The 57,671-nt window shown below is 39.1% G+C and carries 47 protein-coding genes (2 of these 47 running past the window's edge); 23 read left to right on the top strand and 24 right to left on the bottom strand.

Annotated elements, in window-relative coordinates; all coding sequences use genetic code 11:
* The 6 genes from accD to gyrB form a co-directional block, all read right to left on the bottom strand.
* On the bottom strand, positions 1-269 hold the 5' end (the start) of the coding sequence (gene accD, locus J7R12_RS01175) for an acetyl-CoA carboxylase, carboxyltransferase subunit beta (RefSeq protein WP_126602188.1). Its footprint begins 652 nt before the window's first position; 269 of the gene's 921 nt are visible here — the first part of the coding sequence; its start codon is at positions 267-269; its stop codon lies beyond the left edge, outside the window.
* A gap of 556 nt (positions 270-825) precedes the next feature.
* Positions 826-1,545, bottom strand: a complete 720-nt coding sequence (locus J7R12_RS01170) for a sulfate transporter family protein (RefSeq protein WP_126602190.1) — start codon at positions 1,543-1,545, stop codon at positions 826-828.
* Between the two features lie 446 nt (positions 1,546-1,991).
* Entirely contained in the window at positions 1,992-3,389 is a 1,398-nt protein-coding gene (gene coaBC / locus J7R12_RS01165; protein WP_126602192.1) for a bifunctional phosphopantothenoylcysteine decarboxylase/phosphopantothenate--cysteine ligase CoaBC, read from the bottom strand.
* Between the two features lie 69 nt (positions 3,390-3,458).
* Complete coding sequence (gene ubiB, locus J7R12_RS01160; RefSeq protein WP_126602194.1) at positions 3,459-5,045, bottom strand: 2-polyprenylphenol 6-hydroxylase; 1,587 nt, start codon at positions 5,043-5,045, stop codon at positions 3,459-3,461.
* Position 5,046: 1 nt separating this feature from the next.
* Positions 5,047-5,829 carry a bifunctional demethylmenaquinone methyltransferase/2-methoxy-6-polyprenyl-1,4-benzoquinol methylase UbiE gene (gene ubiE / locus J7R12_RS01155; RefSeq protein ID WP_126602196.1) on the bottom strand — a complete coding sequence of 261 codons (783 nt, stop codon included), beginning with the start codon at positions 5,827-5,829 and terminating at the stop codon, positions 5,047-5,049.
* Positions 5,830-5,946: 117 nt separating this feature from the next.
* Complete coding sequence (gene gyrB / locus J7R12_RS01150) at positions 5,947-8,379, bottom strand: DNA topoisomerase (ATP-hydrolyzing) subunit B (RefSeq protein WP_126602198.1); 2,433 nt, start codon at positions 8,377-8,379, stop codon at positions 5,947-5,949.
* 906 nt (positions 8,380-9,285) lie between these two features.
* Here gyrB and J7R12_RS01145 point away from each other — a divergent pair.
* A complete protein-coding gene (locus J7R12_RS01145) occupies positions 9,286-10,155 on the top strand; it encodes a transporter substrate-binding domain-containing protein (RefSeq protein ID WP_126602200.1) in 870 nt (289 codons plus the stop codon).
* A gap of 12 nt (positions 10,156-10,167) precedes the next feature.
* On the opposite strand, the gene J7R12_RS01140 is transcribed toward J7R12_RS01145, so the two are convergent.
* Complete coding sequence (locus tag J7R12_RS01140) at positions 10,168-11,700, bottom strand: YifB family Mg chelatase-like AAA ATPase (RefSeq protein ID WP_126602202.1); 1,533 nt, start codon at positions 11,698-11,700, stop codon at positions 10,168-10,170.
* A gap of 413 nt (positions 11,701-12,113) precedes the next feature.
* On the opposite strand from J7R12_RS01140, the gene J7R12_RS01135 reads away from it, so the two are divergent.
* Positions 12,114-14,069: an autotransporter assembly complex protein TamA gene (locus tag J7R12_RS01135; RefSeq protein WP_126602204.1), complete on the top strand. Its 1,956-nt coding sequence runs from the start codon at positions 12,114-12,116 to the stop codon at positions 14,067-14,069.
* The gene (locus J7R12_RS01130; protein ID WP_126602206.1) at positions 14,069-18,712 is read left to right on the top strand and encodes a translocation/assembly module TamB domain-containing protein; all 4,644 of its coding nucleotides are present in this window, start codon (positions 14,069-14,071) and stop codon (positions 18,710-18,712) included. Before J7R12_RS01135 ends, J7R12_RS01130 begins: the two co-directional genes overlap by 1 nt.
* Before the next feature lie 533 nt (positions 18,713-19,245).
* On the opposite strand, the gene J7R12_RS01125 is transcribed toward J7R12_RS01130, so the two are convergent.
* Together J7R12_RS01125 and infC are read right to left on the bottom strand one after the other, a co-directional pair.
* Positions 19,246-21,012, bottom strand: coding sequence for an ABC transporter ATP-binding protein (locus tag J7R12_RS01125; RefSeq protein ID WP_126602208.1), 1,767 nt, complete (start codon positions 21,010-21,012; stop codon positions 19,246-19,248).
* A gap of 217 nt (positions 21,013-21,229) precedes the next feature.
* Positions 21,230-21,748, bottom strand: a complete 519-nt coding sequence (infC, locus tag J7R12_RS01120) for a translation initiation factor IF-3 (protein WP_126602210.1) — start codon at positions 21,746-21,748, stop codon at positions 21,230-21,232.
* A gap of 191 nt (positions 21,749-21,939) precedes the next feature.
* On the opposite strand from infC, the gene J7R12_RS01115 reads away from it, so the two are divergent.
* The 3 genes from J7R12_RS01115 to dapE all read left to right on the top strand — a co-directional run bounded on the left by J7R12_RS01115 (position 21,940) and on the right by dapE (position 24,898).
* Entirely contained in the window at positions 21,940-22,719 is a 780-nt protein-coding gene (locus J7R12_RS01115; protein ID WP_126602212.1) for an alpha/beta hydrolase, read from the top strand.
* Between the two features lie 33 nt (positions 22,720-22,752).
* On the top strand, positions 22,753-23,508 hold the full coding sequence (locus J7R12_RS01110) for a M48 family metallopeptidase (protein WP_126602214.1): 756 nt from the start codon (positions 22,753-22,755) through the stop codon (positions 23,506-23,508).
* A 217-nt stretch (positions 23,509-23,725) separates the two neighbouring features.
* Positions 23,726-24,898 (top strand): succinyl-diaminopimelate desuccinylase, encoded by a 1,173-nt coding sequence (gene dapE / locus J7R12_RS01105; RefSeq protein WP_126602216.1) that lies wholly within the window; start codon positions 23,726-23,728, stop codon positions 24,896-24,898.
* A gap of 93 nt (positions 24,899-24,991) precedes the next feature.
* On the opposite strand, the gene hemW is transcribed toward dapE, so the two are convergent.
* Complete coding sequence (hemW, locus tag J7R12_RS01100) at positions 24,992-26,191, bottom strand: radical SAM family heme chaperone HemW (RefSeq protein WP_126602218.1); 1,200 nt, start codon at positions 26,189-26,191, stop codon at positions 24,992-24,994.
* A complete protein-coding gene (gene rdgB, locus J7R12_RS01095; RefSeq protein WP_126602220.1) occupies positions 26,188-26,835 on the bottom strand; it encodes an RdgB/HAM1 family non-canonical purine NTP pyrophosphatase in 648 nt (215 codons plus the stop codon). The genes hemW and rdgB overlap by 4 nt, the downstream gene beginning before the upstream one ends.
* A 308-nt stretch (positions 26,836-27,143) precedes the next feature.
* Here rdgB and hrcA point away from each other — a divergent pair, with 308 nt between their 5' ends.
* On the top strand, positions 27,144-28,214 hold the full coding sequence (gene hrcA, locus J7R12_RS01090) for a heat-inducible transcriptional repressor HrcA (RefSeq protein WP_126604000.1): 1,071 nt from the start codon (positions 27,144-27,146) through the stop codon (positions 28,212-28,214).
* Between the two features lie 125 nt (positions 28,215-28,339).
* The gene (grpE, locus tag J7R12_RS01085; protein ID WP_126602222.1) at positions 28,340-29,002 is read left to right on the top strand and encodes a nucleotide exchange factor GrpE; all 663 of its coding nucleotides are present in this window, start codon (positions 28,340-28,342) and stop codon (positions 29,000-29,002) included.
* A gap of 109 nt (positions 29,003-29,111) precedes the next feature.
* Here the strand turns inward: grpE and thpR are convergent, their stop codons facing one another.
* The 6 genes from thpR to J7R12_RS01055 form a co-directional block, all read right to left on the bottom strand.
* Entirely contained in the window at positions 29,112-29,651 is a 540-nt protein-coding gene (gene thpR / locus J7R12_RS01080; protein ID WP_126602224.1) for an RNA 2',3'-cyclic phosphodiesterase, read from the bottom strand.
* A gap of 628 nt (positions 29,652-30,279) precedes the next feature.
* Complete coding sequence (locus tag J7R12_RS01075) at positions 30,280-30,576, bottom strand: HPr family phosphocarrier protein (RefSeq protein ID WP_010704553.1); 297 nt, start codon at positions 30,574-30,576, stop codon at positions 30,280-30,282.
* A gap of 24 nt (positions 30,577-30,600) precedes the next feature.
* The gene (locus J7R12_RS01070) at positions 30,601-30,990 is read right to left on the bottom strand and encodes a PTS sugar transporter subunit IIA (RefSeq protein WP_126602227.1); all 390 of its coding nucleotides are present in this window, start codon (positions 30,988-30,990) and stop codon (positions 30,601-30,603) included.
* A 131-nt stretch (positions 30,991-31,121) separates the two neighbouring features.
* The gene (locus J7R12_RS01065) at positions 31,122-31,586 is read right to left on the bottom strand and encodes an HPr kinase/phosphatase C-terminal domain-containing protein (protein WP_126602229.1); all 465 of its coding nucleotides are present in this window, start codon (positions 31,584-31,586) and stop codon (positions 31,122-31,124) included.
* A 23-nt stretch (positions 31,587-31,609) separates the two neighbouring features.
* Positions 31,610-33,394, bottom strand: a complete 1,785-nt coding sequence (locus J7R12_RS01060) for a sensor histidine kinase (protein WP_126602231.1) — start codon at positions 33,392-33,394, stop codon at positions 31,610-31,612.
* A gap of 39 nt (positions 33,395-33,433) precedes the next feature.
* Entirely contained in the window at positions 33,434-34,156 is a 723-nt protein-coding gene (locus J7R12_RS01055) for a response regulator transcription factor (RefSeq protein ID WP_126602233.1), read from the bottom strand.
* Positions 34,157-34,569: 413 nt separating this feature from the next.
* Here J7R12_RS01055 and lysM point away from each other — a divergent pair, with 413 nt between their 5' ends.
* Entirely contained in the window at positions 34,570-35,025 is a 456-nt protein-coding gene (lysM, locus tag J7R12_RS01050; RefSeq protein ID WP_126602235.1) for a peptidoglycan-binding protein LysM, read from the top strand.
* 121 nt (positions 35,026-35,146) lie between these two features.
* Here lysM and J7R12_RS01045 read toward each other — a convergent pair whose 3' ends face one another.
* Complete coding sequence (locus J7R12_RS01045) at positions 35,147-35,689, bottom strand: copper chaperone PCu(A)C (protein WP_126602237.1); 543 nt, start codon at positions 35,687-35,689, stop codon at positions 35,147-35,149.
* 870 nt (positions 35,690-36,559) lie between these two features.
* On the opposite strand from J7R12_RS01045, the gene dnaK reads away from it, so the two are divergent.
* From dnaK to lepA, 5 genes are all read left to right on the top strand, one after another.
* Positions 36,560-38,452, top strand: coding sequence for a molecular chaperone DnaK (gene dnaK, locus J7R12_RS01040; RefSeq protein ID WP_126602239.1), 1,893 nt, complete (start codon positions 36,560-36,562; stop codon positions 38,450-38,452).
* Positions 38,453-38,611: 159 nt separating this feature from the next.
* Complete coding sequence (dnaJ, locus tag J7R12_RS01035) at positions 38,612-39,757, top strand: molecular chaperone DnaJ (RefSeq protein WP_126602241.1); 1,146 nt, start codon at positions 38,612-38,614, stop codon at positions 39,755-39,757.
* A gap of 709 nt (positions 39,758-40,466) precedes the next feature.
* Positions 40,467-41,372 carry an acetylglutamate kinase gene (argB, locus tag J7R12_RS01030; protein WP_126602243.1) on the top strand — a complete coding sequence of 302 codons (906 nt, stop codon included), beginning with the start codon at positions 40,467-40,469 and terminating at the stop codon, positions 41,370-41,372.
* A 32-nt stretch (positions 41,373-41,404) separates the two neighbouring features.
* Positions 41,405-42,298, top strand: coding sequence for a DMT family transporter (locus J7R12_RS01025; RefSeq protein ID WP_126602245.1), 894 nt, complete (start codon positions 41,405-41,407; stop codon positions 42,296-42,298).
* Between the two features lie 574 nt (positions 42,299-42,872).
* Positions 42,873-44,678 carry a translation elongation factor 4 gene (gene lepA / locus J7R12_RS01020; RefSeq protein ID WP_126602247.1) on the top strand — a complete coding sequence of 602 codons (1,806 nt, stop codon included), beginning with the start codon at positions 42,873-42,875 and terminating at the stop codon, positions 44,676-44,678.
* Positions 44,679-44,749: 71 nt separating this feature from the next.
* Here the strand turns inward: lepA and dapD are convergent, their stop codons facing one another.
* Positions 44,750-45,598, bottom strand: a complete 849-nt coding sequence (gene dapD / locus J7R12_RS01015) for a 2,3,4,5-tetrahydropyridine-2,6-dicarboxylate N-succinyltransferase (protein WP_126602249.1) — start codon at positions 45,596-45,598, stop codon at positions 44,750-44,752.
* A gap of 107 nt (positions 45,599-45,705) precedes the next feature.
* Between dapD and J7R12_RS01010 the strand changes: the two genes are divergently transcribed.
* Entirely contained in the window at positions 45,706-46,569 is an 864-nt protein-coding gene (locus J7R12_RS01010) for an LOG family protein (RefSeq protein ID WP_126602252.1), read from the top strand.
* A 32-nt stretch (positions 46,570-46,601) separates the two neighbouring features.
* Here J7R12_RS01010 and truA read toward each other — a convergent pair whose 3' ends face one another.
* The 3 genes from truA to def are packed head-to-tail and all read right to left on the bottom strand — an operon-like array spanning position 46,602 to position 48,806.
* The gene (gene truA / locus J7R12_RS01005; RefSeq protein WP_126602254.1) at positions 46,602-47,345 is read right to left on the bottom strand and encodes a tRNA pseudouridine(38-40) synthase TruA; all 744 of its coding nucleotides are present in this window, start codon (positions 47,343-47,345) and stop codon (positions 46,602-46,604) included.
* A gap of 1 nt (position 47,346) precedes the next feature.
* Positions 47,347-48,276, bottom strand: a complete 930-nt coding sequence (gene fmt, locus J7R12_RS01000; RefSeq protein ID WP_126602256.1) for a methionyl-tRNA formyltransferase — start codon at positions 48,274-48,276, stop codon at positions 47,347-47,349.
* Entirely contained in the window at positions 48,276-48,806 is a 531-nt protein-coding gene (def, locus tag J7R12_RS00995) for a peptide deformylase (protein ID WP_126602258.1), read from the bottom strand. The genes fmt and def overlap by 1 nt, the downstream gene beginning before the upstream one ends.
* 93 nt (positions 48,807-48,899) lie before the next feature.
* Between def and J7R12_RS00990 the strand changes: the two genes are divergently transcribed.
* Complete coding sequence (locus J7R12_RS00990; protein ID WP_126602260.1) at positions 48,900-50,084, top strand: DNA recombination protein RmuC; 1,185 nt, start codon at positions 48,900-48,902, stop codon at positions 50,082-50,084.
* Between the two features lie 96 nt (positions 50,085-50,180).
* A complete protein-coding gene (locus J7R12_RS00985; RefSeq protein WP_126602262.1) occupies positions 50,181-50,768 on the top strand; it encodes a transglycosylase SLT domain-containing protein in 588 nt (195 codons plus the stop codon).
* A gap of 538 nt (positions 50,769-51,306) precedes the next feature.
* On the opposite strand, the gene J7R12_RS00980 is transcribed toward J7R12_RS00985, so the two are convergent.
* Complete coding sequence (locus J7R12_RS00980) at positions 51,307-51,558, bottom strand: BQ00720 family protein (RefSeq protein WP_126602264.1); 252 nt, start codon at positions 51,556-51,558, stop codon at positions 51,307-51,309.
* A gap of 29 nt (positions 51,559-51,587) precedes the next feature.
* Positions 51,588-52,016, bottom strand: coding sequence for an Hsp20 family protein (locus J7R12_RS00975; protein ID WP_126602265.1), 429 nt, complete (start codon positions 52,014-52,016; stop codon positions 51,588-51,590).
* Positions 52,017-52,134: 118 nt separating this feature from the next.
* Here J7R12_RS00975 and nth point away from each other — a divergent pair, with 118 nt between their 5' ends.
* From nth to J7R12_RS00945, 6 genes are all read left to right on the top strand, one after another.
* Positions 52,135-52,875, top strand: coding sequence for an endonuclease III (nth, locus tag J7R12_RS00970; RefSeq protein ID WP_126602267.1), 741 nt, complete (start codon positions 52,135-52,137; stop codon positions 52,873-52,875).
* A gap of 174 nt (positions 52,876-53,049) precedes the next feature.
* Positions 53,050-53,253 (top strand): 50S ribosomal protein L35, encoded by a 204-nt coding sequence (gene rpmI, locus J7R12_RS00965; RefSeq protein WP_126602269.1) that lies wholly within the window; start codon positions 53,050-53,052, stop codon positions 53,251-53,253.
* Positions 53,254-53,286: 33 nt separating this feature from the next.
* On the top strand, positions 53,287-53,688 hold the full coding sequence (gene rplT / locus J7R12_RS00960; RefSeq protein ID WP_004862306.1) for a 50S ribosomal protein L20: 402 nt from the start codon (positions 53,287-53,289) through the stop codon (positions 53,686-53,688).
* 96 nt (positions 53,689-53,784) lie between these two features.
* Positions 53,785-54,858: a phenylalanine--tRNA ligase subunit alpha gene (gene pheS / locus J7R12_RS00955; RefSeq protein WP_126602271.1), complete on the top strand. Its 1,074-nt coding sequence runs from the start codon at positions 53,785-53,787 to the stop codon at positions 54,856-54,858.
* Positions 54,859-54,900: 42 nt separating this feature from the next.
* Positions 54,901-57,315, top strand: a complete 2,415-nt coding sequence (gene pheT, locus J7R12_RS00950; RefSeq protein WP_126602273.1) for a phenylalanine--tRNA ligase subunit beta — start codon at positions 54,901-54,903, stop codon at positions 57,313-57,315.
* Between the two features lie 302 nt (positions 57,316-57,617).
* Positions 57,618-57,671: the beginning of a metal ABC transporter substrate-binding protein gene (locus J7R12_RS00945; RefSeq protein ID WP_126602275.1), read on the top strand. Its footprint extends 855 nt past the window's final position; only the first 54 of its 909 coding nucleotides appear in the window; its start codon is at positions 57,618-57,620; its stop codon lies beyond the right edge, outside the window.

The raw sequence follows: 57,671 nt of genomic DNA, 5'->3' as shown, positions 1-57,671 counted from the left end.
TCATCGCGAAACTTTAAAGGGTCTGTGACGACTTTTGGATTTTCAAGAGGCGTATAAACACCATCATCAAAAAAATGCATGAGACGATTTTTAGCACTGATACGCATGTGATAACCAGAATTGGGGATGACATATTGATTCATTTCCAGATCTTTATGAAAGACCATTTCACCATTGGTGGGATCTTTAATCCATAGATTATCTGGAATTTCACGGCGCCCCAATATAGAGTTAATTTTAGGACGAACATAATTTGTAATCCAGTTCATCTTTATAGCCTCTCTTTAAATATTATACACTTTTTGCATGATTTGAAAGAATACTAAGACTGAAGTGATGAAATCCACTTTACAGCTGAATAGACGAGTCTCTCTAATATTTTTACGAGTATACGTATAGTTCTAATTCCATTATCCTTTAATTTTTCTGGTCCATGTCACAGCAATCATCTGCATGAGGAGTATTCCTTACAACAAATCTCTCAGTAGTTTAATAACTTATGTTATTTGTTCACTTGCTTTGATATCAAAATCTGTTCCCTGCACTGGTTGGCTTTTCATTTGCTTCTGATGAAAATGAATATTCGATTCATCATTAATATCAACGGTTTTGAAGCAAAGAAGCCCTAGAATTATAAAGACTATAACAGTCCATAAAAACAATGGACATGACAGTGCTATGTTAACGAAGTACCAGTACCAGAGCAAGATTTTTTTAAAAGGGTTCCTTTGATGAGAGAAATGAAAGCCGTTGTTTAAAAGAGTGAGTCTATTGTAAACTCTCTTTTGTTCATGCATTTTGTAGCTTTTAAGTGAATAAGCATCATTATTTTTGTGTAATGCATACGGTGGTCTTTTGGGAAAGCATCTTGTGTAAGTGTGTCATAAAGGCGGCTGCGAAAAGTGGTGCTGCTAAGTTAAGGATAGGAATCGAAACAAAAAGCGCGATCAATAATCCTGCCCCAAAAACCGTCAAGTAATGAACGCGTAAAAAAGCATGCGCTTCATGTTCAGTTCGAAAACGGTAAGCGGCAAACACAAAATATTCACGACCAAGCAGGTAGCCATTAATAACATAAAAGGCGATCAAATTAATACTTGGAACGAAAAACAAAAGAAAAGCGATTCCATTGCCGATAAGGCTTAAAAGAACAAATTTCAAAGAGAGAATGAGAGAACGTCCAAACGGTAGTGCTTGTCCAATAGGCTCGTTTGGATAATCTTCTTTTTCAATAATTTCGGCAGCAGAATCAATGAAAAAACTCCCAATCATAGCGGTAATTGGGGCAATCAAAAAAGCCATCAGCAAAGCTAAACCAAGATTAAAAATGATAATCATGCCCAATCCCAACCATCCTGCCCAACTGGGTAATCCGGGGAAAAAATGAGCAATCCAAGGCCAAAAATAGGACACGAAAAGCTGGTGTACACATAACCATAAAATAATGAGTACAATAAAAGTAATCCCCAATGCTTTTAAGATCATAATGCGATATGCTGGGGTCAGAAGACGTTGTAAAGCACGATAGGCGGAAGTAAAAATCATAATAACCAAGTAAATAAGAGAAAAAAAGTGAAAACAAGAGAGAGTGAAATGTGCTTTATATAGGAACTTATTTCATAAAGCTTATAATGTTGTTGCTTAAGGGTAAACAGTCAAGAAAAAATATTTCTATTCCTTATACATTGCAAAAAATCCCGATAGAATTTTTTATCATGTTCATGAAAGAAGCAACAAGAGTGAATGGCAATAAAACCGCCAAGACTATCTGTGTTATAAAAGGCTAAAATAGGTAAAGATTTTCATTTCTTTCGAATATGGAGAAGTTTACTCTTTGTACAAAGGGGATTATTCAATCAATAGGATTATACCTAGAAAGAGCTTGACGTATTTTGATGTGTACGCTTCATTTTTTGCTTGGTATTGCATTTTTTATAATCGATTCATTTGTGCGAAATTTTTATTTTCATTTGAAACAAAGAGTTTCTTACTTATTGGCGAGTAGGACTATAAGACTTGAAGAATGATATAATAACCTTTGCTAATTTTTGTGCTACTTGTTGTTTACTCATGTGTGGCCAGTGTTCGACATTGTCTTTGCTAACAAGACAAACTTGATTTGTGTCAGCACCCATGACGCTTGTTCCATCAGCGTGAAGAGAAATATCATTAGCAAGAATAAAGTTTGCTCCTTTTTCGACACATTTTTTTTGCGCATTTGCAATCATGTCACAGGTTTCAGCAGCAAATCCAATGACCAATGGGGGGCGGTTTGGAGCATGTCCAATGGTTGCTAAGATGTCAGGATTTTCGACCATATGCAAAGATGGTGGTGTTTTATGAGCACTTTTTTTGATTTTGTGCAAAGAGTGTGTTTGGCTGCGCCAATCGCAAACAGCAGCGACAAAAATTGCACCATCGGCAGGCAATGCGGCTTGAACAGCTTGTAACATCTGACATGCTGTTTCAACATGGATGGTTTTCACTGCTTCGGGGGCGGCAAGATTAACTGGTCCACAAATAAGCGTCACTTTGGCACCTAAATGTGCAAGAGCTGTTGCAATGGCGTGACCTTGTTTACCCGAAGAACGATTAGCAAGATAACGGACAGGATCAATGGGTTCATGGGTAGGACCAGAGGTGACAATAAAATGGCGACCAGAAAGAGGTTTTTCTTGTACACCTAAAAGAGCTTCTACTGCAGCTACAATAGTTAAGGGTTCACTCATACGTCCACAGCCACTTTCATCGCGTTCAGCCATTCTACCAATTTCTGGTCCTACGATATGAACGCCATCTGTGCGTAATTTTGCCACATTGCGAACAGTTGCTGGATGTGTCCACATTGTTGGATTCATGGCGGGTGCAATTAAGAGTGGACAGCGTGCTGCTAAAAGCACACAATCAGCCAGATCATCGCCTATCCCATTGGCTATTTTTGCAATGCGATTGGCTGTGGCAGGAGCTAAAATAATGAGATCAGCATCACGTGCTAGCCGAATATGGCCAATATCATGTTCTTCTTCGCGTGAAAATAAATCGCTATACACAGTACGGCCACTGAGAGCTTCAGCGGCTAAAGGCGTAATAAATTTTTGTGCTGCTTTTGTCATAACAATGTTTAAATCAGCTCCACGTTCTTGCAAACGGCGAATGAGATCAAGCGCTTTATAGGCTGCAATACTCCCACCAATAATAAGAAGTAGTGATTTTGATTGCAATGATTGCATTTCAAGTGGACTTGCTTGAGAGGGGAGTATAGCTGGTATAGTAGAATTGCTTAAAAGGCGGCGGACTTCTTCTTCCATAGAAATACCATTTTTTGCGGCACGTATGCGCAAAGCTTCTTTAATTTCAGAGGAAAGGTTACGAATGGTAAGACTAGCCATAAGATATATCCAAGAAATAAATTGATTTCAATGATTTCATCATTGATGTTTTTTAGCATATTGAGCAGATTAGAAAAGACGAAAAATGTAAAAAGTGAGACAAACACAACAAAGTGCAATGATGAACAAACTATAACGACCATAACGGTTGATACGACTTTGCTCATGAGCAAGTTGTTTAAGGGTGAGAGGTGAAAGATTAAATCCTGTTTCTCTCATTTTATTGAAGTCCTCTTCCATACGTTGAAAATTTTGTATGAATTGTGGTGTCTTGCGTGCTAGAGAAAGCAGTGCTTGCGCCCCTTCACTGAAGTCTTTTGCAATTCCGACAGGTCCTAAATTTTTGCTAATCCATTCTCTGACAACGGGTTCAGAAGCTTTCCACATATTAAAATGAGGGTCCAATGTACGGGCGACGCCTTCAACGACAACCATGGTTTTTTGGAGCAGTAAAAGTTCAGGTCGTGTTTGCATGTCAAACAATTCAGTGACTTCAAACAACAATGTGAGCAATTTAGCCATGGAAATGCTTTGCGCGGATTGCCCATGAATTGGTTCACCAATAGCGCGATTGGCTTGAGCAAAGCTCTCAATATTATGGTGTGGAGGAACATATCCTGCTTCAAAATGGGCGCGTGCTACGCGATGGTAATCACGGGTAATAAAGCCATAAAGGATTTCAGCAAGGAAATGCTTTTCTTTTTTTCCCAATCGCCCTGTAATTCCTAAATCAACAGCAACAATACATCCTTTTGGGTCTACAAATAAATTACCAGGATGCATGTCAGCATGAAAAAAACCATCACGCAATGTATGGCGAAGGAAAGACTGAATAAGCGTAATTGCAAGCGCTTGTAAATCAAAGCCAGCTTCTTTGAGGGCAGAAATTTCAGATATTCTTATACCGTCGATCCATTCCATTGTGAGAACATTGCGTCCTGTTCGCTCCCAGTCGATTTTTGGAACCCGAAAACCTGTATCCTGTTGAATGTTTTCAGCCATTTCTGATATGGCAGCTGCTTCTAATCGTAAGTCCATTTCAATACGTGTGGTTTGTGCCAAAGTGTCAACCACACAGACAGGGCGTAGCCGTCGAGAAGCTGGTATATAACGCTCTTGTAAATGGGCAACCAGATAGAAACTTCTAAGATCTTGAGCAAAACGTGTTCTGATATTGGGGCGGATGACTTTAACAGCACATTTTTTTTTATGACCGCTTCCATCATCATATTCAGCAGGATGAACTTGGGCGATAGAAGCAGCGGCAATGGGGGGATAAAAGTTTACGAACAAATCATTGATAGGACGACCAAGCGAACTTTCAATTTGTGCAATAGCAGCAGTGCAAGAAAATGTTTGAACACGATCTTGTAGCTGTGACAAATCTTCTGCAATATCATGTCCAACAATATCGGGTCTGGTAGCAAGAAATTGACCAAGTTTTATGTAAGAGGGACCGAGCCTATTGATGGCATAAGTTATATTTTCACAGCGTTGTTTTTTCTTTGTTTTTCGTCGCGCTATTATACCTGCTACACGATGACATAATGCGGGAAAACCTTGAAGATCCTCGTGAGGAAGAGCACTTAAAACGCCTTCACGCGCTAAAACCCATCCTGCGCGCATCAATTGAAAGTAAGTAGAAATTTGCACCATTTTAAATTTTCCAACCTGAGTGCAATGCTGCGATCGCACCCGTAAGATTGCGATACGATACGCGCGAAAACCCCGCCTGATTGATCATATGGGCAAAATCGTTTTGTTTAGGAAATTTGCGAATAGATTCAACCAAATAACGATAAGCATCCCCATCATTTGCAATGATTTGACCAATCTTAGGGATAGCATGGAAAGACCAAAAGTCATAAAGTTTGTCGAGCAAAGGCATTTCAACATCTGAAAATTCTAAACAGAGGAAACGTCCACCCGGTTTTAAAACACGAAAAGCTTCTCTAAGGGCTTGGTCAATATGAGGCACATTGCGGATTCCAAAAGCAATAGTATAAGCATCAAAACTTTTATCTTCAAAGGGCAGATGTTCTGCATTGGCTTCGACAAAATCGATCAGAGGAGCGAGACCGTTTTTTTGTGCACGTTTTTTGCCGACACTAAGCATTGATCCATTAATATCAAGGACTGTAGCATGGGCTTTTTGGCGTGAAGCATTAAGAATGCGGAAAGCGATATCACCAGTACCTCCAGCTACATCAAGAACTTTCCAATTGGAAAGTGCTGGTGGAGAAAGCCATGCTACCATAGAATTTTTCCACACACGGTGTAACCCTAATGATAAGATATCATTCATCTTGTCATAGTTTTCAGCGACAGAGTGGAACACACCATCAACCATGGATTGTTTTTGTGCTTCATCAACTCTTGTAAAGCCAAAAGAGTACTCCATCCCACCTTTTGCTCCTACGCGTTCTGTTTCAGCTGCCATATGCATGACCTTCCTTAGTTTTTCTTTCATCGTAGTTGAAGTGAGAAGGAATGTTCAAATACGAAAAACAACGTATAAAACTACGATGCTTATACAGCTAGAAACAAAAGAGTACCTTTAGATATCGAGATTGGCAACGCTTAAGGCATTATCTTGAATAAAAATTCTCCGAGGTTCAACTTCATCGCCCATGAGACGAGAAAAGAGTGAATCTGCATCGGTGGCATCATTGATTTTAACTTGTAAAAGAGAACGCGCATCAGGATCAAGAGTCGTTTCCCAAAGCTGTTCAGCATTCATTTCTCCAAGACCTTTATAACGTTGGAGAGTAATACCTTTTTTACCATTTGCAAAAATGCTTTCTAATAAACTCATGGGGCCAAAAATACGCTCTGATTTGTCCTTACGGTGTAGAAGTGGGGGAGGGCTATATATTTCTATGAAACTTTTAGAAACACGATCAATTTGCCGCGCATCGGCCGAATTGATAAGCCCTGCATCTAAGGTAATAACATCTTTAACGCCGCGTAAAATACGTTCAAAACATAGACTGCCATCTGATCTATATTGACCACTCCAACCACGCTCTATATCATCAGCAATTAAATCAAGACGATTGGCGACCTTATCTGCTATTTCTTGAGCTTTTTCTGGTGTTGAAAGGGCTTCAGGATTAAAGATACCAGCAATTGCTGCTTGCTCAACAATCGTGCGATCATAGCGTGTGTGAAGACCATTTAAAAGTTGGCGTAACATACGGGCGTCTTCAGCAAGTTGGCGCAAATCAGCACCTGCGCGCATTTCACCTGTTGACAACTCAAGAGTTGCTTCTTCTAGCCCCGTATTGATTAAAAATTCTTCGAATGCTGTTTCATTTTTAATATATTGAGAAGATTTTCCCCGTAATACTTTATAAAGAGGTGGTTGAGCGATATAAAGATGTCCACGCTCGATCAATTCAGGCATTTGTCTAAAAAAGAAGGTAAGGAGAAGGGTGCGGATATGAGCGCCATCAACATCCGCGTCTGTCATAATGATGATTTTATGGTAACGTAATTTATCTGGTGAAAATTCATCTTTACCAATGGATGTTCCAAGAGCGGTGATAAGTGTCCCAATCATGTCCGATGAAAGCATTCGATCAAATCGTGCTCGTTCGACGTTCAGGATTTTACCGCGGAGAGGCAAAATCGCTTGATTTTGGCGAGAACGTCCACTTTTTGCTGAACCGCCAGCAGAATCTCCCTCGACAATAAAAATTTCCGATTTTGCTGGATCACGTTCTTGGCAGTCGGCAAGTTTTCCTGGTAGAGAAGTGATATCAAGAGCGCCTTTTCGTCTTGTGAGTTCACGTGCTTTGCGTGCTGCTTCGCGTGCTGTTGCAGCTTCTACCACTTTACTAATAAGCAACTTTGCTTCATTCGGGTGTTCTTCCAGCCATGCTGAAAGACCTTCATTCACTAAATTTTCAACAATAGGGCGCACTTCAGAAGAAACCAATTTGTCTTTTGTTTGTGAAGAAAATTTGGGATCAGGAACTTTGACTGAAAGAATAGCGGTTAGCCCTTCACGGCAATCATCACCGGTTAAATTAACTTTTTCTTTTTTTGCAATGCCTGAAGATTCAGCATATCCATTAATTTGGCGTGTTAAGGCGCTGCGAAAACCTATTAAGTGAGTTCCGCCATCACGCTGCGGAATATTATTTGTAAAACACAAGACCTTCTCATGATAGGAATCATTCCACCAGAGGGCAACATCGACACTCATTCCATCCTTTTCACTTGCAATGTAGATAGGATTATCAAGAAGTGCCTTTTTCGTTTGGTCAATATATTTGACAAATTCAATTAATCCGCCTTCATAATGGAGTTCAACGGATCGAATATCAGCATGACGTTCATCAACAAGAAGAATATGGATACCAGAATTTAAAAAAGCGAGTTCCCGCAAACGACGTTCCAAAGTGTCAAAATCAAATTCAACCATCGTAAAGGTTTCAGAGCTTGGTAAAAATCTGATCTCTGTTCCACTTTCTGTATCACAATCGCCAATAATGCTTAGCGGAGAATCAGCGACTCCGTGGGTAAATGACATTTCATGAATTTTGCCCTTGCGTTTGATTTGCAATTTAAGCCAAACGGATAGTGCATTAACAACAGAGACACCCACACCGTGTAGACCACCTGAAACTTTATAAGAATTTTGGTCAAACTTTCCGCCTGCATGAAGCTGTGTCATAATAACTTCAGCTGCTGAAATACCCTCTGTCGGGTGGATATCTGTTGGAATTCCACGACCATTATCACGAACAGAACAAGAGCCATCAGCATGGAGTGTGACGTTTACAAGAGTAGCATGACCGGCTAAAGCTTCGTCAATAGCATTGTCTACAACCTCATAGACCATATGGTGCAAGCCTGAACCGTCATCTGTATCACCGATATACATGCCAGGACGTTTGCGTACAGCATCAAGACCTTTGAGAACTTTGATAGAAGCAGCATCATAGTCACCATTTTGTGTAGGTGAGGTTATTTCATCACTCATAAAGTTAATCCATTTCTGTATTCAATTTGCGATATTTCATCAACTTTTCCGAAACTTGACGTTCTGTCCAGTTATTTATGGAATAACCATATCAGATATTTACCGTATATCAGATTGATATTCAACATCTGTCGGTACAGATAGAGGGAGAATGATTTGTGCATACACAAACATTTTTGTACTGTTGCATTGTATATGAGATGTAAAAATGCGAAAATTGATTTCATGAGTTCATGTTCCACGAGATATGCATGTTTTAAATGGAAATGGATAGGGACTTGGATTCTGCGAGCAATAAAATGATATTTCTTTTTTGTGAGAGGGAGAAAACGTAATTTTTGTGCTTTTATGGGTGCCCCTTCGACGATGTATAAATGAGTGATTTCATCGAATGATGTCATTTATGTTGTGTACTCTTTGCGTACTGTCTAAAAACAAGTGATATGCTTTTGCATTATATTTGGGTCATGCAAAGGATTTTGATAAAATTGTCTAGCAAAGTCAAAAGTATGTACAGCTTATTGCTGATAGAAGAGAAATCAGAATGCATTTTCTTAAGAGAAAAATTTTGCATTTAAAAAACACAAGAAATATTCTTTGTTTAACAGAAATACTTAGAAGAAAATAAAACTGACGGCAGTACAGAGGTTTTTTATTTACATTTCAAACTAAAGAAAAACCACTTCCCTTACAAATGAGTTTCTTTTATGCATTTGTGTGAAGAAGTTTTCGAGAAAATTTATATCCCCCCTATTCTGAAAACTGTAAAGAACTGTTAATTTTTTGGCAATTTGAAAGAATAGAAACAATTTTAATTCATGAAAGCAGCAGATATTTCAGTGAAGTGCGTTAGATATTATCACTGAAAAAGTTGTATTTTCTCTTTGAAAATGGGGGGATAAGATTTTGGAAATAAGGAAACTTATAAAGGGATTCCATATTTTTATTGGAGTCTTCTGTGTAGCATGGGGATTTCTGTTTTCTTCTTTTGCAGAAGCTAAAACGGTTGGAGGGCTCCCCTCTTTTTTTGATTCGCATGAACATTTGCTACAACCTGATACAACCGGTATTATTCGTTTGCGTTTTGTGACAACTTTTGATTTTCCTCCTTTTAACTTTCTTGACAAAACAGGGCACCTTGCAGGTTATCATATCGATTTATTGCGCGCTATTTGCTCAAAATTAAACCTTGAGAAATTTTGTGAGGTAGAAGTTGTTCCTTGGGAAGAGCTTGTAGAGCATGTCAAGAATGGTGGAGCAGAAATAATTATTGCTGGTTTAAAAGAAACAACGAAAACACATCAAGATCTTGTTTTTACAAAGTCTTATCTTCGCTTTCCGGCTAGATTTGTTGCTTCTCGACCTGTAAATTTTGATGAACCAATAAGTGATAGACTGACATATTTAAGCAGTGGGGTTTTGTTCAAAAGTGCACACGAAAAACTCTTTCAGAGTTATTTTCCTGAAGCTAAATGGCAAGGGTTTAAAGACAGGGTAGAACTCTATAAAGCGCTACAAGATCATAAAATTGATCTTATTTTTGATGATGGCTTCGCTTTATCATTATGGCTCAATGATTCAAAATCCAATGATTGCTGCTACTTTGTTGGAGGTGCATATATGGCTCCACAGTTATTGGGGCAAGGAATGCGTCTTGCTGTTGCAAAAAAGAACGACAAATTAATTGATATACTCAATTATGCCCTGAAGTCTCTCGAAAATGATGGCAAACTTGCGGAGCTTTATTTGCGTTATTTTCCAATAAGTTTTTATTGATGAATATTTTCCTTAAGAGAGAGCTGTTAATCTTTCAGTGCCTAGTCGGTAGGAAATAGCTTCTGCGAGATGATGGCGTGAAAGATTTTCTGCTTCGTCGAGATCAGCGATGGTACGTGCAACTTTGAGAATACGATGATAGGCGCGTGCAGAAAGGTGCATTTTTTCACTCACGTCCCGTAAGAGTTTAGCAGCATTTTGATCAGGAATGGCGATTTTTTCGATAATTTTAGCAGGACAATCACCGTTAGTGCGAATATTGTTAAGGCCCAAAGCTGTAAATCGTTTAGCTTGAATAGCACGACACCGTGCGACACGTTTGGCAACATCACAGCTTTTTTCTGCTTGTTCTGGTTGCATAAGATCCATAGCTGTTAGTGCAGGGACATCAATCCGCAAATCAATTCGGTCGAGCAGAGGACCAGAAATACGGGATTGATAATCAATTTGACAGCGTATTCCTTTTGCACAAACATAGCCTTTTTCTCCCGCCATACCACAGCGACAAGGGTTCATAGCAGCAATGAGTTGGATACGAGCAGGATAGCTGATATGGTGATTAGCGCGGGCGATGATACATTCCCCACTCTCTAAAGGTTGACGAAGAGAATCAAGGACCTGTGGAGAAAATTCAGGCAATTCATCAAGAAATAAAACGCCATTATGTGCAAGTGAAACTTCTCCTGGTCGTCCTTTAAGCCCACCACCGATCATTGCTGCCATGGAAGCAGAATGATGGGGAGCACGAAAAGGACAGTGGAGTGAAATAGTATTATGCACTGTTTCTCCTGTGATAGAAGCAATCAGAGAAACATCTAAAAACTCACGGCTATCAAGAGGTGGCAAAATAGAAGGTAAACGTTGGGCCAACATAGATTTTCCTGCACCAGGAGGACCTACAAATAGGAGATTATGCCGTCCGGCGGCACAAACTTCTAATGCACGTTTTGCGGTTTTTTGTCCTTTAATTTCGCAAAGATCTGGGAGTTCAGTTTGAATTGTGTACTGGCGTGGTTGTGGACGTTTTTGAATTTGCGTTCCTTTGAAGTGATTGACTATCGTAAGAAGGCTTTCAGGTGCAAGAATATTCATCTCTGCGTCAGCCCATGCTGCTTCAGGTCCGCATGGGTAAGGACAAATGAGCCCTTTATCGAGTGATAAAGCTGTCATTGCGGCTGGTAAAACACCATTGACAGCTGTAAGTGAACCATCCAGTGATAATTCGCCTAAAATGATGTACTCTTGTGCTACTTCAGGAGGTATAAGCCCCATAACAAGCATTAAACCCACAGCAATTGGCAAATCATAATGTGATCCTTCTTTAGGTAAATCTGCTGGTGCAAGATTAATAGTAACACGTTTGTTAGGCATAGAAAGGCCACAAGCATGAAGAGCTGCTTGCACACGTTCACGGCTTTCTCCAATTGCTTTATCGGCTAGTCCAACAATCGCCATTCCTATTTTACCGGAAGAAATCATAACCTGTACATCAACAGGGACAGCTTCTAGACCGCGAAAAGCAACAGTTGTAACATGTGCAATCATCAGTTTCTTCCTCCCCCGTTTGATGAAAAAAGACAATCATATCTACACATAAAAATCAAGAAGTGTCTCTATGGTTTTTGGGGTGGAGAGATCTATATAGATGTGCAGGTTTTTGTAGCGTAGTAATAGAGAGTAATTTGCACAAATTTAACCATGATTATATGCAGTGAAATAAAACATTTATAATGCACTAAATGAATATGGTAGGGAAAGGAAATAAGGCTGTTTGTGTTGCACAGCAATGATGGATTTTTTCAATATAAGGGGAGGGGATATTATGCATTGCAAGAAAAGAACGTTATTTGATGTGATCAAACATGTGAAATATATAAAAGTAGGTATATTTATCTTTCTTGTTCTACGTTATTTATAGTACTAAAGTGATGTAAAGTTTATTAAAGGTATCTGATTTGATGGTATACCAAACGGGAGTTTTGTTAAAATCAGGAACCGTGCGCAGTGCGTTGATAAGTCTATGTTTTGTCTGTGCTTTTCCACAGCCACTTGCAGCATTTGAGTTTTTTGGTATTCCTCTTTTTGGTCAAAAGAAAACGAATTCCTCCTCCTATGATGGTACAGAAAAATTTTATAAAGTTAATGTTATTGCTCCACCGAGTGCACCACCAGAAGGTGTTAAAATAGTGAAGGCTGTGTCTTCTCTTATTGCTGATCAAGGGAAAGCATCTAGTTCTTCTGGTTTATTAGCGAAAGCCCGTTCAGATTATCGGGCAATTCTTTCTGCTCTTTATGCTGATGGGCGTTATGGTGGTGTTATTAGTATTCAGATTAATGGTTTAGAAGCTGCTGATTTGAGTCCGGTGACTCAACTCCCAGCGCAATCCAATATTGTTATTATGATTGATGCTGGTCCACAATATATTTTTAATGTTGCTGCAATCGATAAAGTTGCTCCATTTGTAAAATATAAAATCAATAAAATGCCCACAATGGAAGAATTGGGGTATAAAGTTGGCATTGTTGCCAAATCTGAAAGTATTTTAAAAGCAGAAAGATGGGCGATTGAAGGATGGCGTCGACAAGGTTATGCTAAAGCTAAAATTGTTAAGAGTGAAGTCGTTGCTGATCATGCTGCGCACTTTATTGATGCGCAAATTACCGTTAATCCTGGAAAAGAAGCTTATTATGGTCCTTTAAGTGTGCGTAATGTGAGTAAGAAGCCGCGCGTAGATTCAGCTTATATTGCACGGATGACAGGATTGAAGGTAGGCCAAAAATATGATTCTGATGCGTTAGCTAAGGCGAATGAAAGGCTTGCACGACTTAATGTTTTTCGTGCTGTGAATATACGTGAGGCTGATACAATTAACCCTGATGGGAGTTTACCGCTTACGCTTGTTTTGGAAGAACGTAAACCCCGTCGTTTTGGAGCAGGTGGTAGTTATTCAACATTAGATGGTGCTGGTTTTGAAGCTTATTGGATGCATAACAATCTTTTTGGCCATGCGGAACACCTCAAAATTGAGACGAAAGTAAGCGGTATTGGGAGCAATAAAGAGAAATCCTATAATCTGAAAAATTTTGATTATCTTCTCGGTGGTATATTTATAAAACCTAGTATATTTACTCCTGATACAGATTTTAGGTCAGAACTGAAAATTCAGCAAGATGTCCTAGATAATTACACGACAAAAGCCATAAAAGGAAAGCTTGGTATAACGCATATCTTTAATGGTAATTTATCGGGTCAAGTTGCTGTAGAAGTTTCCAATGGTTATTCACGCGATATCTATTTTGGAAGCCGTAATTTTACAACAATTGGGTTACCAAGTAGTATCATTTACGATAGTCGTAATAATAAATTCAACGCAACAAAAGGTTTATATGGTGAAGTGTTTGTTGAGCCTTTTTATGAAATGCGCTCTCATAATTTTGTAGCAAAAATGACTGTAGAAGGCCGTTCTTATTGGACACTGGATGAAAATGAGCGTTTTGTTTTTGCCGCGCGGGCAAAGCTTGGTACAATTCTTGGAAGCAATACAGCACAAGTACCTTCGGATACGCTCTTTTTTGCTGGTGGTGGTGGATCTGTTCGCGGTTATGCCTATCGTAATATTGGTGTCAAAACAGACAATGATGCTGTTGTTGGTGGGCGGGCACTTGTGGAGGGGACGGCAGAATTACGTTTTTCTTTAAATGATAAGATAGGGCTTGTCAGTTTTCTTGATGGAGGTCTCGTAGGGGAGAAGGCGCGTTTTGATTTTTCTCAAAACATTAAATGGGGAGCTGGTATTGGAGGTCGCTATATGACAGGTCTTGGACCTTTGCGAGTTGATTTAGCCTTTCCTCTTAAGCGGGAAAAAGGTGATCCTCGTATCGGTTTTTATGTGGGTATAGGGCAAGCATTTTAATGAAAAAAAATGTACGTTTATTGGCTTTCTTATTTGGCTTTTTATTTTTTGTAGCAAGCGTTTTTGTTTTTGTGCAAAAAAGCAATTTGCTCTCTAGAGAAGCGGTAGCGGATGATCGTTCATGGTTTATTTCTTTGATTGAACGTAGACTTTCAGCGCCTAATCGCCAAGTTCGTTTACATAATGTCCAAGGGGCGTTATCTTCTCAAATATCAATCGGGGCCATTACTGTGAGTGATAAAAAAGGTATATGGCTTAAAATTGCCAATGCTAAGGTGGATTGGAACCGCTTAGCATTGTTGAGGGGGCGCATGGATGTTAACCAACTTTCATTGGAACAGGTTACATTTTTACGCAAACCGCAGGGTAATTCTTTTCTTATATCATCCCTTGAATCAGGAAAATTTTCTTTACCAAAATTGCCGCTTGCTCTCTCTATTGAGACATTTACGGCTAAACATGTGATGTTTGAACAGGACCTTTTAGATTTCTCTGCTGATGTGTCCTTAAAAGGAAATTTAACTTTGGCTAACGGTGTTTTTGATGCTGAGTTAGCGGCTCATCGTCTAGATGCACTGGGATCTTTTTCTGTTCTAACAAAGATATACGATAACGATCGTACAGCTAAAATCGATATTCTTGCGGATGAACCGCAAAATGGCATTTTGGCAAATATCTTTAACATTGAAAGGCGTCCTGCATTAAAATTCGCACTTAAAGGTGACGGTACTTTTGATGATTTGGCTGTCAAACTTTCTTTAGAAGTTGATCACCATCCTATTTTAGATGGCAATGTTGTTCTCGCAAGTATTGCAGAAGGACACAGCCTTTCTACTAAACTTGTGGGTACACTTGGTTCTTTAATGCCTCCTCAATATCATAGCCTCTTTGAATCTGATGTCATGTTGAAAGCAGAGGCAAGAATGACAGAAAAAGGCGTGACGCATCTTGATCATATGGTGATTGAGGGTAAAGCGATAAATGTTGTAGCCAATGCTGAAATAGCAGCCGATGGATTTTTACGCCGGCTTTTTGTTGATGGCAAAATGGCTCTGGATAAGGAAAATGGGGCACCGCATTTACCAGCATCAGAAGCACCAGTGCGTGCGGATAATCTTGCTTTAAATATTGACTATGGCCGCGAAGGGCAACAATCATGGAATGGACGGCTTGTGCTCCATCATTGGCGCAATAAAAATATTCATATTCGCGATGCAATTTTTGTTATGGGAGGAGTGAGCGAAAATCTTGATGATGCAACTTCTCGTCATGTTGGTATTCAGGTTAAGGGAACGCTTCGAGGGATTGAAAAAAATAAAGGTGCGTTGGTAGAAAGTCTAGACCAAACAGTTAATGTGCATCTAGATACAGATATTGTTTCTAAAAAACCAGTTTTGGTTCATGATTTTAGTATTACGAGTCAGGGTTTTTCTGCTTGGTTAAAAGGGAAAATAGATCGTTTTGTTTTTAAAGGCGATCTTGGTTTAAAAGCCCAAGCACTCGCTCCTTTTAATCTGTTGAGTGCACAATCATTTTCTGGTAGCGCAGATATTAAAGCCAAAGGAATTATCGGTTTAATGGATGGCATTTTTGATCTCAAATTATCAGGAATGGCTGACAACATGAAAATAGGTGTGGAACCTTTCAATCGTTTGTTCAAAGGAAATTTTACTCTTTCAGGTGGTGTTGCTCGCAACAGGACAGGTTTCACTTTTCGTCGTTTAGATTTGAAAAGTCAATACGCGAGAATAAAGGCTGATGGCACTTTTTCAAGTGAAAGAGCTAAGATAGATTTATATGCGCAACTATCTGATCTTTCTAGGTTGGATTCAAGAATGAAAGGCGCACTCACAATCCGGAGTACTGCTAGAGGACACAATAGTCTTATAAAATTTAACACACATGCTCAAGTTGCTGAAGCATTTTTAATGGGCAAGAAACTCCAAAATACAACACTTACTATGCAAACACTGATGGATAATACATTGCCGGTACCTTTTTTAACGGGTTCTGTAAAAGGGGAAGGAACTTTTGCTAAGAAGCCGTTGTATTTATCTGCTTCTTTTAAGGATTCTCATCGGATTCGAAAACTTGAAAATATCAATATAAAAGGAGGAAATGCAAAAATAACAGGTGACCTTTCTCAAATAGGAGATTTTGTGAAGGGAGCATTACATATTGATGCTGATGATATTTCAGAATTTTCTGCATTATTTTTGCAGGAAAGCAGCGGAAAAATAAAAGGGGATTTTGTATTTGATGAACAAAATGGCAAACAGAAAGCCAATTTCAAGGCGCATGTTGACCATTTAAGCTTTGCAAAGAATAAAATTAAAAAGTTGGAAGTCAAAGCAGATGTCTTTGACCTTTTTGGCATGGCACAGTTTGAGGGTTTTATCCATGCGGAGCATATCCAAACGCCTTTGATGATGGTTAACCGTTTAAATGCTCAAGCCAATAGGAAGAATGGGCAAACAGTTTTTACTGTTCAGGCGACATTGCCTAATAATACCAACGCACAGCTTTCTGGGCATGTGGTGATGGTAGGTCTTCCAGTAGGTATAAAACGAGAAGTTCAGATTGAAACTATAGATGTTAAACAACCCAATCTGAACGCGAAATTATCGAAACCCGCTACAATTGTTTTTGATAAAGATGGCATGACAGTAAATGAATTGAAAGTTGCCATTAATGGTGGGTCGGTTCTGCTTTCAGGAAATGTTCAAGATACCTTGAATCTACATCTTACGATGAATACCCTTCCTGCTGCTTTAGTTAATCTATGGAAATCTGATCTTGGAGTATCTGGTATTGTAACAGGGCAAGTGATGATTCGAGGTCATTTCAAAAAACCTGATGTAACCTATGAGATAAAAGGTGAAGATCTAACAACCATTGCGCTTCGAGATAAAAAAATAATGCCTTTTGTGCTCTCTGCTACAGGTAAAACAGTAGACCAAAACCTGACTTTGAATGCAAATTTAACAGGAGAAGGATTACAAGCACAAACACAGGGGAGTGTGTCTTTGGATAAAAACCAACTTGATCTCCATATTAACTTACGTGATTTTCCTGCGCATTTGGTGAATAGTTTTACTGAAGGGGAAGCGCTTAAAGGAAAAATTGTAGGCAAGATCGATATTGATGGAACAATGAAGGATCCATCTGCTTATTTTGAGCTTTCTAGTCAAAGCTTGACTTCTATGACGCATAAAGGGCCTCTGTCGATCAATATGAGTGCTCGTGGTTCTTATAAAAAATCGATTTTTCATATTGAGAATATAATAGCAACAGGAGATAAAGGATTAGATCTTTCTATAAATGGCCCCGTGTCTTTAAGTGGTTCAGATGCCAAATTGAATGTTAAAGGAACAATGCCTCTTGGCCTTGTTGATTTGTTATTAGCTAAGCGTGGAGCCCATGTAACAGGTACAGGAAGAATTGATGCAACTCTACAGGGGAGATTATCACAGCCACAGCTGACAGGGAATTTTTCTATAGCCAATGGTAGTTTTTTTGATTCACAAACGAATGTAGCATTGAGCGATATAACGCTTGAAGGCAAATTAAATGGTGACCATATTCTTATAGAAAAAGCTTCTGCTTCTTCATCTGGAGGGGGCTCTCTCTCCGCTTCGGGCCGTATTTCTAACGATTGGCAAGCGGATTTGGTATTTAATCTTAACCGTGCCAATTATAATGATGGTTCCATGATTCTTGCAACATTGTCAGGCAAGATGACAATGGCGGGTTATTTTTTGGGTGACCTTGTTATTGGTGGTGATATTACCGTTGAAAAAGCAGAAATTATTGTTCCTGATCATTTTCGAAATGCAAAGTTTCTTGATGTTAAAAATAAGAATTTAACCAAATCGATCCAAAAGACACTTGAACGTGCTGATGTTAAGAGCTCTAGTCAAAACCGTGATGTTTCTCAAAAAACTTCATCTACTATGCTAAATATGCGGATTACTGCACGCAATCAATTTTTTGTACGAGGGCGAGGGTTAGATGCTGAATTGGGAGGGCGTATTAACCTGACTGGGCCATTACATGATGTCCATCCGGTTGGTGAATTTCAGATGATTCGCGGACGTTTTGATATTCTTTCACGGCGTTTCAGTTTTGATCAAGGACAAGCGAGCTTTAGTGGTAACCTTGATCCTACTGTTTATTTTGTGACCAACAATAATATTGGTGATATTCGTGTCACTGTTACTGTAAGTGGAACGATTGATAGTCTGGATGTGCATTTTTCTTCGCAACCTAATTTGCCACAAGATGAGGTTTTAGCGCGTTTGATTTTTAACCGCTCTCTTAGTGAATTATCACCATTTCAGATTGCACAGCTTGCAGCAGCAGCAGCAGACCTTGTCGGTGCTTCTAATACATCCTTATTAAACGCGCTACGGGCTAAAATTGGTCTTGATGATCTTGATGTTATCGTTGATGAAAAGGGTAATACGGGTTTACGCGTTGGGCGCTATATACACAATAACATTTATTTAGGCTTTGAAGCAGGATCGGATGGAATGACAAAAGGAACAATTAATTTGGATATTTCACGACATCTCAAAGCTAAAGGTGCCATAGGGAATGAAAAGAATTCTAGTGTTGGTATATTTTACGAAAAAGACTATTAAGAATTGAGGCGCTAAAGTTCTCATTTTAGGTTTTGTTTATCATGCCCTTTAATGGGAGCATATTCTTCAAAAAAGAAGTATATCATTATATTGTTCGTTCGATATATTTCTTGTAATACCGCTAATTGTTTCAATTCCATCTCTCAGTGCTATCTATATAGGCAGTACAGGGATGAGTATGGATAAAAGCGGTATAGATCATCACAGCTTCATATCTATTGGCAAGTTCTTTAAAGCTTGATGCTTGCTTTCTTTTCATTTCATATGCCACATTTATGGATGTTACGCTCCTTATCCTGAGGGTGAGGAGGCTCTTATTATTGGGATTCTGTTTTTAAAATGAGATAAACTTCTTTAACAAAACAGCAGGTAAAGTTTATTCTCATGCAAATTCTGGAAATTTTTCTCAGGAAACCTTAAATCTTCTGCTAATCTCTACTCTCAATACAATACTGCTTCATAGGAACATTCCTGTTCTTTATATTTATAAAAGAATGTGGTTACCTATCAAATTTTACTTAGATACACAGGATTTAGGATATTTGCTTTTTAAATTGGATATTATGAAGTTTTTTATAAAAACTATTTTCTTTTGCCAGCAGTTCTTTTGGGGTACCTTGTTCAATTAAATTTCCATTTTTTATAACAACAATTTTGTGAGCGCGAGCAATCGTTGAAAGGCGATGAGCGATGACGATTGTTGTACGTCCTTTGGTAAGGCGATGAAGGGCTTCATTAATTTGTGCTTCAGTGTGTGAGTCTAAAGCGCTTGTTGCTTCATCAAAAATCAGGATTTCACTATCATGAAGCATTGCTCTGGCGATAGCGAGCCTTTGTTTTTGTCCCCCTGAAAGATTACAGCCATTATCACCTATCTGTGTATCGTAGCCATTTGGTAGATTCATAATAAAGTCATGAGCATTGGCTGTTTTCGCTGCTTTGATAATATCATCATCACTGGCTCCTTCTTTCCCAAGTCCGATATTATATTTAACAGTTCCCTGAAAGAGAAAAGTATCCTGACCTACATAGGCTATCAAGTTTCGAAGAGAGCGGAAAGTAGTATATTTAATGTCTTGATCATTAATCAATATCCGTCCCTTTGTTGGGTCATAAAGACGCATAATCAGATTAATAAGGGTTGATTTGCCTGATCCTGAAGGTCCTACCAATGCGGTCATTTTTCTAGGTTCTATTTCCAGATTGATATCCTTCAACACCGTTTGGTTATCCGCATATGCAAAAGAAACATCTTCAAAGCGGATAATTCCTTGTCTTTTATCCAGATCTTTGGCTTCCTCATGTTCTATGAGCGTAATGGGATGGTCAAGTATTTCATACATGGTACGGATATTAACCAAGCCAGATTCAATTTTGACACGTACATTTGCTAGTCTTTTTGCTGGTTCGTAAGCCAAAAGCAAAGCGACAATAAAGGACATGAATTCACCTTGAACGCCTGCACGTTGGGTCGCAAGGTAGCCAGAAAAGCAGATAATACCTGCAATAGCAACTCCAGCGAGCGTTTCCATAATCGGATTTGTAATGGCTTGAAGTGTTGCAATAGTGTTTGCTTGTTTTTCAACATCACAAATGGCTTTATTCATCCGTTTTTTCATGAGTTCTTCTAATGAAAAAGCTTTGATGACTCGAATACCAATAGAACTTTCTTGCACAATTTTGATAATTTCACCAAGTGAAAGGAGTTCTTTTTCCACGAGGCTGCGAATACGTTTTAAAGCCATTCGTACCCCTAAAAAAGCCAGTGGTCCTACTACTAAAGTGATAGTGATTAACGTAAAATTTTGAATAAACATGACCAGCAATAAGCCACTAACAGATAGTAAATCACGCACAAAAGTTGTGATAATTATATCAATAATATTACGCACTGCTGTAGCGTTATGGGTTACGCGAACAAGAAGATCAGAGGAAGTATTATTGTGATAAAAAGAAACACCTTGTTCCATAAGGCGTGCATAAATTTTGCGTTGTTGTTCAGCGACAATACTGTTACCTGCTTTGCTTAAAAAGTAAGTTTGGGCAAAAGTTGCAATCCCTTTGAGAATAAAAATAAAAGCAATAATGCTAGAAATCAAAACAATCATACCAAAATTCTGCGCATCAACAATAGAGTTGACAACATCACGCATAATCCACGCACTCGCTGCAGTTGTGCAGGAAATAATGATCATTGAAAAAATAGCTGCACTGTACCAACGTGCATGTTTATGAAAATTTTCTTGCAAAAGACGAATGATAAGATGTTTATCAAAAGCGGAAATTTGTTTTTTGACCATAAAGTGCTTCTATATTCTATCGTCGTTTTATGCAAGATTGAAGCATTATTAAAAGACGCTTAGTCTTTTTGATAAAAAGAGCAGTCACTTAAGAAAGAGATTAATATGCACGCAATACTCATTAAAAGCACCATGAGAGATGTCATAGCGCTTTTAAACCATATTCACATATTCAACTCTAGATGAGTTGCATTCCGTACATCATCTCAATGAGAAATCATTTAGCTGCTATGACCATCATCATTTGACGGCCTTCGAGTTTTGGTTCAGATTCGATTTTGGCAATTTCACTTGTATCTTCTTTAACACGCTGAAGAAGCTTCAATCCAAGGTCTTGATGTGCCATTTCACGACCACGAAAACGCAAAGTAATCTTTACTTTATCGCCATTACCAATAAAGCGATGAATAGCTTTAAGCTTGACACCATAATCATGGACATCAACATTTGGACGCATCTTAATCTCTTTGATTTCGATGACCTTTTGTTTTTTACGCGTTTCAGCAGCTTTTTTTTGAGTCTGGTATTTTAATTTGCCCAAATCAATAATTTTACATACCGGTGGTTCGGCATTTGGCACAATTTCAACCAAATCAAGCCCCGCATCTGCAGCCATAGCAAGTGCTTCTTGTATTGGAACGATTCCCCGATGTTGTCCCTCATCATTGATAAGCTGAACACGAGGAACTCGGATATCCTGATTTGAACGTGGCCCATCTTTCTGGGTAGCTGTCATTTTAAACGGTTTGCGAATGGTTTATGTTCCTTTAATTTGATTCACCTATAACGTAATTTAATATACAATTATATACAGAAAAACAACTAGAATTCGTGCTTTTTTCATTATTTGATGATGACCTTGAGGTTTAATTTTGAGAAAAGAAATTTTTCTTTTATGCGTAAAACTGTTTTGTGAGGAAAAGAACAATGGATCAAAATATTCCGTGCCAATTTTTTTCGTTTGAAGATACTGCTCTCGCAGTACGTTATCGCAAAGGTAATCGTTCTCCAGGTTTAGTTTGGCTTCATGGTTATCTATCCGATATGTCAGGGGATAAGGCGTTATTGGTTGATAGTTTTGCTCAGAAGAATGATTTGTCTTGCTTACGTTTTGATTATTCTGGGCATGGAGAATCGGGCGGTGATTTTTTTCAAGGAACGATTTCACGCTGGGTTCAGGAAAGTTTAGCGGTTTTTGAAACTTATTGTGAGGGGCCACAAATTTTGATTGGTACCTCTATGGGGGGATGGATTGCTCTAAAGCTTGCTATGATGCTAGCACAAAAAAATAAGAGGCTTGCTGGTATGGTCTTGATTGCGCCAGCTCCTGATTTTACACAAACATTGATAGAATCAGGGCTGGGTCGAAAGGGGTGGAAAATTTTAGAAGAAACAGAGCATATTGAACGATCTGAAATTAGTTATATGGAGCCGGTCCCCTTTACAAAAGTATTTATTGAAGATGGCAGAGACAACTGCGTCATGAAGGGATGCATAGATGTTGGATGTCCAATTCATATTCTACAAGGGATGGAAGATGTGGAGATACCCTATCAGCATACAATGACTTTACTGAATCATTTGCCTTTACATGATGTAACATTGACACTTGTTCGTGATGCAGATCATCGCTTTTCGCGTCCGCAAGATTTGGATTGCCTTGAAAGGGTATTGAAATCATTGATTGAACAAATTAATGCGGGGTGAGAGTCACATTCATTGATAATGAAGACATAATGTATGATCATTGATGAACAGCATTTTATTTTTTCTGATCGTGTTATCCCTCTAAAAGTACGCACGCATAAACATGCGCGTCGCCTCACATTACGTGTTGATGCGAATGGGCAGGGAATTTGCGTAATAACACCACCAGCGATAAACCTTTGTTTGGTTCAAGCTTTTATTGAAAAAAACCGCTCTTGGATTGAAGCGCGTCTTACTCGTGTGTGCGTTTCTCAAAAGAGTCCTTATCTCAAAGAGGGTACTACGATTCCTTTATTAGGTGTTGCACATACTATAAGGCATAAAGAAGGACGTGGAGTGACGGAAATTATTGCAGGGGATGCAGGACGAGAACCTCAAATTATCGTTTATGGTCAATTAGAATATTTGCCAAGGCGTATTGCGGATGTTTTAAAAAAACAGGCTGCGTTTGTTATAACACCCTTGGTTGCATGTTATGCAGAGAAAGTGGAGCGTAAAGTGAAATCAGTTTGCTATAAAGATACCAAGAGCCGTTGGGGATCTTGTTCGATAGACAGACGCCTTTCTTTTTCTTGGCGTCTTATTATGGCGCCAAAAGAAATTGTTGAATATGTTGTTGCACATGAGGTTGCCCATCTTATTGAAATGAATCATGGACCAAAATTTTGGGCTCTTTGTGAAAAACTTTGCCCAGGGAGTAAAACCCATCGCGCTTGGTTGAAAGAAAATGGTCATATGTTGCAAGCGATCAATTTTCATTCCTATGAGTTGGATAAGTTGGAAATATGAAAAAAAACCTTGAAAAAGAAAATATTCAATGGAACTTCTTATTTCACTTTCCATTGTGTATGTGCTTCATCACATGATGAGCAACGCATTGAAGCCTCAGCAAGATTGTCTTCCCCTACTTGGTTTGCTGAGTGTCTTCAATGTTTTTGCTTTATCTTTTTTGTAATTCAGCTTAATAATCTTTCATCATTCTTAAGTTCAGATTGGAAAAGCATTTATGCCTGTCCTTACAGATCCACTTCAGCTCTTACAGGCACTTATTCGTTGTCCTTCTGTTACACCGCATGAGGCAGGTGCTTTATCAACTTTGGAGCAATTTTTAAAGAAGATGGGGTTTTGTGTTGAACGCCCTGTTTTTACGGATAAAAATACAGACGATGTTGAAAATCTTTATGCGAAGATGGGGGAGGGTGGACCGCATCTTATGTTCGCGGGTCATACTGATGTTGTGCCACCAGGTGCGTTGGAAAATTGGACGTACCCTCCTTTTGAAGCTGTCGTAAATCAAGGAAAATTATACGGGCGAGGCGCTGTTGATATGAAGGGCGGGATTGCTTGTTTTATTGCAGCGTTGGCGCGAGTCCTTAAGAAACAATCTATTAAAGGAACGGTAAGCCTTTTAATTACTGGTGATGAAGAAGGTCCTGCACTTAACGGTACAGTGAAACTTCTCAAATGGGCAGCACAAAAAGGCGAAAAATGGACTGCGGCTCTTGTGGGAGAACCAACAAGCGTAAAGCTTGTTGGGGACGTGATAAAGATTGGACGTCGAGGATCAATTTCTGGTAGCATTACAGTTAAAGGGCGCCAAGGTCATGTTGCTTTTCCTGAACGAGCAGCTAACCCATTACCGTTGGTAAGTAAGCTGATTCAAGCGTTGACACAAACGGCTTTAGATCAAGGAACAGAAAATTTTCAACCAAGTCATTTAGAATTGACATCCATTGATACGGGTAATTGTGCAGTGAATGTTATTCCAGAGCAGACGATAATTCGTTTTAATATACGCTATAATGATCTTTGGACAAAAGAAACGCTTATGACAGAAATTGAAAAGCGTCTTGCTTTAGTGCAATCAAAAAACAACAGTGATCAATATCCCTATTATCAGCTTGAATGGATTCCAAGTTTGGGAGATGTTTTTTTAACCAAAAATGATAAACTCGTTGCAACTTTATCAAATGCTATTAAAAATATAACAGGGAATATACCAGAATGTTCTACTTCGGGGGGAACTTCGGATGCGCGATTTATTAAGGATTATTGCCCAGTGGTTGAATTTGGTTTACCGGGGCAAACGATGCATATGGTGGATGAGTGTGTAACTCTTGATGCATTGGAAACCCTCACTTCTATTTATGAACGTTTCATTGTTGATTTTTTTGCATAGTGGAAAGCTTATTTTTAAGCACCTGCTTCTTAAATTGAAAACAGTGAATGTTATGCCATAAGTGACAGGATTACGAGTTCAAATCATGAAATTCTAGGTTGCTAATTGGCTGATGATGTGGTCAAGAAGGATACGCCCTTTGCTTGTTGCCTTTAAGCGTTGGTTTCCTAACATTTCTATGAGTCCTTGTTGTTGTAAATCAATAAGCTTTTCCATTGGTAAACTTTTAGGGTTTAAGGTTTCATAACGCGCAAGATCCAAACCTTCTGAAAGGCGCAAGCCCATGAGAAGCATTTCATTTGCTTGTTGTAATGGGGTCAATTGTTCTGTCTCAATACAGCCATGTCCTGTCGTTTCTACCAATTCAAGCCAATGCTCAGGATATTTTTCATTTATTGTAACATAACGTTCACGGTTTTCAATTTGAGAGCAAGGGGCTTTTGAAGAGGCAGAAAAATTATTTGGTAGGCGCTCAATAAAGCGACCATGGGCTCCTGGACCAAAGCCTGCATATTCATGATAACGCCAATAGAGAAGATTGTGCGCCGATTCAGCGCTGGGGATTGCATGATTTGAGATCTCATAGGCTAGAAGTCCGTGCTGTGCCGTTATTTCTTGGGTGAGATGATACAAGTCTGCTGCGAGTTCTGAAGCAGGGAGGATTAGTCTTCCTGCGGCATGAAGCCGTTTAAAAGCAGTTCCTTCTTCGATAGTCAATTGGTAAAGAGAAAGATGATCTGCTGCCAAATCAAGTGCTTGTAAAAGTTCACATTTCCATTGTTCGTATGTTTGTTCGGGGCGGGCATAAATGAGATCAAAAGATAAACGTGGGAAGATTTCCCGCGCGAGAGCAATAGCATGGAGAGCTTGTTTCACGTCATGGAGACGGCCAAGTTGTCGCAATGCTTTGTCATTGAGTGCTTGTACACCTAAGGACAAGCGGTTAACGCCTGCTGTACGATATCCACGAAAACGTTCTGCTTCTACACTTGAGGGATTAGCTTCTAATGTAATTTCAACTTTATCATCAACAGTCCATTTTTTTGCAAGTGCTTGCAACAAGGCATCGACAGTCTGAGGCGTCATAAGAGAAGGTGTTCCACCGCCAATAAAAATACTCGTAATGCGACGTGGACCTATTTTATGGTACTGTGTTTCTATTTCGCGTTCAAAGGCAGCGACAAAACGTGGTTGATCAACACCATGAACGCGCACATGTGAATTGAAATCACAATAGGGACATTTTGTTGCACAAAAGGGCCAATGAATGTAAACGCCAAAAGGTTCATTCATGAGAGAATCAAAAGGTTTTCAGCTAAAAGTTTAAAAGCACGTGCGCGATGCGAGAGAGGTGTTTTATTATTGAGTTTCCAGCCATGTTTTTGCTCTGTTGACATTTCCCCAAAGGTATTTTCATATCCATCTGGTAAAAAAATGGGATCAAAACCAAAACCTTTATCTCCTCGTGGTGGCCAAATGAATGTACCTTCAACACTGCCTTGGAAATAGTCCGAATAGCCATCAGGCCATGCAATACATATGACCGATATAAATCGGCTTTTCCGTTGTTTTTTTTCATGTGCTCCAATTTTTTGGAGTTCGTCTTCTATTCTTTGCATCGCTTTTGGAAAATTACGTGTACCATCGGGTTGAAGGGTCCAATCAGCTGTATAAACGCCTGGTGCACCGCCTAATGCATCTACTTCCAAGCCAGAATCATCAGAAAGAGCAGGAAGACCTGTGTTTTTTGCTGCTGCAAAGGCTTTGATGTAGGCATTTTCTTCAAATGTGTTTCCCGTTTCTTTTGGTTCCGGCAATCCGAGCTCTTTTGCTGATTGTATTGTAAAACCGAAGGGAGCGAACAAAGTGGTAATTTCATGCAATTTACCAGCATTATGTGTCGCAATGACAAGTTTCTTGGATTCTATACTTCTCATAGATATTTCTCCAGAAATAAAGGGGGTATGTTGCGCTAAAAACAGTTTAAACACTCATATATGCGAGTTTTTCCGGATTTTACGCGATATGATTTTTGTATATTCATTGAGCGTTTATTCGAAGGAAATCTTTTGTATTTTGAGTGGACAATAATTGAAAAGATATATAGTGGGTCTCTTTTTTTGATGATAGCATTTTTTTATGGTAAAAGATATAATATGCTTTTGCACTACTTTGGACTATTTGACCAAAACTTGGTAAAACTTATATAAGAAAGAAGTGTTTTTAAAGTAGTGAAAAAATTGTGATGAAGCACAAACCTATTGATGATGAATTAAAATATCTTGATGAGCGTTCGCGCGATATCTTTCGCCATATTGTGGAAGCCTATCTTAATGACGGTGAACCTGTAGGATCACGGAATCTTTCGCGGCTTTTGCGGCAAACATTATCTCCTGCAACGATTCGCAATGTAATGAGTGATCTTGAACATCTTGGTTTGATTTATGCACCTCATATTTCTGCAGGGCGAATGCCAACACAATCAGGATTACGATTTTTTGTTGATGCGTTTATGGAAGCAGGTGATTTGCCAAACGAGGAGCGCGAGAGTATTGAAACGCAAGTTAAGGAGGCTGGTCATGCGCAATCCGTTGAACATTTTCTTGTCCAAGCGAGCCGCGTTCTTTCAGATCTCTCACGTGGGGCAGGGCTTGTTTTAGCAACAAAATATGAAGGGACATTGAAACATATTGAATTTGTGCGCCTTGATGGGGAGCATGCTCTTGCTGTTTTAGTGACTCAACAAGGTGACGTTGAAAATCGTATTGTTCATTTACCAGAAGGGGTTACCCATGCACAATTGACAGAAGCAACGAATTTTCTCAATGCGCATATTCAGGGGCTCACATTGAGTGAAGCTAAAGAAGAAATTGCCCGTTTATGTTCAGAAACACGGGCTGCACTTGATCACTTGTCTCATCATCTTGTTGAAACGGGGTTAGCTCTGTGGGGAGGGGAAGATGCTGATCATAAAATACACCTCATTGTTCGCGGGCGCAGCAATTTGCTTGAAGATGTGAAGGCCGAAGAAGATTTAGAGCGGTTACGACATCTTTTTGATGACCTAGAAACGCGTGAAAGTATGGCGCAACTACTTGATTTAACGGATGAAGGTTCAGGGGTTCGTATTTTTATTGGTTCAGAAAATAAGTTGTTTTCGCTTTCTGGTTCTTCTTTGGTGGTGGCACCTTATCGTGATTCAAAACAAAGAGTTATTGGCGCTTTAGGCGTTATTGGGCCTACACGGCTTAATTATGCAAGAATTGTACCTATGGTCGATTATACAGCTCAACTTGTATCGCAACTGCTGCGTTAGACGATGAGGGAGAATATTTGTATTATAAATGCTTATTATATTGAAGATGCATAAATACCCCTTGATTTTTGTCTATAAAATTTCGATATCGAGAATAAGAAATCTTATGAAGGAATGGAATTTTTATGTCTGATGAAAAAAACAAATTTACTGACGCTTCATCTGAAAATTGTGATTTGAAAAATCCAGCTGATCGCGATGCACTTAAAAAAGCAGCGGATGCGTTTTTAAAAACACGTGAAGCAGAGGCGCGTGCGGAGGTTGAAGAGGAAGAAAATGAGTTTGCCGATCCATTGGCTGCTTTACAGAGCGAAAATAAAGAGCTAAAAGATCAGATTTTGCGTCTTGCTGCAGATATGGAAAACCTTCGACGCCGTACTGCACGTGATATAGCGGATGCGAAGGCTTATTCAATTGCGAGTTTTGCACGTGATATGTTATCCGTTTCTGATAACCTCAATCGTGCTTTGGAGGCTATTCCAGAAGGAGCAAAGGAGAATGATGCGGGTTTGAAGACATTAGCAGAGGGCGTAGAAATGACTGAGCGGGCGATGATAGCAGCGCTAGAACGTCATGGGGTACAAAAAATTCATCCAGAGGGACAAAAATTTGATCCTCACTTTCACCAAGCGATGTTTGAAATTCCTAACTCTGATGTTCCAGATAACACTGTTCAGCAAGTTGTTCAGGCCGGTTATATTATTGGTGAGCGTGTCCTGCGTCCGGCTATAGTGGGTGTAGCCAAAGGAGGAGCAAAAGAACCCTCTGTAGAACCTGATTCAGCTTAAAATACATCAGTTGTAACGCCTTCGGTGCAAGAATGTGCTCTTAGGTGGAGTTCTCCATATTCATAAATCTTTTATCAAAGAGAGCTCTAAAGGGTGTTAAAACACCCTTTTATCCTCTAAGTGCCCAACTTTTTTCCACAATATAAGGGGCATCGCTTGAGGGAGATGGCGATAATAATAAAACAAAGTGATTAACCTCAAAAGGTAGAAACGAGAAATCACTCCGAGAAGACAAATAAGAAGGAAGATCTTCAGGTTTAATATCGAGCAATCGCGCCAGAGTAATATGTGGAGTAAATTCTCTTTCATCAGGTGTTAGACCTAAATGGCTACGAATAGATTGCATTTTTTCATGTAAAAGGCTGAGAGTTTCACAAGGCTCAATACGAACAACAAGAGAATGTGGAGCATTTTCTGAACCAAAAACGTCAAACCCCCTTGGTTGTAGTACAAAAGGAGGGAGCTTTATTGTATCAAGGGCACGAATAAGCGCATCTGCTAGCGCGCTCTCAACTTCGCCAAAAAAAGACAAAGTGATATGAAAGTTTTTCGGATTAATCCACTGCGCGTTTGGCAGGCCATTTTGCAGTGATATGAGTGCTTCTGTTGTTTGTTGAGGAATCTGGAGAGCACTAAACAGACGTTGCATGGGTATCTCCTTACAATAAAAACGCCACCGTAAGTACAATGGCCGATAACAAGAGGCACGCATGTGCTCTTAAGGATAAGACAATATTGTAGAAAAAGAATGGCTAAAAAATGTCTATAATATTTAAATTCATAACGCTTAATTTATCTTAAGAAAATGGTTATGATACCAACAAAAGCCGTATTTTTATGAGTTGCATCAAAGAGATAGTGTAGCAGAAGAGAGCTTGTACTTTCATTATAAACACTACAAATAAAGTCTAAAAGTGGAAAATTGATAGATTTTAAAAGCTCATCTTCACATTTCTCTAAGGTAGCTTAACAACTAACATTCAGCAAAAGGTAAAATTTTTTTCTTTTTGTAAATATTTAACGATACATGTTAAGTGGGACAACCATAATACGCAACAAACACTCAAATGGTTCAAAGAGTGCTGAGACAAAAAGCAAGCGCAAATATTGCGCTCAATAGGGTTTCTGCAAGCATTTACGTCTATGACAATTATAAAACCGTAACAGATATGAACTTTGGTATTTTGAAAAGGAAAACAAGAAAGCCCACTCTGATAAAACGGAAAGCAGTTTTTCCTCATTCCAAGGATGCTCATACGTCTTTTTGGTGAAAAACTCTAATTCTCTTCTCCAAATTTATTATTGATGAGTTTTTCAAGAGCATCAAGAGCATCAGTTGCTTCTGGTCCTGAAACACGAATGGTAAGGTTGCAACCGGATGAAGCTGCTAACATCATAAGTCCCATAATTGATGAACCACCAACAATTTTTCCATCTTTTTCAACTTCAACAGTGGCATTGAAATTGTCAACAGTTTGGACAAATTTGGCAGAAGCACGTGCATGCAACCCACGTTTATTACAAATATTAAAATGACGACTTAGTTTAGATGGGAGAGGGTTTTTGGAAAGCATTAGTGTTAATTATCCGCTATAAAATCATACTGGTACATTAATATATTTACGCCCTGCTTCTTGCGCTATTTTTAATGCTTCTGATAATGAAATATCAGGACATTGCCGAATAGAAATGAGTTTAATGAGCATGGGTAAATTAACACCCGCAATCATCTCAACGCGTCCTTTTTCAACAGCAGAAATAGCCATATTTGAAGGTGTTCCACCGAACACATCTGTTAATATAATAACGCCATGGTTTGCATCTGTAGAGGAAACTGCGGCTATAATATCACCTCGGCGCTGATCTATGTCATCATCAGGATAGACGCATATTGTTGCGAATTTTTCTTGTGTTCCAACAACATGTTCCACTGCATGTAGAAATTCAACAGCCAGCTCACCGTGCGTTACAAGCACGAGTCCAATCATTTACACAAACTCCTATTAACTAAAGATCCGACCATATTGGTGGAAAGGATGTTTTACAAGGCTTTATACTGCTGCCAAGAAAAATTTGCAAAAAAAAGGCAAAAATAATATTTTTTATCTTTGGAAAAAAATTAGACAGATTTACACCATATTTTTCTAAAAAAGAATGCTTCAATAGCTTGGCAAATGGCTGTACAATCGGCTTCATGAAGGCTAGGGAGTTTTAAAAGGGGAATATGGAGATCTGCAAATTGAAAAGTTTGATTTGTGGAAAAGCGTTCATATTCAGGACCAAGACGAATAACGCAATCGATAGCTGTTTGTTTTTCAAACTCTATTGTATAAAGACCAACACCGCGAATCTCAATACCGCCTTGCAAACCTTCTGGAGTATATCCATAAAGTTTTCCATTTTCTACACGAAGCATTGTATAATCATCACTGATAAGTTTTGCTTCACGTTTTGACCATTCGGCACGGTCGAGTAAAGAAAGAGTAAGGGTTGATTTTCCTGATCCCGAAGGGCCTATAATTAACAGTCCCTTTCCTCCCAGTTGAAGGCAATTGGCGTGCAGTAGTTCACTTTTTGTTTTCATACCTTTTGCTTTGGATAAAGGATTTATTTAGCGAAGGGAAGCATAATAATAAAACGTGCACCAGTTTTACTCTTTCCAAATTCATGGTCAACAATATTTTCAGCTGTAATTGTTCCATTATGAGCCTCGATGATTTGCCGACTAATAGAAAGACCAAGTCCTGAATTTTGACCAAAAGCATCTTCGTTTGGTCGATCCGTATAAAAACGTTCAAAAATACGTTCAACATTCTCTGAACGAATACCAGGGCCATTATCTTCAATGATTAAAATAAGGGTTGAAGCCTGACTTTTCATTGTTATACAAATTTTACCATTATCATGGGGAATAAAGGAACGTGCGTTTTCAATGAGATTGGAAATGACTTGCCCCAAACGGAGTTCGTGACCCAAAACAAGATAGGCTTTTCCATGAGGACGTGGGACAATATTAAGGCTTACATCAAGGGTTTGTGTATTCCGGTATACTTCTTGGACAGCATGAACAAGACTTTCTAAAAGTGATGTCATATCAACAATCTGTGCGGTTTCACGAGCAAGCTCTGCATCTAGCCGCGAGGCATCAGAAATATCAGTAATCAAACGATCAAGACGATGTACATCATGTTGAATAATTTCTAACAATTTTTCCTGTGCTTCTTCATTTTTAGCCAGTGGCAGCGTTTCAACAGCACTTCGTAGTGAGGTAAGTGGATTTTTTAATTCATGGCTTACATCGGCAGCAAAACGTTCAATGGCTTCAATACGCATATAAAGAGCATTGGTCATATCACGAATAGAGGTTGAAAGGTGACCAATTTCATCTTCACGCATTGAAAAATCAGGAATTTCTACGCGCTTATTATTGCCATTGCGCACACGGTTAGCAGAAGCAGATAATTTGCTGAGTGGATGGGCAATTGTATGAGCTAAAAAGAGAGAAAGTACCAAAAGCACGCTGCTTACAACGGCAAAGACTTTAAAAATCACTAATCTTTCGCCCTTTACAATATTGTCAATATCTGAACCGGTTGTTGAAAGAAGAAGTGCTCCCACCACTGCACGATAACGTTGAACAGGAACGGCAACTGAAACAATTAGTTGACCTTGTCTATTGCGTCGTTTGGCAGTTGCAACAGATCCGTTTAATGCTCGGTATACTTCTGGATAGGCAATACCTCGATTTTTTGTTTGTTCTCTGTCAAGAGCAATACCATTGCCATAAAATGTATTTGATAGCCATGAAGTGAGATGTTCCCACATATTTTTTTTTGTTTTAAGTGGAGGTAAATCATAGCTAAAAACTTCACCACTAGAATAAAGAACGCGCGAATCAAGAAGGAGAGTAGCATCCCGATCATAGATACGTGCCCTTGTTGTTTTAGGCTTAATAAGGCGTCGTAAAAGAGGAGCAACTTGTTCTGGATTAATAGGAAAGTCCCACGAGTCAATTGATTGAGGCGCGGGTGTAACGCTTTCCCCAGCGTGCAATTCTAGAAGTTTTTGAGGATCAATGAGAATAGAATTTGGATCTACCGTTGCGGAAGCAGCAATGGCTCCAGCAATAATTTTTCCTTGGATGCATAGACTTTTCATCGTCGCTTCAATCAAACCATCGCGAAATTGATTAAAGTATAAAATGCCTGTCACCAAAACGGCGAGAGCCGCAATATTTAAGATGACAATACGACGTGTAAGACTAGAAAACAGCAATTGTCTAAGGAGACGTTGTATTCGAAAATGCAAATGGGGAAACATAGAAAATGGTGCTGAAGGGGTACCACTTGATATCGTTTTTTTTAGAGTTTCCAGTTGAGTACTTTTTGTCATCGATTTGGTTGCCGTTCACGCTTTTGCAACAAAATAGTTTCATACTTCGTGGAAACGATAGCCTACACCATAAAGTGTTTCAATCATTGCAAAATCATCATCCACTTGTTTAAACTTTTTACGCAGACGTTTAATGTGACTATCAATGGTGCGATCATCTACATAGACTTGATCACTATAAGCGGCATCCATCAAAGCATCACGACTTTTCACAACTCCTAGTCTTTGTGCTAAAGTTTGTAGAATCAAAAATTCTGTGACAGTCAGAATAACAGGTTTATCTTTCCATGTACAGGTGTGTCGTTCTTGATCCATCACAAGATCTCCGCGTTTGAGAGAAGAGGTAGGAGAGGTACCTGTTGTAAGCGGTTGATTACGTGCATTGGAACGACGTAAAATAGCTTTCACACGCTCAATGAGAAGACGTTGAGAGAAAGGTTTGGTAATAAAATCATCAGCTCCCATTTTGAGACCAAAGAGTTCATCAATTTCATCATCTTTAGAGGTAAGAAAAATAACAGGAATATCAGATTTTTGACGCAAACGACGCAAAAGTTCCATTCCATCCATTCGAGGCATTTTAATATCAAAAATAGCTAAATGTGGAGGATGGAGTGTGAGACCTTTGAGTGCAGATGCTCCATCTGTGTAGCTTTCAACCCGATAGCCTTCTGTCTCAAGCGCAAAAGATAAAGATGTCAAAATATTGCGGTCATCATCAACAAGTACAATCGTTTGCGTGACTGTTGGTGTATCTTTCATGGCTTCTTAGACCTTTCTATTGCTATGATAGCAAACAACCCACGCTATTTATATGGGAGTTCACATTTTTTTTGCAAAACAAATATGGTACAAATTATAGCAGAGTAAAAATGCTTTTACTTTTACGATAAAAGCTTGTTTTATCTTTGCAATTTTATAATGCTTTTGTGTGCGTTAAGATCCCTTTGCTTGAGAGAAAATGTTTATAGGAGCATTTTTTATCAAAGTTTATTGTTGTCTTTATCCAATTTTATCAAAGTTTGTTGTTGTCCCTGTTCCATAATTGCACAAATTTGTTTTGATTGTTGAAGTTTAGAAAACATGCCTATCTGTTTTATTTACGAGCAAAGATAAATAGAAGTGTGGTGACATATGCACAAAAAATTGCTTCCACTGCACAAAAGGAGGCTACAATGGGATTGTTTCATTTTATTAAGACGGTTGGAGAAAAACTTGGTATTGGGGATCGTGAGCCAGAAGAGAAAGATTTTAAGGCTGCATTTGATAATTTTCGATTCAGAGCAGAAAAAGTGAATATTCGGGTTGAAAATGGTAAAGCTATTTTAAGTGGGGAGGTTCCAGATAGAGAAACTCTTGAAAAAGTACTTTTAGTTGTGGGAAATTCACAGGGCATCTCTTCTGTTGATATTGACCAATTGAAGATTGCAAAGAGTGTGTCCACAAAAGTTTCTCGCTTTTATGAGGTTAAATCTGGTGATAACCTTTGGAAAATTGCTGAAGAAGTTTATGGGAAAGGGCAAGGTGATAAAAACACATTGATTTTTGAAGCTAATAAACCAATGCTAAAATCTCCCGATAAAATTTATCCTGGACAAGTTTTGCGTATTCCTGAAGTTGATCATGTTTAATTCAGAGAGATAATTAAGTTTTCATTTATTTTATATTGCCAAACAAATGATTCAAGGAGTGCGAAGAAAATTTTTGCACTCCTTATATATTGAACTGTACATTGAAGCGTAATGAAAGAGCTTAGTGCGTAGAATCTGATTTAGGATGTGCTTTATCTCCCAGTGCATTTACAGAGAAATCAATGCCAATTGTTCCTGCTTTCTCAAAAGTCAGCTTTGCACCAATTTTTTCACCTAGCTTGAATGGTTGTGAAAGCCCCACGAACATAATATGATTACCACCGGGTTTAAGGGAGATCTCACCATTGCCTGGAATTTCAATGCCATTGTGCATTTTTTCCATATTCATAATATCGTTAACGACTACCATAGAGTGGATTTCTGTTGTTTGTACTCCGTTTGTTGAAACAGAAATCAAACGATCTGGGGTATTGCCGTGATTAATGATGTAGAGATAACCGCTGCTTACTTTTACACCTCTGGGTGTTGCCCGTGTCCAAGGATGAAGAATTTCTATGTCTCCAATTTTATATTGCTGAGCGGTTGCGGGTATGGCTATGCAAGTAAAGAGAAGAGTCCACACGACATTTTTGAGTGGATATTGTGCGAGAACTAGATTTCTGGATATGAAATTCTTTATTCTTCCAACAATAAATATTATCATTGATTTACCCTCCTTCGTGAGATTCACTTCACTCTATTTTTAGCAGAATTTTTGTTCAAAATAAAAGAAAGAATTACCAAAGTTATACGAATTTACATGTAAAAAAGGGGGGATTCTTTTTTAAAAGAAGCCAATAAGGTGTGCCATGACAGTATCCTTAAAGCAAAAAGACTAAGGGGGCTGCTTTATATATTTGCGAATGAATATTTAGGTAAAAAGAAGGTTATGTCGGGTATATTTAAAGCATGGGATCCAAAGAAAAATGAACAATTAATGGCCAGAGGCGGAGCTTTTGAGAATAAATTGATAGACAAAGCTCTTCTCCTTCTATTAAACAAGCTGAGGTTTGATGCTTAGGCAGGGGGATGTAAGAAATATCTCATCTCTTAATTACATGAGTATGTGGGGACTATGAGCGGTTTGGCTAAGGAAGGTTTATGGTATTTGTATCATAAGTCATTTGTGTCTTAACAATATTTAAAAAAATCTGTGAGTATTTTCTGTGCCTATGAGAGATCAACAAAAAGTGCACCATTCTTCATCTTTGATTTTTTGATTGTTATAGGTTGGTATTTTATGGGCATAAATTAAAGAGATGTTATGATGTTCGCTTCATTAAAAGAGGGCGTTTACGTATAAGCAGAGTGCTTATTTGAAAAGAAAATTTTATTTTCTGGATGTTTCTCTCATTCTTCTCTTGTAGCGATAAGAGCCTGTTCTTATATACGGAGCAGAAAAGGCTTGTTGCGACTTGCAGCTTATTGTTTGTGTAACTTTGAAGTAAGGTGCAGGCTTTTAAGTGTTATGAGGAGCTGTCTTAGAAAGATGCTTGATGAAGGTTGAGGTAGCTTGCTGAATGGAGATTATAATATGGCAAAAGTAATAGGTATTGATTTGGGGACAACTAACTCTTGTGTCGCTGTTATGGATGGCAAAAACGCAAAGGTTATAGAAAATTCAGAAGGGGCACGAACAACACCTTCTGTTGTTGCTTTTACTGATGGAGGAGAACGGCTTGTTGGGCAACCTGCTAAACGGCAAGCGGTTACGAACCCTGAAGGGACGGTTTTTGCAGTTAAGCGCTTGATTGGTCGCCGTTTTGATGATCCCATGGTTGAAAAAGATAAAGCGCTTGTGCCTTATAAGATTGTTAAAGGCGATAATGGTGATGCATGGGTTGAAGAAGCAGGTAAGAAATATTCTCCGTCACAAATTTCAGCTATGATTTTGCAAAAGATGAAAGAAACTGCGGAGTCTTATCTTGGTGAAAAAGTTGAGCAAGCGGTTATTACTGTTCCTGCCTATTTCAATGATGCACAACGTCAAGCAACCAAAGATGCAGGTAAAATTGCTGGACTTGAGGTTTTGCGGATTATCAATGAGCCAACAGCTGCTGCTTTAGCATATGGTTTGGATAAAAAAGACGGAAAAACCATTGCTGTTTACGACCTTGGTGGTGGTACATTTGATATTTCTGTGCTTGAAATTGGAGATGGTGTTTTTGAAGTTAAGTCAACCAATGGAGATACTTTTTTAGGCGGTGAAGATTTTGACATGCGCTTGGTTGGTTACTTTGCTGATGAATTCAAGAAAGAACAAGGGATTGATCTAAAAAATGATAAATTGGCATTGCAGCGCTTAAAAGAAGCAGCAGAAAAAGCAAAGATTGAACTTTCTTCTTCACAACAAACGGAAATCAATTTGCCATTTATTACAGCAGATCAATCCGGTCCCAAGCATTTGACAATGAAGTTAACGCGGGCAAAGTTTGAGTCTCTCGTTGATGATTTGGTTCAACGTACTATAGAGCCTTGTAAAGCCGCATTAAAAGATGCGGGGCTAAAAGCTGGTGAGATTGACGAAGTTGTTTTAGTGGGCGGTATGACACGTATGCCCAAGATCCAAGAAGTTGTGCAAAACTTTTTCGGCAAAGACCCACACAAAGGTGTTAATCCCGATGAAGTTGTAGCAATGGGTGCTGCTATCCAAGGAGGGGTATTACAGGGCGATGTGAAAGATGTGTTGCTCTTGGATGTGACACCTTTGTCTTTGGGGATTGAAACGTTGGGCGGGGTTTTTACACGTCTGATTGAACGCAATACCACTATCCCAACGAAAAAATCGCAAGTTTTTTCAACAGCTGATGATAATCAAAGTGCAGTGACTATTCGTGTTTTCCAAGGTGAACGCGAAATGGCTAGTGATAACAAGTTATTGGCTCAATTTGATCTTGTTGGTATTCCACCAGCACCGCGTGGTATGCCTCAGATTGAGGTTACTTTTGATATTGATGCGAATGGTATTGTCAATGTATCTGCTAAAGATAAAGGGACAGGTAAAGAACATCAAATTCGTATTCAAGCATCAGGTGGTTTAAGTGACGCTGACATCGAAAAAATGGTAAAAGATGCAGAGGAACATGCGGCTGAAGACAAAAAACGCCGTGAAGGTGTTGAAGCTAAAAATCAAGCGGAAGCTCTTATACATTCAACTGAGAAGTCATTGACTGAATATGGTGACAAGGTATCAGCTGCAGATAAAGAACAAATTGAAACGGCAATATCTGATTTGAAGTCTGCACTTGATGGTACTGATACTGAAGAAGTAACAGTAAAAATGCAGAAATTAGCAGAAGTCAGTATGAAGCTTGGACAGGCTATGTATGAAGCTTCACAAACAGCAACAGACAACACTGAAACAGATACAAAGGATGATGATGTTGTTGATGCTGATTTTGAAGAAATTAATGATAAGAAGAAATAGTGTAAGCAAATGCATTGATTACTTAATAAACCCGGTCTTCGAAAGAGAAGGCTGGGCTTTATTATTTGGGATAAGTTGCAACTTTTTTGCTAAAAATATAAATTAAAAGAAAATCTTATCCGTAAAGATGGATGACAAAAAATTTATCAGGAATACATGATGAAAGTAGATTATTATGAAATTCTTGGCGTAACTCGTGAATGTGATGATAAAAAGTTGAAATCTGCTTTTCGTAAGTTAGCAATGCAATATCATCCTGATCGCAACGCAGGGGATAAAGAGGCTGAGCGGAAATTTAAAGAAATTGGTGAAGCTTATGAAGTTCTCAAAGATCCTCAAAAGCGTGCAGCTTATGATCGCTTTGGTCATGCGGCTTTTGAAAATAGTGGCCGTGAGGGAGCAAATCCCTTTGGTGGATTTGCTGCGGGTGGTGGATTTGCTGATATTTTTGAAGATTTTTTTGGTGAAATTATGGGAGGGATGCACCGTAAGCGCAATGATGGCCGCGAGCGTGGTGCTGATCTGAGTTATAATATGGAAGTGACCTTGGAAGAGGCATTTTCAGGAAAAACCGCGAAAATTAATATTCCGAGTTCCGTTACTTGTGATGTTTGTGAAGGATCAGGCGCGAAAAAAGGCTCTAAGCCACAAGTTTGTGGAACGTGTCATGGAGCTGGTCGTGTGCGTGCTGCACAAGGTTTTTTTTCTATTGAACGAACATGTCCTGCATGTCATGGACGGGGTGAAACTATTACAGATCCATGTCCAAAATGTCAGGGGACGAGACGGGTGGAGAAAAAACGTTTATTGAGCGTGAATGTTCCAGCTGGTATTGAAGATGGTACGCGTATTCGTCTTTCTGGTGAGGGAGATGCAGGAATTCGTGGTGGTCCTAGCGGCGATCTTTATATTTTTCTTTCCATTAAACCGCATGAGTTTTTTCAGCGGGAAGGAGCAGATCTTCATTGTCGTGTACCTATTTCGATGGTGACAGCTGCTTTAGGAGGTGAATTTGAAGTTTCCGACCTTGATGGTGTCAAAACACGTGTTAAGGTTCCAGAAGGTACACAAAATGGGCGTCAGTTCCGTCTTAAAGGCAAAGGAATGCCAATGTTGCGTCGTCAGCAAGTAAGGGGCGATCTTTATATTCATATCACTATTGAAACACCTCAGAAATTAACGCAGGAGCAACGCGAATTGTTGCAAAAATTTGAGAAGCTTTCAAATCATGAGAATTCACCACAATCGCATGGTTTTTTTTCACGTATGAAGGAATTTTTTGAAAATATTTCGGGACAAAATTAATGAATACGCATTCATGAATGGATTATGTGTATTCCTGTAGAAATAAAAGATGAATAATCTTTCATAGAGAGAAGAGGGAAATTCAATTTTATCCTTGCTTAATGAACAAAACGACCTTCATTTTGTGAAGGGATGTTTTGGTTTTTCGTAATGCTTTTGTTGCTCTCTTTAAGGGAGTTTATATAGTAATAAGAATACAATAGAAGTTGATGCTAAAGGTTTTCTGATGTGATATTATCAATAATCCACATTTATATTTATTTGCGAGCTATCAATATTGCGATTCCTCTTACTTGAGACAGTCCATAAGGGAATGAGAAATGGAGAGATCTTGTGTTCAGTGAATTTATTTAAAGTGCAAAACGATTAATTATCTTTATAAATCAATAATTGTATATATTCATTGTTAAAGACCCAGTATAGGATAAAATCATTGCGTTAAATGTACGGTATGGCTTAAGAGTTTTTTAAATTCTTCTTCCGAATTTTATACATAAAATTGTAGGACAATAACATTTTGTACACTTATTTTGTTCAATTTTTTTGATACTAATTCTTTTTAGAGAAGCTATCTTAGATTTATCATAATTCAAAGAGAAATGGACGATTTTCAGGGGGGGATGGATAGAGTAAAACTTGTTTTAAATTCGTTTTCACTTTTTCTAGATGTCATTAAGAGAAGGCAAAAAGTGATAAGGAGGCTCTTTTTATGGATGATGTTGAAAACAGTGCTGCAGATGTTTTTGAAAAACAAGCAGCGTTTTTATCGTCTGCTTTACCCTATATGCAGAAATATGAAAATGAAACAGTGGTTGTAAAATATGGCGGTCATGCTATGGGGGATGCTGCTTTGGGGCAGGCATTTGCACGTGATATTGCTCTATTGAAGCAATCAGGAATTAATCCTATTGTTGTTCATGGCGGTGGACCTCAAATTGCTGAAATTTTAATGAAAATGGGGATTGAATCACGATTTGAAAACGGTTTGCGCGTGACCGATGAGCGGATCGTTGAAGTGGTGGAAATGGTTTTGGCAGGTTCCATAAACAAAGAAATTGTTGCTCTTATCAATGCTGAGGGTGAATGGGCAATAGGGTTGTGCGGCAAGGATGGCAATATGGTTTTTGCTGAAAAGGCATATAAAACTGTCATAGACCCCGATTCGCATATTGAACGTGTTTTAGATTTAGGATTTGTTGGCGAACCTGTTGAAGTTGATCGCACATTGTTGGATCTTTTGGCATGTTCTGAAATGATTCCAGTTCTTGCTCCTGTAGCTCCAGGCCGTGATGGCAAAACCTATAATATTAATGCTGATATTTTTGCCGGAGCCATTGCCGGTGCATTAGAGGCAAAACGCCTTTTATTTCTCACCGATGTTCCTGGTGTCTTAGATAAACAGGGTAAACTTTTAAAAGAATTAACAATTTCTGAAGCTGAAAACTTTATCAGAGATGGAACAATTTCAGGAGGTATGATTCCAAAAGTAGAAACATGTATAAAGGCTCTTCAAAATGGTGTAGAGGGTGTTGTTATTTTAAATGGTAAAACTCCCCATTCTGTCTTGCTAGAATTGTTTACTGAACAAGGTGTTGGAACACTTATTGTTTCATAAGGTGTACAGAAAATTGGAGGAAGAAGCCTTTCATGGTTGATATAAAAGAATTGAAACGTCCGTTATTAAGCAAACAAGAATTGGTGTTATTTGCTGCGACAATATTGTGGGGCATTACTTTTTTAGTGATTCACATAGCGGTACGCTATAGCGGTCCTCTCTTTTTTGTTGGATTCCGCTTTACCGTTGCATCATTTCTGTGTGGGGCGATTTTTTGGCGCTCTATGAAAGGCATAACAGTTTATGAAATTTTTGCTGGTATGGCTATTGGTTCAGGAATGTTTTTTGGTTACGCTTTGCAAGCTATGGGGCTTCAAACAATTATTAGCAGTCAATCGGCTTTTATCACGGCGCTTTATGTTCCTATAGTTCCAATATTGCAATGGATTGTTTTTAAAAAACCTCCCCGTTTAGCATGTTGGATCGGTATTGTTTTCGCTTTTATTGGGCTTATACTTATTTCTGGACAAAAGCTGGGAAATTTTGATTTTTCAAAAGGTGAACTTCTGACTTTGTTAGGTGCTTTAGCAATTGCTGGAGAAGTTATACTTATAGGAATTTTTGCCAACAAAGTTGATAGTCGACGTGTAACGATTATACAGTTATTTTTTGGTGGTCTTTTTTCATTTTTTTCTATGCCTTTTATGGGTGAAAGCATTCCTGAATTTTCATGGATATGGGTAAGTATCGGTATAGGATTGGCATTGATGAGTGCTATCATTCAATTAGCAATGAATTGGGCACAAAAGTCTATTTCGCCTACGCGCGCAACACTTATTTACGCAGGTGAACCTGTATGGGCTGGTATTGTTGGGCGTTTAGCTGGTGAACGTTTGTCCCCTTTAGCTTTATTGGGAGGAGCACTTATTCTGATAGGGATCGTTGTGGCTGAATTGCAACCTTCACAATGGCGTAAAAAAAGATAAAGTGATTGAGAAAATTGATTAACTTTGCCTCTCTCTTATTATGCGTTTATTTCATGATATTTTTACTTAAAGAGCTTTCATTTTTGTTGTTTTTTCAACAAAACTAAGCAGATTCTCTATGCTTTTCACTTTTAGATAGAAGAAAAGGAATCTTTTAGGAAATATGCTTTTTTAAAACGAGTTTGCGCAAAAGAGCATATTTTTGAAGTTTTAACAGTTAAGAAGATGAATTGCTCAAATATTAAGCTTTTTTATTTTGTGTAAAATGAAAAAAGCGGGTCTATTACGTCCAAATAGCAATAGTTTTTGCAAATTTTATCACAAGTCTAAGCTCTATATGCATTTCGAGTATTGTCCGCGCATAGGGGAGATAAGGCTTAATGGATATGAGAAAATTGAGAGCATTTGCGTCCTTATTAATCATTGGTATTGAGTTTTAGCAAACAAAGGTCTCATTTTTAGATTATGAGAAATTGTGTTTATAGAGGCTCTTTTCCTTTGATTTTTCGAAAGCTTTTCAAAGAAACATAATTGGTCTTTGCGTTTTGTACCATTCTTTGCTAAATCGCCTCGTATGACAATAGATCGTAATTATATCCGTAATTTTTCCATTGTGGCGCATATTGACCATGGAAAATCGACTTTGGCTGATCGTCTGATTCAAATAACAGGAGGGCTTGAGACACGAGAAATGAAAGAGCAAGTGCTCGATTCCATGGATATTGAGCGTGAACGTGGAATTACTATTAAAGCACAAACAGTGCGTTTGCACTATAAAGCAAAGGACGGTGAGACTTATATTTTAAATCTTATTGATACGCCTGGTCACGTTGATTTTGCTTATGAGGTATCGCGTTCATTGGCAGCTTGTGAAGGTTCACTTTTGGTTGTAGATGCGAGCCAAGGTGTAGAGGCGCAAACATTGGCGAATGTTTATCAAGCTATCGATAATTCTCATGAATTGGTTGTTGTGCTCAATAAGGTTGACCTTCCAGCAGCAGAACCTGAACGTGTTAAAGAACAAATTGAAGATGTGATTGGCATTGATACCTCTGAAGCCGTCGAAATATCAGCAAAAACAGGTTTGGGAGTTCCTGATGTTTTGGAAGCAATTGTTACTCAGTTGCCATCTCCACGTACTGGTGATGTTAACAAACCTTTAAAGGCAATGTTGGTTGATAGTTGGTATGATAGTTACCTTGGTGTCATCGTTTTGGTGCGGGTGATTGATGGTGTGTTGAAAAAGGGACAAACTATTCGCATGATGGGGACAGGAGCAAGATATCTCGTTGAACGGGTTGGAGTCTTTACCCCCAAAATGGTTCATGTTGATGAATTAGGACCAGGAGAGATTGGTTTTATAACAGCTTCTATTAAAGAAGTTGCTGATACACGGGTTGGTGATACCATTACGGAAGAACGGCGCCCCTGTGAAGAGGCATTGTCTGGTTTTAAACCTGCACAACCGGTTGTCTTTTGTGGACTTTTTCCCATTGATGCTGCTGATTTTGAAGATTTGCGTGCAGCCATGGGAAAGTTGCGTTTAAATGATGCAAGTTTTTCCTTTGAAATGGAAACATCGGCAGCTTTAGGGTTTGGCTTTCGTTGTGGATTTTTAGGGCTTCTTCATCTCGAAATTATTCAAGAGCGATTAGAACGTGAGTTTAATTTAGATCTCATTGCGACAGCGCCTTCGGTTGTGTATCGTATGAATATGAATGATGGCTCTGTCAAAGAATTGCATAATCCAGCTGATATGCCTGATATTGTTAAAATTTCTTCCATTGAAGAACCATGGATTCGGGCGACAATCATGACTCCTGATAACTATCTTGGTGCAATTTTAGAGCTTTGCCAAGAACGGCGGGGAGTCCAAGTGAGTTTGTCCTATGTAGGAACGCGCGCTATGGTTACATACGATTTGCCGCTGAATGAAGTTGTTTTTGATTTTTATGATCGTTTAAAGTCAATCTCGAAGGGATATGCTTCCTTCGATTATCAAATGACAGGTTATGCAGAGGGCGATCTGGTTAAAATGTCTATTTTGGTAAATGGAGAGTCTATTGATGCATTGTCGATGCTTGTACACCGTACGATTGCGGAAAGGCGCGGACGCTCAATGTGTGAAAAACTAAAAGATCTTATTCCTCAGCATATGTTTCAGATTCCAGTTCAAGCAGCGATTGGTGGTAAAATCATTGCACGTGAGACAATTCGTGCGTTGCGTAAAGATGTGACGGCTAAATGTTACGGGGGTGATGTGACGCGTAAACGCAAACTTTTAGAAAAGCAAAAAGAAGGCAAAAAGCGGATGCGCCAATTCGGAAAAGTAGAAATTCCGCAGTCAGCTTTTATTCAAGCGCTTAAAATGAATAAATAATGAAAAAGGGAGAATTTTCCCTTATTGATTACGCTTTTTATCAATAAGCGAAGAAGTTTGAGGCGTGATTTTTAATCACGCAAAAGATCATTAATGGACGTTTTTTCTCGTGTTTTTTGATCAACGCGTTTGACTATAACAGCGCAATAAAGATTTGGTCCTGCTTCACCGTTTGATAATGGTTTGCTGGGAAGAGAACCTGGAACAACAACACTGTAGGCTGGTACTTCGCCTATAAAAATTTCACCTGTTGTACGATCAATGATCTTTGTAGATTTTCCAATAAAGACTCCCATACCTAAAACAGCGCCTTCACGGATAATACAGCCTTCAACGATTTCAGATCGCGCGCCGATAAAACAATGATCTTCAATAATCGTTGGATTTGCTTGTAGTGGCTCTAAAACACCTCCAATTCCAACGCCCCCAGAAAGATGGACATGTTTACCAATTTGTGCGCAAGAGCCAACGGTAGTCCATGTATCAACCATTGTTCCCTCATCTATAAAGGCACCAAGATTTACAAAGGAGGGCATCAAGATGACATTTGGAGCAATGTAGGCAGAATGGCGCACGATTGCTCCAGGGACGGAACGAAAGTCGGCTTTTTTAAAGTCTGCTTCTTGCCAACCAGAAAATTTTGAGGGAACTTTGTCCCACCAAGATGTTCCATTTATCCCACCAGAAATAATTTGCATAGGATTAAGTCGAAAAGAGAGAAGAACGGCTTTTTTTAACCATTGATGAACATGCCATTGCCCATCTTTTTGACGTTCTGCAACACGGATTTCACCTTTATCAAGAAGGTTTAATACATAATCGACACTCTCGCGAATTTCACCCTTTGTCGTAGTATTGATAGAATCACGGTCTTCAAAGGCTTTTTCAATAACTATTTCAAGTTGTGTAAGATGAATCATGGTAAGAGTTCCGTTAAACAAGTTGAAAGCTTCAAGATTTATTCTCTATGACCTACGCGAAGAAATGTTTTCAGTCAAATAAAACGATGAAGAAATAGGACAGATGTATGACAAAAAGCTATAAAGAAAAAAGAAAAGAGGAAAAAAAGAGTTGGTGTTCATTTCTTCACGTGAAGGAAGCTCTACAACAGGTACATACAATCTCCCGTTCAGCACAAATGTGTTCGCCTACTTATCGTTTGGCCTATCTTGACCAAGAGTTTATGATGCGTCCTGAACTACGCTCACAACGTATTGGACTTGAGTTTTTAAAGCCAGAAATAATGCTTCAAGAATGTAATATTCAATCAACCGTTGTTTTATTTGGTGGTGCACGTATTCCTCAACCTGGACAAGAAGCGTGGGCGGCAAAAAATGAAACACAAAAGAAGAATTTGCATGCTCTGTCGCATTATTACAATGAGGCAAGGGAATTTGCACGTTTGTGCTCATGCTATTCTGCTATGACTGAGTATCGTGAATTTGTAGTTGTCACAGGGGGAGGACCAGGGGTAATGGAAGCAGGAAATCGTGGTGCTTCTGATGTTGGTGCACCAACAATTGGTTTAAATGTTGTTTTGCCCCATGAGCAATCGCCTAATTCTTATGTGACTCCACATTTATGTTTTAATTTTCATTATTTGGGGATGCGCAAAATGCATTTTTTAATGCGGGCAAAAGCATTAGCCGTTTTCCCTGGAGGATTTGGTACTCTGGATGAGTTGTTTGAGACGTTAACTTTAATACAAACGGGACGGATGAAACGGGTTCCGATTTTATTATTTGGACAAGAATTTTGGGATAACGCGATTAATTTTGATTATTTATCAGCGCAAGGTACGATCTCTCCTTCAGATCTCACACTGATAACATTTGTCAATACAGCAGCGGAAGCTTTTGAAGAAATTCGTGTCTTTTATAAGCTTTCTTAAATCATTGTTGAAGAAGCTACTTTGCAGGAAAGCTAATATTCCACTTTGGTCAAATAAAGTCCTGAAGGCGGTGCGACGACACCACAACGTGTGCGATCTTTAGCATGAAGAGCTGCTTCAAGATCATTTGCTGTCCAGCGTCCGATACCTACTTCCATGAGGCTTCCTGCAAAGGAACGAATTTGATGATGAAGAAAAGAGCGGGCTTGTGCATAGAGAAAGATCTCCTCTCCTTCTCTTTGAACATCAAGACGCTCTAAGGTGCGAATAGGGCTTTTGGCTTGGCAATGTGCAGAGCGAAAAGTGGTAAAATCGTGTTGCCCTACAAGTTTTTGAGCCGCTTCATGCATGGCTTCAGCATTAAGGGGTTTTGGCAACCACCATACGCGTTTAGCATTTAGAGCAGGCGGAGAGCGGCGATTGAGAATTTTAAAAAGATAATGGCGTTTGATTGCGGAAAATCGCGCATCAAAGCTATCGGGAACGTTTTCTACCTTCAAAATCGAAATACTCTCCCCCTGTTTTTGTAAATGTGCATTGAGTGCATCGCGTACAGTATGGGAGCCCCAGTTTTTTTCAAAATCAACATGCGCAACTTGCCCCGTAGCGTGTACACCTGCATCAGTTCGACCTGCTGTTGTAATGGTCAATTGTTGTCCACAGAAGCAAAAAATGGCTTGTTCGAGAGCTCCTTGTACAGTGTACAACTCTGTTTGACGTTGCCAACCAGCATAATTTGAGCCATCATATTCAAGAGTGAGTTTAAAACGGGGCATATTAAAAAACAGCCGAAATATGAGCGCCTCGCAAGAATGTTGCGCTATCAAGAATTTTGCCACCAGATCTTTGCAGATGGGTTATTTCAAGACGCCCTTGTCCGCAATGAATAATCAAAGAATTTGGTTCTCTCCGACCAATTTCAAGAGAAGGACCTGTCGTTAAACGACTTCCAAGAATTTTCACACGTTCTTCTCTATCACCAATATGCATGTTACACCAGCAACCAGGAGAGGGGGAAAGTGCGCGGATATACCTATGAATAAGTTCGGCAGGCTTTGTCCAATCAATGCGGGTCTCTTCCTTTTTGATTTTGGAGGCATAGGTTATACCTTTCCCTGATTGTGGGGTCAGTTTAAGCTGTCCTTTTTCAAGAGCCAATAGAGCTTCTATCATAAGTTTTGCGCCTATATGTGAGAGTTTATCTGAAAGTTCAAAGGTCGTCATGTTATCGGTGATCGGGATAGAATGGGAAAGCGCGATAGGCCCCGTATCCAGTCCTTCATCCATTTTCATAATCATCATTCCCGTTTCTTTATCCCCAGCCATAATTGCACGTTGAACAGGTGCAGCGCCGCGCCAACGTGGTAAAAGTGAAGCATGGGCATTAAAACAACCAAAACGGGGTATTTCAAGAATGGCTTTCGGTAAGAGAAGTCCATAGGCAACAACAACAGCAGCATCAACACAAAGCGCTGCAAATTGGGCTTGTTGTTCGGCTGTTTTAAGTGTTTGCGGTGTGAAGACAGGAATGGATTTTTCTTGTGCTGCATTTTGCACAGGTGAGGGGATAAGTTTAAGACCACGACGTCCTGCTGGACGAGGGGGTTGACTGTAAACAGCTACAATCTCATGACCAGCATCCAACAAAGCATGTAAAATGGGAACAGAAAAATCAGGCGTTCCCATAAAACTTAATCGTAATGCCATTATAAAAGTGCTTCCTCTGTCTTTTTCTCTTTTGCGTGTTTTTTAAATTTCCGTATCACCATATCACGTTTGAGTTTCGAAATATGGTCAATAAAAAGACAGCCATTTAAATGGTCAATTTCGTGTTGTAAACAAGTAGCTAAGAGATTGTCTGCTTCAATTTCTGTTTGTTTTCCTTCACGATTTTGATAGCGAACACAAAGGCGTTTTGGACGTTCAACTTCTGCATAATATTCAGGAATGGAAAGGCAGCCTTCTTTGTAAATATTACGTTCCTCTGAAAGCCATAAAATTTCAGGGTTTATAATAACAAGTGGATTTTTCGCGTCATCATTTCCAGAGACATCAATGACCAACATACGCAGTGGTATGCCGATCTGAATAGCAGCAAGACCAACACCTTTAGCATGATACATAGTCTCCAGCATGTCATCAGCAAGCTGCTGGAGAGCTGAATCAATATGCTCAACAGGTTTGGATATTTCCCGTAAAATCGGATCAGGTAAGGTAACTAAAGATTTAAGTGGCATAAGCGTAGATTAAACAATGGTGTGTTATGGGTCAATATTTAAATAACAGATTCTTGCGCGCTTTTTTACGATAAGAGCGTTATATTACTTCTCATGTTTGATTCGTTTTCTTCTTTGCTGCTTATTGATGGATCTTTAGTTCAATTGGTGATTTTGTTTTTATTTATACTGGTTTGCTTAGCCTTTTTTATGTTGATACATTCTCATCGAAAAAAGGGACTTTTGGAAAGTGAAATTGCTGAACGCGCTCGTGAAGCACAAATACAGATGGAGGCATTGTTAAAAACACAAGCTGAAATGCAAGGACGAATGCAAACTATGGCAGAAATTTTTGGTCAAAGGCAAGCTGAATTAAATAAGTCTATAAGTGAGCAACTCAATGGGATGACAACCAATTTGGGTCAAACGCTTCAGGTACAAACCAAATCTACTTATGAAAATTTGAATCGTTTGCAGGAGCGTTTAGCGGTCATTGATGCGGCACAAAATAATATCCAATCGCTTACAGGACAAGTTGTTCAGTTGCAGGCTATTTTAAGCAATAAGCAGACGCGTGGCACTTTTGGTCAGGGAAGGATGGAAGCAATTATTGCCGATGCTCTACCGGCTAATGCTTATGTTTTTCAGGCCGTTCTTTCAAATGGAAAACGACCAGATTGTCTCATTCACATGCCGAATAAGGCCCCTTCTCTTGTTATTGATGCTAAATTTCCTCTGGAAGCTTGGAATGCCATGCGTAAAGCAGCAACGGCGCAAGAGCGTCAGGAGGCAGAACGCCAATTTCGCACCGACATGGAAGTTCATATTCGCGATATTGCGCAGAAATATTTAATTCCTGGAGAAACACATGATACCGCTTTTCTCTTTGTGCCATCAGAATCGATTTTTGCAACAATCTATGAAGATTTTGAACCATTGGTACAAAAAGCCAATCGATCGCATGTGATTATTGTCTCACCGTCTTTGTTGATGTTATCTGTTCAGGTTGTACAAACTATTATGAAAGATGCGCGAATGCGTGAACAAGCCCATTTGATTCAATCAGAAGTAACAAAATTAATGGAAGATTTTGGACGAATGGATACGCGTGTCCGCGCTTTACAGAAGCATTTTTACAAAGCGGGTGAGGATATAGAGGCTATTTTAATATCATCCTCCAAAATTATGAAACGGGCTAATCGTATTGAAACTTTTGAATTAAAAGAAAAGGACTCTTTGCCAACGAAAATGGCTGCTTCTGTGCAGCCCAAAACATTGCCTTTGGTTGATGAGGAGTGAAGTGAATCTTTCCAGCACAACGAGAGTTCTTTATTGATTAGTAATAATTTTTTAGTATCCATATCTCATTCATTTCCTAATGAGAGGAATAAAGATATGCGACACCTTTTGTTTTTAGGGGCATTGGTGTTTTTGCTGGAGGGATGTGCAACAGCACCTCCGAGATATATCAACAATGCTTGCGCCATTTTAGCGCAGAAAGATGGCTTTTTTGATAATTGGGGAAGAGCTTCTAAACGTGCCGAAATGCGTTATGGAATTCCTATGTCTATTATTCTTGCGACTATTAATATGGAATCGAATTTTCGGCACAATGCACGTCCTGCGCGCACAAAACTTCTTGGTTTTATTCCATGGAAGCGCCGATCGACAGCGTATGGCTATTCCCAAGCACTTGATAGTACATGGGCAATGTATCTCCGTTCCGCGGGAAGACCTTATGCACGGCGTACAAATTTTGCAGATGCTGCTGATTTTGTTGCTTGGTATCATCGCCAGACTGTTCAACGCAATGGTATAAGGTTTAATGATGCCTATAGCCTTTATTTAAATTATCATATGGGTCACGGGGCTTATGCTCGCAGTGGAGGTTATGTCTCTACAGCACTTGCACAGGCAGCACAGCGTATGGAAAACTTGTCCAGAAAGTATGAACAGCAATTGAAAACATGTGGATGGCGTTAGAAAGGGGGATTCTGACTCAAAAGACTGGATTGGTTTTAAAATGGATACGAATGCAGAATTTCTTACTCAGAGGGTATGATTTTGGGAAGGGCTATATTTAAGGCATCAAGGCAACAAAAAAATCCCAAGAAAGTCCCAAGATTTTTTTGTAATGCATTTGAGAAGATCATGTGATCTTGTAGCAAAGATCTTTAAGATCTCTGTGAAAAAGAAGATGCAGGATTAAGAGGTAAAAAGTTTACTATAAAAGCCAGAAAACTGAATATCTCAAAGGGTATCGATGAGTAAAGATCTCCAGAACCGTACTTTTGTGAAAAATAAAGAAACAGTGACCATTTCTTTAAAAATGATGGTCTTGGAATAGTATAAAGTTAAGAACACCCATATTTTCTGCCATATTTTCTGATTGAAAAGAGTGAGCTATTTCAAAACTGAAATGATTTCCTTTCAATTCATTCATAAAAAGACCGCCTCCTACCTTACAAAGGAGGAATAAGACAGTCTATAAAGATGCTTCAATTACTTTTTGTAAAATAGATTAGTGTAGAGTTACAATTTGAAGTTCATGTTCGTTGGCGCCTGCAAGAGCGATAGAGCGCTCATCAGACAAAATGATTGGATAACCTGTTTCACCAAAGAGCGCCCATATTGTAATGCCGGGTGTCATTGGTGGAAGATCTGGAAAATTTTTAGCTAGGTCATCTGTGCAAACCTTTTTTAAATAAGCAATCTGCCCTGCATCAAAATGGGCGGTACTTTGCAACAACAAGTTTTGTTTGTGTTCTCCCATTTTATTATTCCTTTATGCCTTAGTTTTTACTACTCATTACTATTGACTTTGATTGGAATCTGTTTTGTTTGTTTTTTTGCTTTTGGTTGATGTAGATTAATTGATAAGAGACCATTTTTCAACTCGGCATTTGCAACGTGCATTCCCTCTGCAAGAACAAAAGTACGTTGGAATTGACGTGCTGCTATACCGTGATATAAATATTGATGGTTTTGATTATCTGTTTGCTTACCATGAATGATTAATTGATTATCATCGAGTAAAATATTAAGATTGTCAACTTTGAACCCAGCAACAGCCAAAGTTATGCGTATGTGATTTGCGTCATCATTTTTGTGTAAACGCTCAATATTATAGGCTGGATAAGCCTCATCGGCTTTACCAATACGACGCAAGGTTTTTTCTATCGTTTCAAATCCTAAAAGAAAGGGATTGGAGAAAGGCGTCACATGTGTCATTGTGAATGTCCTCTTCAAAGCGGCTTTACTTGACCAAACTTTATAAAAAATGTTTGCTGCATGCCTCTCATATGGCGAGCGTGGGTGATAAGTTCAAGAGAGAAGATGAGAGAGTACAATGGCTCAGAGAACAAGTAAATTGTTAAAGATGCAAAAATCTTCTGAAATATTATATAGCGAAGACGAAATTGAAGAAATCTTTCGCCGTTTTTCTGTTCAACGCCCAGTTCCGAAGAGTGATCTTATCTATACCAATGTTTTTACTCTTTTGGTTGCGGTTATTCTTTCGGCTCAAGCGACAGATACGAGTGTTAATAAAGCAACTAAAGAATTATTTCGCCTTGCTGATCAGCCGGAAAAAATGGTTGCATTAGGAGAAGAAGAAATTGCACGCCATATTCGTACAATTGGCCTTTGGCGTGCAAAAGCGCGTAATGTTTATGCGCTTTGCAATTTTTTAATTGACCAATATGGCGGTAAAGTGCCTGAAAAACGTGAAGATCTTATGTCCCTCCCTGGAGTGGGGCGAAAAACGGCGAATGTTGTTTTGAATGTTGCTTTTGGTCATCCAACACTAGCGGTAGATACGCATATTTTGCGTCTTGGAAACCGTCTTGGTTTAGCACCTGGCAAAACACCAGAGATTGTTGAAGAAAAGTTATTAAAGATTATTCCTATACATTATCTGCATCATGCACATCATTGGCTTATTTTACATGGGCGTTACATTTGTCAAGCGCGTAAAGTACAATGTACGCAATGCATTATTGCTGATTTGTGTAAAGCAGCAATCAAAACAAATGCAATTCCAGCACCTTTGGTTGAAGTTCAAGGAAACGGTGCTCCAATTTTTTTTTGATACGCTCTTGCTATTTTGTGTATACTAGCTTATGAAAACGCTGTTGGAGCCGCTCGGCAGGGCATGCCGTGGCTGTTTAAATGCGTGTTCAAGCATTGGTCCGCTTGAATAAATAAATTCTGAGTGAATAAATTCACTGAAATGAATAATGTATAAAATGTATGGAGTAGCAAAATGCCCAAGATGAAGACCAAATCATCCGCTAAGAAGCGGTTTAAAATCACTGCGTCAGGTAAAGTTAAAGCAGCAGCAGCAGGTAAACGCCATGGCATGATTAAACGTTCGAATAAGTTTATTCGCGATGCGCGTGGAACGATGGTTTTATGCGAACAAGATGCTAAAAAAGTTGTTCAGTGTTATTTGCCAAATAGTCTATAAACCTTACGCTTTTGATTTTTAGGAGAGTATTACATGGCACGTGTAAAAAGAGGTGTGACAGCGCACGCAAAACACAAAAAAGTTCTTAAACAGGCTGAAGGTTTTTACGGTCGTCGTAAAAATACCATTCGTGCGGCTAAGGCAGCAGTTGATCGTTCTAAGCAGTACGCGTATCGTGATCGCAAAAATAGAAAACGGACTTTCCGTGCTTTGTGGATTCAGAGAATTAATGCAGCTGTTCGCGCAGAAGGCTTAACTTATGGGCGCTTTATTGATGGTTTATCGAAAGCGGGTATAGAAATTGATCGTAAGGTTCTTTCAGATATAGCAGTTCACGAAGCAGCAGCATTTTCTGCTTTAGTTGCTTCTGCAAAAAAGGCTTTGGAATATTTAAAGGACACAACACCTAATGCTTTTGAGGGCGCTGTCAAATAAGCCAGTCGTGTTCTCTTAAAGCATTTATTTATTCGGGATCCCGTACTGGTTGTTACTGGTGCGGGTTTTTTTCTATTCACAAAAATAGGCAAAGATATGAGCGATATTGAGCGTCTGGAACAAGAAATTTGTTTAGCTTTAGAAGCAGCTAATGATGAACAGGCACTTGAGACAGTGCGTATTGCAGCATTAGGCAAAAAAGGCAGTATCTCTGAAAGGTTAAAAGCATTAGGAAAGATGGATGCTAGTGAGCGCCATAAAGTTGGACCAGTTCTTAATGGATTAAAAAATCGCATTTTAGAATTATGGACGCAAAAGCGTGATCTTTTGAAACGCCAAGCAATGGATGCGCGCCTTTCTAATGAAACGGTTGATGTTACTTTGCCTGTGCGTTCTTCACCTGTAGAACGGGGACGTATTCATCCTATTTCGCAGGTGATTGAAGAAATTATAGCCATTTATACGAAGATGGGTTTTTCACTTGCAGAGGGACCAGATATTGAAACAGATTATTATAATTTTACGGCATTGAATTTTCCGGAAGATCATCCAGCGCGCGAAATGCATGATACCTTCTTTTTTGATGCTGATAAAACGGGAGAGCGGAAATTATTACGCACCCACACATCCCCTGTACAAATTCGTACGATGGAAAAACAAAAAGCACCAATACGTATCATTATTCCGGGAAAAACGTATCGTATGGATTCGGATGCAACGCATTCACCAATGTTTCATCAGGTAGAGGGTCTTGTGATTGATAAAATCTCTACCATAGCGCATATGATGTGGCTTCATGAGACTTTTTGCAAAGCCTTTTTTGAGGTTCCTTCTGTGAAGATGCGTTTTCGTCCCTCTTTTTTTCCTTTTACCGAGCCTTCTATGGAGGTGGATATTCAGTGTGATCGTTCTGGTTCAGAAGTGCGCTTTGGGGAAGGAGAAGACTGGTTGGAAATCTTGGGATGTGGAATGGTGCATCCTCATGTATTGAAAAATGTAGGTTTAGATCCCGATGAGTATCAGGGTTTTGCATGGGGAATGGGCATTGATCGCATTGCTATGTTGAAGTATGGTATGCCCGATTTACGGGCTTTCTTTGATGCTGATCTGCGTTGGTTAGATCATTATGGCTTTCGCTGTTTTGATATGCCTGCTTTTTTCCAAGCTTAGACAAAGTGTGATCTTATCACAGTTTTCACGTGAGGTTTTAAAATGAAATTTACATTGTCGTGGGTAAAAGATCACTTAGAAACAGATGCATCTTTTGATGAAATTTGTGATAAACTGACGGCTATAGGCCTTGAGGTTGATCACGTTGATGACCGTTCTTCTTTAAAAGGCTTTGTGATTGCAAAAGTTTTAACGGCAATAAAACATCCTGATGCAGATAAACTCCAGATTTTGACTGTAGATATGGGAACTGGTACACCTGTGCAAGTTATTTGCGGGGCATCAAATGCACGCGCTGGGCTTATTGGGGTTCTTGCATTGCCAGGTACTTATGTGCCTGGGCTTGATATGACATTATCTGTGGGAAAAATCCGCGGGATTGAAAGTTTTGGGATGATGTGTTCACAAGCAGAGCTTGAATTATCAAGTGAGCATGATGGGATTATCGAACTTCCAGAAGATGCACCTATTGGAGAGTCATTTGCAGCTTATGCAGGGTTAGATGATCCGATAATTGATATTGGTTTGACACCCAATCGTTCTGATTGCACAGGTGTTCGCGGTATTGCGCGTGATCTTGCTGCTGCTGGAGTTGGGAAGTTAAAAGAGTTATCCTTACCACAATTCGATGCTTCTTTTGAAACAGCACTTGATGTTTCTTTAGATTTTTCGCAAGATTCAGCGTTATGTTTAGGTTTTGCTTGGCGTGAAGTACGCAATGTTCAAAACGGTGCATCACCGCAATGGATGCAGCGGCGTTTGAATGCAATCGGTTTGAGACCAATTAATGCGCTGGTTGATATGACCAATTATATAAGTTTTGGTCTTGGTCGTCCGCTTCATGTTTTTGATGCGGATAAGATTAAAGGCAATTTGAGTGTACGACGTGGTCGTGAAGGTGAACAGCTTCAGGCACTTAACGGAAAAAACTATCATTTGGGTATTAATGATTGTGTCATTGCAGATGAAGAGGGGGTTGTTTCTATTGCCGGTATCATGGGGGGTGAAAGAACAAGCTGTGATGAGACAACACGACGCGTTATTATTGAATCGGCGCTTTGGGATTCAAAGAGTATTGCACAGACAGGTCGTGCATTAGGACTTACCAGTGATGCACGCTATCGGTTTGAGCGGGGTGTTGATCCGGCTTTTATGGAAAAAGGACTTGAGATTGCAACAGAACTGGTCTTACGTCTTTGTGATGGTGAAGTTTCAAAGACAAAAATTGTTGGTTATCAGCAGCCGGAAATCAAACAGATCATCTTTCCTTTTTCTGAAATTAAACGCTTGACACATTTGCAAATAGATCATGCACAAGTCATCACTATTTTGACACAGCTTGGATTTGGCATCGAAGGGGAAAGAGATGTAGTAACGGTTAAAGTGCCAACATGGCGCCCTGATATTGCTGGTAAAGCGGATTTAGTAGAAGAGGTAATGAGGATTTATGGGCTAGATAAGATTAAGCCTATTCCATTGGAAAGTTTTGCAGAGGAAAAAAATCAAATTTTAACCAATTCGCAGCTTCGTTCCCGTGTTACGCGGTTGGCTTTGGCACATCGCGGTATGAAGGAGGCTGTAACGTGGTCCTTTATTTCCGAAAAACAGGCCCTTGCTTTTGGAGGCGGTCAAGCACAGCTTAAATTAGTCAATCCTATTTCTTCTGATATGTCCGTAATGCGTCCTTCTCTTTTACCTGGTTTGCTGGTGGCGGCACAACGAAATGCTGATCGTGGTTTCCCTGATCTTGCTTTGTTTGAAGTTTCCAGCATCTACGAAGATGATACAGCTGATAAACAACAACGTGTTGCTGGTGGAATTCGCCGCGGAACAGAACGGTTTGAAGGGGCGGGGCGCTTTTGGAATGGTAATACAAAAGTCGTTGATGTTTTTGATGCAAAAGCGGATGCATTGGCTGTTTTGGAAGCATGTGGTATGGATATTAGCAAGATTCAAATTGAAGTTGGAGCACCCGATTGGTATCATCCTGGTCGTTCGGGGGTTATGAAGCTTGGATCAAAGATTATTCTTGGCTTTTTTGGTGTTTTTCATCCTGCTACATTGGAAATATTAGATGTCAGTGGTCCTTTATGTGGTTTTGAAGTTTTTCTTGATCAAATTCCAGAGCCAAAGAAAAAGGCAACAAAGAGCCGTTCTCCTTTGAAATTATCGCCTTTTCAAATGGTGCGGCGTGATTTTGCGTTTGTGGTTGATAAAACAGTTGCTTCCTCTCTTATTGTACGTGCTGCAAGTGGAGCGGATAAAAAACTGATTCATTCAGTACAAGTTTTTGATCTTTTTGAAGATTCAAGCCTTGGTGAAGATAAAAAATCCATTGCCATTGAAATAGCTCTTCAACCTATTGAACGAACTTTAACGGATGAAGATATAGAAGAGCTTACTTTGAAAGTGGTGGAAAATGTCACCAAAGCAACGGGCGCAAGTCTGCGTTGTTAAGTCTATTTCTTTTTTATTGGCTTATTTATCAAGCAGGAGCACTCATAAAGTGCTCCTTTATTTTTTGCGTATTCAAGATCTTTAGAGCTTTTTGAAAGATGAATTTTCCATACCAAAAGCTTCTCGTTAAAGCATCAGTTTTTTCAAGGCGAGAAGGGATGTTTTAAGCATCTTAAAAAGTTATTTTTTGTCAAAATCTCTGATAGCAAATGTGTTTGCAAATGTAAAAAATAACTGTTATTGATAAATGATAATGCAAATCATTAGCAATAAGTAAAAACTATGCACGAAAGAGAAGACCAATGAATGTAAGGACATTTTTTACAGTAATTTGGGGGAGTATTATTTTTTTTACA

The sequence above is a fragment of the Bartonella vinsonii subsp. vinsonii genome, from assembly GCF_902825235.1.
GTDB classification, from domain to species: Bacteria; Pseudomonadota; Alphaproteobacteria; order Rhizobiales; family Rhizobiaceae; genus Bartonella; species Bartonella vinsonii.
Note: the sequence above shows the minus strand (reverse complement) of the source record. Positions and strands in the feature narration are given on the sequence as shown.

What these genes read in the sequence shown, in the direction of transcription:
- J7R12_RS01130 (WP_126602206.1), top strand. Translation starts at nt 14,069, where the DNA reads ATGAAAAAAAATGTACGTTTATTGGCTTTCTTATTTGGCTTTTTATTT.
- J7R12_RS01025 (WP_126602245.1), top strand. Translation starts at nt 41,405, where the DNA reads ATGGTTGATATAAAAGAATTGAAACGTCCGTTATTAAGCAAACAAGAA.
- J7R12_RS01115 (WP_126602212.1), top strand. Translation starts at nt 21,940, where the DNA reads ATGGATCAAAATATTCCGTGCCAATTTTTTTCGTTTGAAGATACTGCT.
- J7R12_RS01060 (WP_126602231.1), bottom strand. Translation starts at nt 33,394, where the DNA reads ATGACAAAAAGTACTCAACTGGAAACTCTAAAAAAAACGATATCAAGT.
- J7R12_RS01110 (WP_126602214.1), top strand. Translation starts at nt 22,753, where the DNA reads ATGATCATTGATGAACAGCATTTTATTTTTTCTGATCGTGTTATCCCT.
- J7R12_RS00975 (WP_126602265.1), bottom strand. Translation starts at nt 52,016, where the DNA reads ATGACACATGTGACGCCTTTCTCCAATCCCTTTCTTTTAGGATTTGAA.
- thpR (WP_126602224.1), bottom strand. Translation starts at nt 29,651, where the DNA reads ATGCAACGTCTGTTTAGTGCTCTCCAGATTCCTCAACAAACAACAGAA.
- truA (WP_126602254.1), bottom strand. Translation starts at nt 47,345, where the DNA reads ATGCCCCGTTTTAAACTCACTCTTGAATATGATGGCTCAAATTATGCT.
- dnaK (WP_126602239.1), top strand. Translation starts at nt 36,560, where the DNA reads ATGGCAAAAGTAATAGGTATTGATTTGGGGACAACTAACTCTTGTGTC.
- gyrB (WP_126602198.1), bottom strand. Translation starts at nt 8,379, where the DNA reads ATGAGTGATGAAATAACCTCACCTACACAAAATGGTGACTATGATGCT.
- grpE (WP_126602222.1), top strand. Translation starts at nt 28,340, where the DNA reads ATGTCTGATGAAAAAAACAAATTTACTGACGCTTCATCTGAAAATTGT.
- hrcA (WP_126604000.1), top strand. Translation starts at nt 27,144, where the DNA reads ATGAAGCACAAACCTATTGATGATGAATTAAAATATCTTGATGAGCGT.
- J7R12_RS01055 (WP_126602233.1), bottom strand. Translation starts at nt 34,156, where the DNA reads ATGAAAGATACACCAACAGTCACGCAAACGATTGTACTTGTTGATGAT.
- J7R12_RS00985 (WP_126602262.1), top strand. Translation starts at nt 50,181, where the DNA reads ATGCGACACCTTTTGTTTTTAGGGGCATTGGTGTTTTTGCTGGAGGGA.
- ubiE (WP_126602196.1), bottom strand. Translation starts at nt 5,829, where the DNA reads ATGGCAGCTGAAACAGAACGCGTAGGAGCAAAAGGTGGGATGGAGTAC.
- pheS (WP_126602271.1), top strand. Translation starts at nt 53,785, where the DNA reads ATGAGCGATATTGAGCGTCTGGAACAAGAAATTTGTTTAGCTTTAGAA.
- hemW (WP_126602218.1), bottom strand. Translation starts at nt 26,191, where the DNA reads ATGAATGAACCTTTTGGCGTTTACATTCATTGGCCCTTTTGTGCAACA.
- J7R12_RS01045 (WP_126602237.1), bottom strand. Translation starts at nt 35,689, where the DNA reads ATGATAATATTTATTGTTGGAAGAATAAAGAATTTCATATCCAGAAAT.
- J7R12_RS01135 (WP_126602204.1), top strand. Translation starts at nt 12,114, where the DNA reads ATGGTATACCAAACGGGAGTTTTGTTAAAATCAGGAACCGTGCGCAGT.
- fmt (WP_126602256.1), bottom strand. Translation starts at nt 48,276, where the DNA reads ATGGCATTACGATTAAGTTTTATGGGAACGCCTGATTTTTCTGTTCCC.
- J7R12_RS01170 (WP_126602190.1), bottom strand. Translation starts at nt 1,545, where the DNA reads ATGATTTTTACTTCCGCCTATCGTGCTTTACAACGTCTTCTGACCCCA.
- lepA (WP_126602247.1), top strand. Translation starts at nt 42,873, where the DNA reads ATGACAATAGATCGTAATTATATCCGTAATTTTTCCATTGTGGCGCAT.
- J7R12_RS01075 (WP_010704553.1), bottom strand. Translation starts at nt 30,576, where the DNA reads ATGCTTTCCAAAAACCCTCTCCCATCTAAACTAAGTCGTCATTTTAAT.
- J7R12_RS01125 (WP_126602208.1), bottom strand. Translation starts at nt 21,012, where the DNA reads ATGGTCAAAAAACAAATTTCCGCTTTTGATAAACATCTTATCATTCGT.
- J7R12_RS01010 (WP_126602252.1), top strand. Translation starts at nt 45,706, where the DNA reads ATGACAAAAAGCTATAAAGAAAAAAGAAAAGAGGAAAAAAAGAGTTGG.
- pheT (WP_126602273.1), top strand. Translation starts at nt 54,901, where the DNA reads ATGAAATTTACATTGTCGTGGGTAAAAGATCACTTAGAAACAGATGCA.
- J7R12_RS00990 (WP_126602260.1), top strand. Translation starts at nt 48,900, where the DNA reads ATGTTTGATTCGTTTTCTTCTTTGCTGCTTATTGATGGATCTTTAGTT.
- J7R12_RS00980 (WP_126602264.1), bottom strand. Translation starts at nt 51,558, where the DNA reads ATGGGAGAACACAAACAAAACTTGTTGTTGCAAAGTACCGCCCATTTT.
- dnaJ (WP_126602241.1), top strand. Translation starts at nt 38,612, where the DNA reads ATGAAAGTAGATTATTATGAAATTCTTGGCGTAACTCGTGAATGTGAT.
- dapE (WP_126602216.1), top strand. Translation starts at nt 23,726, where the DNA reads ATGCCTGTCCTTACAGATCCACTTCAGCTCTTACAGGCACTTATTCGT.
- rdgB (WP_126602220.1), bottom strand. Translation starts at nt 26,835, where the DNA reads ATGAGAAGTATAGAATCCAAGAAACTTGTCATTGCGACACATAATGCT.
- J7R12_RS01065 (WP_126602229.1), bottom strand. Translation starts at nt 31,586, where the DNA reads ATGAAAACAAAAAGTGAACTACTGCACGCCAATTGCCTTCAACTGGGA.
- J7R12_RS01070 (WP_126602227.1), bottom strand. Translation starts at nt 30,990, where the DNA reads ATGATTGGACTCGTGCTTGTAACGCACGGTGAGCTGGCTGTTGAATTT.
- def (WP_126602258.1), bottom strand. Translation starts at nt 48,806, where the DNA reads ATGCCACTTAAATCTTTAGTTACCTTACCTGATCCGATTTTACGGGAA.
- rpmI (WP_126602269.1), top strand. Translation starts at nt 53,050, where the DNA reads ATGCCCAAGATGAAGACCAAATCATCCGCTAAGAAGCGGTTTAAAATC.
- ubiB (WP_126602194.1), bottom strand. Translation starts at nt 5,045, where the DNA reads ATGGTGCAAATTTCTACTTACTTTCAATTGATGCGCGCAGGATGGGTT.
- infC (WP_126602210.1), bottom strand. Translation starts at nt 21,748, where the DNA reads ATGACAGCTACCCAGAAAGATGGGCCACGTTCAAATCAGGATATCCGA.
- lysM (WP_126602235.1), top strand. Translation starts at nt 34,570, where the DNA reads ATGGGATTGTTTCATTTTATTAAGACGGTTGGAGAAAAACTTGGTATT.
- dapD (WP_126602249.1), bottom strand. Translation starts at nt 45,598, where the DNA reads ATGATTCATCTTACACAACTTGAAATAGTTATTGAAAAAGCCTTTGAA.
- nth (WP_126602267.1), top strand. Translation starts at nt 52,135, where the DNA reads ATGGCTCAGAGAACAAGTAAATTGTTAAAGATGCAAAAATCTTCTGAA.
- argB (WP_126602243.1), top strand. Translation starts at nt 40,467, where the DNA reads ATGGATGATGTTGAAAACAGTGCTGCAGATGTTTTTGAAAAACAAGCA.
- rplT (WP_004862306.1), top strand. Translation starts at nt 53,287, where the DNA reads ATGGCACGTGTAAAAAGAGGTGTGACAGCGCACGCAAAACACAAAAAA.
- J7R12_RS01140 (WP_126602202.1), bottom strand. Translation starts at nt 11,700, where the DNA reads ATGATTGCACATGTTACAACTGTTGCTTTTCGCGGTCTAGAAGCTGTC.
- coaBC (WP_126602192.1), bottom strand. Translation starts at nt 3,389, where the DNA reads ATGGCTAGTCTTACCATTCGTAACCTTTCCTCTGAAATTAAAGAAGCT.